At 61.9% G+C, this 49,807-nt stretch carries 74 protein-coding genes and 3 tRNA genes; 26 read left to right on the plus strand and 51 right to left on the minus strand.

What is annotated here, in order from left to right; all coding sequences use genetic code 11:
• Positions 1 to 77 (minus strand) — tRNA-Arg (locus AC0IYU_RS28025).
• A gap of 259 nt (positions 78 to 336) precedes the next feature.
• Positions 337 to 996, minus strand: coding sequence for a hypothetical protein (locus tag AC0IYU_RS28030; RefSeq protein WP_472123843.1), 660 nt, complete (start codon positions 994 to 996; stop codon positions 337 to 339).
• Between the two features lie 241 nt (positions 997 to 1,237).
• On the opposite strand from AC0IYU_RS28030, the gene AC0IYU_RS28035 reads away from it, so the two are divergent.
• The 6 genes from AC0IYU_RS28035 to AC0IYU_RS28060 all read left to right on the plus strand — a co-directional run bounded on the left by AC0IYU_RS28035 (position 1,238) and on the right by AC0IYU_RS28060 (position 3,341).
• Positions 1,238 to 1,546, plus strand: coding sequence for an ADP-ribosyl-(dinitrogen reductase) hydrolase (locus AC0IYU_RS28035; RefSeq protein ID WP_472123846.1), 309 nt, complete (start codon positions 1,238 to 1,240; stop codon positions 1,544 to 1,546).
• Between the two features lies 1 nt (position 1,547).
• The gene (locus AC0IYU_RS28040) at positions 1,548 to 1,928 is read left to right on the plus strand and encodes a hypothetical protein (RefSeq protein WP_472123848.1); all 381 of its coding nucleotides are present in this window, start codon (positions 1,548 to 1,550) and stop codon (positions 1,926 to 1,928) included.
• A 155-nt stretch (positions 1,929 to 2,083) separates the two neighbouring features.
• Positions 2,084 to 2,335 carry a hypothetical protein gene (locus tag AC0IYU_RS28045; protein WP_472123850.1) on the plus strand — a complete coding sequence of 84 codons (252 nt, stop codon included), beginning with the start codon at positions 2,084 to 2,086 and terminating at the stop codon, positions 2,333 to 2,335.
• A gap of 72 nt (positions 2,336 to 2,407) precedes the next feature.
• Entirely contained in the window at positions 2,408 to 2,683 is a 276-nt protein-coding gene (locus AC0IYU_RS28050) for a hypothetical protein (protein WP_472123853.1), read from the plus strand.
• A 2-nt stretch (positions 2,684 to 2,685) separates the two neighbouring features.
• Positions 2,686 to 2,898: a hypothetical protein gene (locus tag AC0IYU_RS28055; protein ID WP_472123855.1), complete on the plus strand. Its 213-nt coding sequence runs from the start codon at positions 2,686 to 2,688 to the stop codon at positions 2,896 to 2,898.
• Between the two features lie 155 nt (positions 2,899 to 3,053).
• A complete protein-coding gene (locus AC0IYU_RS28060) occupies positions 3,054 to 3,341 on the plus strand; it encodes a hypothetical protein (protein WP_472123858.1) in 288 nt (95 codons plus the stop codon).
• Here the strand turns inward: AC0IYU_RS28060 and AC0IYU_RS28065 are convergent.
• From AC0IYU_RS28065 to AC0IYU_RS28075, 3 genes are read right to left on the minus strand one after another with little or no spacing between them, the layout of a single operon-like run.
• Positions 3,298 to 4,056, minus strand: a complete 759-nt coding sequence (locus AC0IYU_RS28065) for an SOS response-associated peptidase (protein ID WP_472123860.1) — start codon at positions 4,054 to 4,056, stop codon at positions 3,298 to 3,300. The genes AC0IYU_RS28060 and AC0IYU_RS28065 overlap by 44 nt on opposite strands.
• A 4-nt stretch (positions 4,057 to 4,060) precedes the next feature.
• Entirely contained in the window at positions 4,061 to 4,270 is a 210-nt protein-coding gene (locus AC0IYU_RS28070) for a hypothetical protein (RefSeq protein ID WP_472123863.1), read from the minus strand.
• 43 nt (positions 4,271 to 4,313) lie between these two features.
• Positions 4,314 to 4,502, minus strand: a complete 189-nt coding sequence (locus AC0IYU_RS28075) for a hypothetical protein (protein ID WP_472123866.1) — start codon at positions 4,500 to 4,502, stop codon at positions 4,314 to 4,316.
• A 137-nt stretch (positions 4,503 to 4,639) separates the two neighbouring features.
• Here AC0IYU_RS28075 and AC0IYU_RS28080 point away from each other — a divergent pair, with 137 nt between their 5' ends.
• From AC0IYU_RS28080 to AC0IYU_RS28100, 5 genes are read left to right on the plus strand one after another with little or no spacing between them, the layout of a single operon-like run.
• The gene (locus tag AC0IYU_RS28080; RefSeq protein WP_472123869.1) at positions 4,640 to 4,927 is read left to right on the plus strand and encodes a hypothetical protein; all 288 of its coding nucleotides are present in this window, start codon (positions 4,640 to 4,642) and stop codon (positions 4,925 to 4,927) included.
• Positions 4,899 to 5,156, plus strand: coding sequence for a hypothetical protein (locus AC0IYU_RS28085; protein WP_472123871.1), 258 nt, complete (start codon positions 4,899 to 4,901; stop codon positions 5,154 to 5,156). Before AC0IYU_RS28080 ends, AC0IYU_RS28085 begins: the two co-directional genes overlap by 29 nt.
• Positions 5,157 to 5,501 (plus strand): hypothetical protein, encoded by a 345-nt coding sequence (locus AC0IYU_RS28090; protein WP_472123873.1) that lies wholly within the window; start codon positions 5,157 to 5,159, stop codon positions 5,499 to 5,501.
• Between the two features lie 27 nt (positions 5,502 to 5,528).
• The gene (locus AC0IYU_RS28095) at positions 5,529 to 5,753 is read left to right on the plus strand and encodes a hypothetical protein (protein ID WP_472123876.1); all 225 of its coding nucleotides are present in this window, start codon (positions 5,529 to 5,531) and stop codon (positions 5,751 to 5,753) included.
• 26 nt (positions 5,754 to 5,779) lie between these two features.
• Positions 5,780 to 6,151, plus strand: a complete 372-nt coding sequence (locus AC0IYU_RS28100; RefSeq protein WP_472123878.1) for a hypothetical protein — start codon at positions 5,780 to 5,782, stop codon at positions 6,149 to 6,151.
• A gap of 38 nt (positions 6,152 to 6,189) precedes the next feature.
• Here the strand turns inward: AC0IYU_RS28100 and AC0IYU_RS28105 are convergent, their stop codons facing one another.
• Entirely contained in the window at positions 6,190 to 6,396 is a 207-nt protein-coding gene (locus tag AC0IYU_RS28105; RefSeq protein WP_472123880.1) for a hypothetical protein, read from the minus strand.
• A gap of 168 nt (positions 6,397 to 6,564) precedes the next feature.
• Here AC0IYU_RS28105 and AC0IYU_RS28110 point away from each other — a divergent pair, with 168 nt between their 5' ends.
• The 3 genes from AC0IYU_RS28110 to AC0IYU_RS28120 all read left to right on the plus strand — a co-directional run bounded on the left by AC0IYU_RS28110 (position 6,565) and on the right by AC0IYU_RS28120 (position 7,380).
• Entirely contained in the window at positions 6,565 to 6,741 is a 177-nt protein-coding gene (locus AC0IYU_RS28110) for a DUF3606 domain-containing protein (RefSeq protein ID WP_472123882.1), read from the plus strand.
• Positions 6,738 to 7,001, plus strand: coding sequence for a hypothetical protein (locus AC0IYU_RS28115; RefSeq protein WP_472123885.1), 264 nt, complete (start codon positions 6,738 to 6,740; stop codon positions 6,999 to 7,001). Before AC0IYU_RS28110 ends, AC0IYU_RS28115 begins: the two co-directional genes overlap by 4 nt.
• Positions 7,002 to 7,089: 88 nt before the next feature.
• Complete coding sequence (locus AC0IYU_RS28120; RefSeq protein WP_472123888.1) at positions 7,090 to 7,380, plus strand: DUF3606 domain-containing protein; 291 nt, start codon at positions 7,090 to 7,092, stop codon at positions 7,378 to 7,380.
• 374 nt (positions 7,381 to 7,754) lie between these two features.
• Here the strand turns inward: AC0IYU_RS28120 and AC0IYU_RS28125 are convergent, their stop codons facing one another.
• From AC0IYU_RS28125 to AC0IYU_RS28260, 28 genes are all read right to left on the minus strand, one after another.
• Positions 7,755 to 7,967 (minus strand): hypothetical protein, encoded by a 213-nt coding sequence (locus AC0IYU_RS28125; protein WP_472123891.1) that lies wholly within the window; start codon positions 7,965 to 7,967, stop codon positions 7,755 to 7,757.
• Positions 7,968 to 8,070: 103 nt separating this feature from the next.
• Complete coding sequence (locus AC0IYU_RS28130; protein WP_472123894.1) at positions 8,071 to 9,066, minus strand: class I SAM-dependent methyltransferase; 996 nt, start codon at positions 9,064 to 9,066, stop codon at positions 8,071 to 8,073.
• Between the two features lie 192 nt (positions 9,067 to 9,258).
• Positions 9,259 to 10,062, minus strand: coding sequence for a TIGR04325 family methyltransferase (locus tag AC0IYU_RS28135; protein WP_472123896.1), 804 nt, complete (start codon positions 10,060 to 10,062; stop codon positions 9,259 to 9,261).
• Positions 10,063 to 10,282: 220 nt separating this feature from the next.
• Positions 10,283 to 10,840, minus strand: a complete 558-nt coding sequence (locus tag AC0IYU_RS28140) for a hypothetical protein (protein WP_472123899.1) — start codon at positions 10,838 to 10,840, stop codon at positions 10,283 to 10,285.
• A 2-nt stretch (positions 10,841 to 10,842) separates the two neighbouring features.
• Positions 10,843 to 11,496 (minus strand): glycoside hydrolase family 19 protein, encoded by a 654-nt coding sequence (locus AC0IYU_RS28145; RefSeq protein ID WP_472123901.1) that lies wholly within the window; start codon positions 11,494 to 11,496, stop codon positions 10,843 to 10,845.
• The gene (locus tag AC0IYU_RS28150; RefSeq protein WP_472123903.1) at positions 11,493 to 11,786 is read right to left on the minus strand and encodes a hypothetical protein; all 294 of its coding nucleotides are present in this window, start codon (positions 11,784 to 11,786) and stop codon (positions 11,493 to 11,495) included. Before AC0IYU_RS28150 ends, AC0IYU_RS28145 begins: the two co-directional genes overlap by 4 nt.
• A gap of 58 nt (positions 11,787 to 11,844) precedes the next feature.
• The gene (locus tag AC0IYU_RS28155) at positions 11,845 to 12,258 is read right to left on the minus strand and encodes a hypothetical protein (RefSeq protein WP_472123906.1); all 414 of its coding nucleotides are present in this window, start codon (positions 12,256 to 12,258) and stop codon (positions 11,845 to 11,847) included.
• A gap of 2 nt (positions 12,259 to 12,260) precedes the next feature.
• Positions 12,261 to 13,121 carry a hypothetical protein gene (locus AC0IYU_RS28160; protein WP_472123909.1) on the minus strand — a complete coding sequence of 287 codons (861 nt, stop codon included), beginning with the start codon at positions 13,119 to 13,121 and terminating at the stop codon, positions 12,261 to 12,263.
• A gap of 66 nt (positions 13,122 to 13,187) precedes the next feature.
• Complete coding sequence (locus AC0IYU_RS28165) at positions 13,188 to 16,244, minus strand: phage tail protein (protein ID WP_472123912.1); 3,057 nt, start codon at positions 16,242 to 16,244, stop codon at positions 13,188 to 13,190.
• Positions 16,244 to 16,639, minus strand: a complete 396-nt coding sequence (locus AC0IYU_RS28170) for a DUF6950 family protein (RefSeq protein WP_472123915.1) — start codon at positions 16,637 to 16,639, stop codon at positions 16,244 to 16,246. The genes AC0IYU_RS28165 and AC0IYU_RS28170 overlap by 1 nt, the downstream gene beginning before the upstream one ends.
• Positions 16,639 to 17,217 (minus strand): hypothetical protein, encoded by a 579-nt coding sequence (locus tag AC0IYU_RS28175; protein WP_472123918.1) that lies wholly within the window; start codon positions 17,215 to 17,217, stop codon positions 16,639 to 16,641. Before AC0IYU_RS28175 ends, AC0IYU_RS28170 begins: the two co-directional genes overlap by 1 nt.
• Positions 17,214 to 17,807 (minus strand): hypothetical protein, encoded by a 594-nt coding sequence (locus AC0IYU_RS28180; RefSeq protein WP_472123921.1) that lies wholly within the window; start codon positions 17,805 to 17,807, stop codon positions 17,214 to 17,216. The genes AC0IYU_RS28175 and AC0IYU_RS28180 overlap by 4 nt, the downstream gene beginning before the upstream one ends.
• Positions 17,804 to 20,302 (minus strand): phage tail tape measure protein, encoded by a 2,499-nt coding sequence (locus AC0IYU_RS28185; protein ID WP_472123924.1) that lies wholly within the window; start codon positions 20,300 to 20,302, stop codon positions 17,804 to 17,806. Before AC0IYU_RS28185 ends, AC0IYU_RS28180 begins: the two co-directional genes overlap by 4 nt.
• The gene (locus AC0IYU_RS28190; protein ID WP_472123926.1) at positions 20,302 to 20,568 is read right to left on the minus strand and encodes a hypothetical protein; all 267 of its coding nucleotides are present in this window, start codon (positions 20,566 to 20,568) and stop codon (positions 20,302 to 20,304) included. The genes AC0IYU_RS28185 and AC0IYU_RS28190 overlap by 1 nt, the downstream gene beginning before the upstream one ends.
• A 14-nt stretch (positions 20,569 to 20,582) precedes the next feature.
• Entirely contained in the window at positions 20,583 to 20,945 is a 363-nt protein-coding gene (locus tag AC0IYU_RS28195; protein ID WP_472123929.1) for a hypothetical protein, read from the minus strand.
• On the minus strand, positions 20,942 to 21,592 hold the full coding sequence (locus AC0IYU_RS28200; RefSeq protein WP_472123931.1) for a phage tail tube protein: 651 nt from the start codon (positions 21,590 to 21,592) through the stop codon (positions 20,942 to 20,944). Before AC0IYU_RS28200 ends, AC0IYU_RS28195 begins: the two co-directional genes overlap by 4 nt.
• 82 nt (positions 21,593 to 21,674) lie before the next feature.
• Positions 21,675 to 22,040, minus strand: coding sequence for a tail completion protein gp17 (gene gp17 / locus AC0IYU_RS28205; protein ID WP_472123934.1), 366 nt, complete (start codon positions 22,038 to 22,040; stop codon positions 21,675 to 21,677).
• The gene (locus tag AC0IYU_RS28210; protein ID WP_472123937.1) at positions 22,037 to 22,441 is read right to left on the minus strand and encodes an HK97-gp10 family putative phage morphogenesis protein; all 405 of its coding nucleotides are present in this window, start codon (positions 22,439 to 22,441) and stop codon (positions 22,037 to 22,039) included. Before AC0IYU_RS28210 ends, gp17 begins: the two co-directional genes overlap by 4 nt.
• Before the next feature lie 25 nt (positions 22,442 to 22,466).
• Positions 22,467 to 22,799, minus strand: a complete 333-nt coding sequence (locus AC0IYU_RS28215) for a phage head closure protein (RefSeq protein ID WP_472123941.1) — start codon at positions 22,797 to 22,799, stop codon at positions 22,467 to 22,469.
• Complete coding sequence (locus tag AC0IYU_RS28220; RefSeq protein ID WP_472123944.1) at positions 22,796 to 23,155, minus strand: head-tail connector protein; 360 nt, start codon at positions 23,153 to 23,155, stop codon at positions 22,796 to 22,798. Before AC0IYU_RS28220 ends, AC0IYU_RS28215 begins: the two co-directional genes overlap by 4 nt.
• Entirely contained in the window at positions 23,152 to 23,883 is a 732-nt protein-coding gene (locus tag AC0IYU_RS28225; protein ID WP_472123947.1) for a hypothetical protein, read from the minus strand. The genes AC0IYU_RS28220 and AC0IYU_RS28225 overlap by 4 nt, the downstream gene beginning before the upstream one ends.
• Before the next feature lies 1 nt (position 23,884).
• On the minus strand, positions 23,885 to 25,261 hold the full coding sequence (locus AC0IYU_RS28230; RefSeq protein WP_472123950.1) for a phage portal protein: 1,377 nt from the start codon (positions 25,259 to 25,261) through the stop codon (positions 23,885 to 23,887).
• A gap of 1 nt (position 25,262) precedes the next feature.
• The gene (locus AC0IYU_RS28235; RefSeq protein WP_472123953.1) at positions 25,263 to 25,559 is read right to left on the minus strand and encodes a hypothetical protein; all 297 of its coding nucleotides are present in this window, start codon (positions 25,557 to 25,559) and stop codon (positions 25,263 to 25,265) included.
• A 68-nt stretch (positions 25,560 to 25,627) separates the two neighbouring features.
• On the minus strand, positions 25,628 to 27,055 hold the full coding sequence (locus tag AC0IYU_RS28240; protein ID WP_472123956.1) for a phage major capsid protein: 1,428 nt from the start codon (positions 27,053 to 27,055) through the stop codon (positions 25,628 to 25,630).
• 5 nt (positions 27,056 to 27,060) lie between these two features.
• A complete protein-coding gene (locus AC0IYU_RS28245; protein ID WP_472123958.1) occupies positions 27,061 to 27,504 on the minus strand; it encodes an HK97 family phage prohead protease in 444 nt (147 codons plus the stop codon).
• A gap of 198 nt (positions 27,505 to 27,702) precedes the next feature.
• Complete coding sequence (locus AC0IYU_RS28250; protein WP_472123961.1) at positions 27,703 to 29,415, minus strand: terminase large subunit; 1,713 nt, start codon at positions 29,413 to 29,415, stop codon at positions 27,703 to 27,705.
• Complete coding sequence (locus AC0IYU_RS28255) at positions 29,396 to 29,809, minus strand: hypothetical protein (RefSeq protein ID WP_472123963.1); 414 nt, start codon at positions 29,807 to 29,809, stop codon at positions 29,396 to 29,398. The genes AC0IYU_RS28250 and AC0IYU_RS28255 overlap by 20 nt, the downstream gene beginning before the upstream one ends.
• A 167-nt stretch (positions 29,810 to 29,976) precedes the next feature.
• Positions 29,977 to 30,282 carry an HNH endonuclease signature motif containing protein gene (locus tag AC0IYU_RS28260; protein WP_472123966.1) on the minus strand — a complete coding sequence of 102 codons (306 nt, stop codon included), beginning with the start codon at positions 30,280 to 30,282 and terminating at the stop codon, positions 29,977 to 29,979.
• A gap of 84 nt (positions 30,283 to 30,366) precedes the next feature.
• Between AC0IYU_RS28260 and AC0IYU_RS28265 the strand changes: the two genes are divergently transcribed.
• Positions 30,367 to 30,606, plus strand: a complete 240-nt coding sequence (locus AC0IYU_RS28265; RefSeq protein ID WP_472123969.1) for a hypothetical protein — start codon at positions 30,367 to 30,369, stop codon at positions 30,604 to 30,606.
• 92 nt (positions 30,607 to 30,698) lie between these two features.
• On the opposite strand, the gene AC0IYU_RS28270 is transcribed toward AC0IYU_RS28265, so the two are convergent.
• Both AC0IYU_RS28270 and AC0IYU_RS28275 read right to left on the minus strand, forming a co-directional pair.
• Positions 30,699 to 30,896, minus strand: coding sequence for a hypothetical protein (locus AC0IYU_RS28270; RefSeq protein WP_472123972.1), 198 nt, complete (start codon positions 30,894 to 30,896; stop codon positions 30,699 to 30,701).
• A 77-nt stretch (positions 30,897 to 30,973) separates the two neighbouring features.
• Positions 30,974 to 31,047, minus strand: a tRNA-Met gene (locus tag AC0IYU_RS28275).
• 111 nt (positions 31,048 to 31,158) lie between these two features.
• Here AC0IYU_RS28275 and AC0IYU_RS28280 point away from each other — a divergent pair.
• Both AC0IYU_RS28280 and AC0IYU_RS28285 read left to right on the plus strand, forming a co-directional pair.
• The gene (locus AC0IYU_RS28280; RefSeq protein WP_472123974.1) at positions 31,159 to 31,575 is read left to right on the plus strand and encodes a hypothetical protein; all 417 of its coding nucleotides are present in this window, start codon (positions 31,159 to 31,161) and stop codon (positions 31,573 to 31,575) included.
• A gap of 31 nt (positions 31,576 to 31,606) precedes the next feature.
• On the plus strand, positions 31,607 to 32,020 hold the full coding sequence (locus AC0IYU_RS28285) for a hypothetical protein (protein ID WP_472123976.1): 414 nt from the start codon (positions 31,607 to 31,609) through the stop codon (positions 32,018 to 32,020).
• A 137-nt stretch (positions 32,021 to 32,157) separates the two neighbouring features.
• On the opposite strand, the gene AC0IYU_RS28290 is transcribed toward AC0IYU_RS28285, so the two are convergent.
• The 4 genes from AC0IYU_RS28290 to AC0IYU_RS28305 are packed head-to-tail and all read right to left on the minus strand — an operon-like array spanning position 32,158 to position 35,085.
• Positions 32,158 to 32,700, minus strand: coding sequence for a hypothetical protein (locus AC0IYU_RS28290; RefSeq protein WP_472123978.1), 543 nt, complete (start codon positions 32,698 to 32,700; stop codon positions 32,158 to 32,160).
• Complete coding sequence (locus tag AC0IYU_RS28295; protein WP_472123981.1) at positions 32,697 to 32,951, minus strand: hypothetical protein; 255 nt, start codon at positions 32,949 to 32,951, stop codon at positions 32,697 to 32,699. The genes AC0IYU_RS28290 and AC0IYU_RS28295 overlap by 4 nt, the downstream gene beginning before the upstream one ends.
• Positions 32,948 to 34,771 (minus strand): toprim domain-containing protein, encoded by a 1,824-nt coding sequence (locus tag AC0IYU_RS28300; RefSeq protein ID WP_472123984.1) that lies wholly within the window; start codon positions 34,769 to 34,771, stop codon positions 32,948 to 32,950. Before AC0IYU_RS28300 ends, AC0IYU_RS28295 begins: the two co-directional genes overlap by 4 nt.
• Positions 34,768 to 35,085, minus strand: coding sequence for a hypothetical protein (locus tag AC0IYU_RS28305; RefSeq protein ID WP_472123987.1), 318 nt, complete (start codon positions 35,083 to 35,085; stop codon positions 34,768 to 34,770). The genes AC0IYU_RS28300 and AC0IYU_RS28305 overlap by 4 nt, the downstream gene beginning before the upstream one ends.
• A gap of 417 nt (positions 35,086 to 35,502) precedes the next feature.
• Between AC0IYU_RS28305 and AC0IYU_RS28310 the strand changes: the two genes are divergently transcribed.
• A complete protein-coding gene (locus AC0IYU_RS28310) occupies positions 35,503 to 35,790 on the plus strand; it encodes a hypothetical protein (protein WP_472123990.1) in 288 nt (95 codons plus the stop codon).
• Positions 35,791 to 35,878: 88 nt separating this feature from the next.
• Here the strand turns inward: AC0IYU_RS28310 and AC0IYU_RS28315 are convergent, their stop codons facing one another.
• Complete coding sequence (locus tag AC0IYU_RS28315; protein WP_472123993.1) at positions 35,879 to 36,178, minus strand: helix-turn-helix domain-containing protein; 300 nt, start codon at positions 36,176 to 36,178, stop codon at positions 35,879 to 35,881.
• A gap of 373 nt (positions 36,179 to 36,551) precedes the next feature.
• Positions 36,552 to 36,785: a YdaS family helix-turn-helix protein gene (locus tag AC0IYU_RS28320; RefSeq protein ID WP_472123996.1), complete on the minus strand. Its 234-nt coding sequence runs from the start codon at positions 36,783 to 36,785 to the stop codon at positions 36,552 to 36,554.
• 78 nt (positions 36,786 to 36,863) lie between these two features.
• On the opposite strand from AC0IYU_RS28320, the gene AC0IYU_RS28325 reads away from it, so the two are divergent.
• Together AC0IYU_RS28325 and AC0IYU_RS28330 are read left to right on the plus strand one after the other, a co-directional pair.
• Positions 36,864 to 37,298 (plus strand): helix-turn-helix domain-containing protein, encoded by a 435-nt coding sequence (locus tag AC0IYU_RS28325; protein WP_472123998.1) that lies wholly within the window; start codon positions 36,864 to 36,866, stop codon positions 37,296 to 37,298.
• A 504-nt stretch (positions 37,299 to 37,802) separates the two neighbouring features.
• On the plus strand, positions 37,803 to 38,102 hold the full coding sequence (locus AC0IYU_RS28330; RefSeq protein ID WP_472124001.1) for a hypothetical protein: 300 nt from the start codon (positions 37,803 to 37,805) through the stop codon (positions 38,100 to 38,102).
• A 120-nt stretch (positions 38,103 to 38,222) separates the two neighbouring features.
• Here the strand turns inward: AC0IYU_RS28330 and AC0IYU_RS28335 are convergent, their stop codons facing one another.
• A complete protein-coding gene (locus tag AC0IYU_RS28335; RefSeq protein WP_472124004.1) occupies positions 38,223 to 39,071 on the minus strand; it encodes a hypothetical protein in 849 nt (282 codons plus the stop codon).
• A 142-nt stretch (positions 39,072 to 39,213) separates the two neighbouring features.
• Between AC0IYU_RS28335 and AC0IYU_RS28340 the strand changes: the two genes are divergently transcribed.
• The gene (locus tag AC0IYU_RS28340; protein ID WP_472124007.1) at positions 39,214 to 40,170 is read left to right on the plus strand and encodes a hypothetical protein; all 957 of its coding nucleotides are present in this window, start codon (positions 39,214 to 39,216) and stop codon (positions 40,168 to 40,170) included.
• 391 nt (positions 40,171 to 40,561) lie between these two features.
• On the opposite strand, the gene AC0IYU_RS28345 is transcribed toward AC0IYU_RS28340, so the two are convergent.
• The gene (locus AC0IYU_RS28345) at positions 40,562 to 40,993 is read right to left on the minus strand and encodes a helix-turn-helix domain-containing protein (protein WP_472124010.1); all 432 of its coding nucleotides are present in this window, start codon (positions 40,991 to 40,993) and stop codon (positions 40,562 to 40,564) included.
• 431 nt (positions 40,994 to 41,424) lie between these two features.
• Between AC0IYU_RS28345 and AC0IYU_RS28350 the strand changes: the two genes are divergently transcribed.
• The 5 genes from AC0IYU_RS28350 to AC0IYU_RS28370 are packed head-to-tail and all read left to right on the plus strand — an operon-like array spanning position 41,425 to position 44,410.
• Complete coding sequence (locus AC0IYU_RS28350) at positions 41,425 to 41,787, plus strand: hypothetical protein (protein WP_472124013.1); 363 nt, start codon at positions 41,425 to 41,427, stop codon at positions 41,785 to 41,787.
• A complete protein-coding gene (locus tag AC0IYU_RS28355) occupies positions 41,784 to 42,872 on the plus strand; it encodes a hypothetical protein (protein ID WP_472124015.1) in 1,089 nt (362 codons plus the stop codon). Before AC0IYU_RS28350 ends, AC0IYU_RS28355 begins: the two co-directional genes overlap by 4 nt.
• Positions 42,873 to 42,880: 8 nt before the next feature.
• Entirely contained in the window at positions 42,881 to 43,099 is a 219-nt protein-coding gene (locus AC0IYU_RS28360) for a hypothetical protein (protein WP_472124016.1), read from the plus strand.
• Positions 43,096 to 43,308 (plus strand): DUF4224 domain-containing protein, encoded by a 213-nt coding sequence (locus AC0IYU_RS28365; protein WP_472124018.1) that lies wholly within the window; start codon positions 43,096 to 43,098, stop codon positions 43,306 to 43,308. The genes AC0IYU_RS28360 and AC0IYU_RS28365 overlap by 4 nt, the downstream gene beginning before the upstream one ends.
• A 1-nt stretch (position 43,309) precedes the next feature.
• The gene (locus AC0IYU_RS28370) at positions 43,310 to 44,410 is read left to right on the plus strand and encodes a tyrosine-type recombinase/integrase (RefSeq protein ID WP_472124021.1); all 1,101 of its coding nucleotides are present in this window, start codon (positions 43,310 to 43,312) and stop codon (positions 44,408 to 44,410) included.
• Positions 44,411 to 44,487: 77 nt separating this feature from the next.
• Here AC0IYU_RS28370 and AC0IYU_RS28375 read toward each other — a convergent pair.
• The 7 genes from AC0IYU_RS28375 to AC0IYU_RS28405 form a co-directional block, all read right to left on the minus strand.
• A tRNA-Ile gene (locus AC0IYU_RS28375) sits at positions 44,488 to 44,564 on the minus strand.
• Between the two features lie 31 nt (positions 44,565 to 44,595).
• Positions 44,596 to 45,603, minus strand: a complete 1,008-nt coding sequence (gene hrcA, locus AC0IYU_RS28380; RefSeq protein WP_435437054.1) for a heat-inducible transcriptional repressor HrcA — start codon at positions 45,601 to 45,603, stop codon at positions 44,596 to 44,598.
• Positions 45,604 to 45,653: 50 nt separating this feature from the next.
• The gene (locus AC0IYU_RS28385; RefSeq protein WP_472124024.1) at positions 45,654 to 46,247 is read right to left on the minus strand and encodes a recombinase family protein; all 594 of its coding nucleotides are present in this window, start codon (positions 46,245 to 46,247) and stop codon (positions 45,654 to 45,656) included.
• A gap of 463 nt (positions 46,248 to 46,710) precedes the next feature.
• Entirely contained in the window at positions 46,711 to 47,595 is an 885-nt protein-coding gene (locus AC0IYU_RS28390; RefSeq protein ID WP_472124027.1) for a zonular occludens toxin domain-containing protein, read from the minus strand.
• Entirely contained in the window at positions 47,592 to 47,933 is a 342-nt protein-coding gene (locus AC0IYU_RS28395; RefSeq protein ID WP_472124030.1) for a hypothetical protein, read from the minus strand. Before AC0IYU_RS28395 ends, AC0IYU_RS28390 begins: the two co-directional genes overlap by 4 nt.
• A gap of 1 nt (position 47,934) precedes the next feature.
• Positions 47,935 to 48,540 (minus strand): hypothetical protein, encoded by a 606-nt coding sequence (locus AC0IYU_RS28400; protein ID WP_472124033.1) that lies wholly within the window; start codon positions 48,538 to 48,540, stop codon positions 47,935 to 47,937.
• 1,003 nt (positions 48,541 to 49,543) lie between these two features.
• Entirely contained in the window at positions 49,544 to 49,759 is a 216-nt protein-coding gene (locus AC0IYU_RS28405) for a major coat protein (RefSeq protein WP_472124036.1), read from the minus strand.
• Between the last annotated feature and the right edge of the window lie 48 nt (positions 49,760 to 49,807).

Genomic DNA, 49,807 nt, shown 5'->3' on the forward strand with positions numbered 1-49,807 from the left:
TGGTGCGGCTGGCAGGAATTGAACCCACGACCCCTTGGTTCGTAGCCAAGTACTCTATCCAACTGAGCTACAGCCGCTGAGCCTTCGATTATATCCCGTTTTGCAGAGCATTCCCGCAACGAAGCGGAAACGTCGCAAAACCCGGTGCAAAAAGATGCGGTGGTAGGCCGTGATGGGCTTGAACCATCGACCAACGGATTATGAGTCCATCGGCGATCTTCGCAGGATCAAGCACTTACGTGCGCAGTTGTTCCGCAATCGTCTGGTTTTCGTCCCGTCGCATGCAAGCGCTGGCGCGGGGTCCCAGATTTTTGCGGAACAGTTCGTCAATGTCGATCAGCGCACGGCTCGAAGCGATCTGATGCTGGGCAGTTGCATTTTTGGGTCAGACACCATGAACTCCGTACCAGGCACTCGCACAAACCCCGCGCGAGCAAAGTAGGTCCGAAGCCTCTGGAACGCTACAGCCCTGTTGTTGCTGAAGGTGCCCAGCTTCAGCTTGGTGAAGGTGCGCTTGTCCTCAGCGTCGTTGAGGTCCCAGCCTGCAAGTTGCATGGGAAAGGGATTCATGGCGACGATTCCGCAGCCAGTGCCGAAATGGAACTGCATCCAACGAAGAGCTTCGAGCCCGTAACCATTTCCGCGGTACTTGGGGAGGATCTTCAGGTGGTCGATGACAAGCATGTTTGGGGACCAACGCTCACCGCCCTTCAGCGCCTTGGTGACCTCGGGCGCGAACTCCATATCGTCCCCGTCCCCATAGATGCCGAAGAAGTCGGCGGTCCGGCCGTCGCAATCGAGGAGATCGAACATGCTGTCCCCCTCATTCATCGCTGCCTCTGCGTCAACGATGATGACGGAGAACTGCCCTATGGTCGTTTGCCGAGCCTCGTCTTCGTCATCGCAGAGTTGCACCTTCCCATCGATGCATCGGTGGTAGCGGTTCGGCTCTTGATCATCGACAAGGGTTCTGTGGCTGTATTCGAGTACGAGCATATGTTCTCCGAGTTTCTTCCCTGCAACGTTGACGACGGCCAGACGACTATCGCTTCGATCATCCCTCGCTACATGCGAGGTGTGGCAGGATCCTCGCCACGAGTCCCTGTGCAGGGAGCAAAAAGATCACCTCAATCGGTGACAATTTGTTGCATCGAGGCGACGCAAGCCCCTGTCTTACGTATTACTACGGTGTAAACCGGGCGCCGCGCGCGCGCGTTTGTATATACACTCGTCGCTCATGCTTGAAAACCTGATCATCGCTCCCGAGATTCGAGAGAAGCTTCTCCGGCCCGATCACAACGTGAAAGAGGACGAGGTCAGGGAGTGTTTCCTCAACCACGATGGCTTCTACCTTGAAGACGAGGAAGAGGAACACCTGACGGATCCGCGGTCCGAATGGTTTGTAGGGGAGACGGACCGTGGCCGATTGCTGAAGATCATTTTTGTCTTCCGCGATGGCAATCTATTTTTGAAGTCGGCTTACGAAGCGAACGAAAAGGCGCAACGTATATACAGTGACTTCAAGCTCAAGCAACTAGGAGAATGAGATGACGAAAGCCAAGAAGCCGGGAACCGCCGAGGCGTGGGAAAAGGGCGAACTTGGAGAGAATGCCAGCTCCGCAAAGGTGGCATCCGCTGAGACGACCCAGGCGATTAATGACGCCCTTGGATTACAGATGATCTCAATCCGACTGCCAAAGTCTGTGATTGAGGATTTTAAGGTGATCGCCAGCATCGAGGGGGTTGGTTATCAACCACTGATGCGGATCGCGCTGACTCGCTTTGCTGAATGCGAAGCGAAACGGGTGATGCGCGAGTACGCTGCACAGCTCGAAGCAGAAAAGAAGTCTGCAGCTGCAAAGGCCACAGCCAAGGCTACGGCGAAAGATCGGTCTGAACATCCGGACCATGAGCGGCGGGCGGCTTAGTCGATTCGCGCCCATCCGCACAAAGCCGCCCTCGAGGCGGCTTTTTACATGCACGCCGATGTAATCGGCGCCCGTCTACTGGCAAATAAAGTAGGTGCGCGATGCCAACCAGTGCGGAGAAGATGGCGGCGGTTCAACCAACACAGGAACGCCAAATGTCCGTCTTTTTGGGGGAAGCCTTCGAGCGTGGCGGTAACTTCGTTGTCATCACGACATCTCGACGCCGCGGCGGCTGGTGGTCGTGGGTGGAGTTCGAGCAGGACACCGAGTACGGTGAGCGGTCCGTGCATGTCCCGGTCTACCGGCACAGGGTTCCTGGCACGTTCAGGACCAAACATGCATCACTTGAGGCCGGCTCGGACTACGCTTATCAGACGCTGTCCGAAGCAACGGTCGTGATCCATTAGGCGTCGCAGCGGGAATGAAAGGCATCAGGTTCCGCAGTGCTATCGTGGTCGTCCAACTTCAAGGACGGGAAAATGGAAGACGAGACTACTTTGACAGTCGGCGACCTGAAGCGTCATCTAGCGGGCCTGCCCGATGACACCAAGGTGACGTTTGGCGGAGGCCTCACGTTCTACCGTTTTCGGAATTGGGGAGACACGATCTTCCTTGAGTTCAATGAGCCTGAGGGCGCTCTATCTAACTCCTTCAAAAAACGGAACCCCAACGTCAAGGTCACCTTCATCAACACGGCAGCGACCGACTGGGATGAACAAGGCGTCGTAGGATCGCTCGACGTCAATGTCCGATAAACATGACCGTCGAGATCTTCGAGCTCCAAGGCTGCACTTCAACCAATGCCGCCGCTGTTGAAAGCGCCATCGCTGCGGTTGTTGGCGTTCAGAAAGCGACCGTTGCTCAGACTGCTGTAAAGCGTGTTTGGATCATCTTGGCGGAGTCCAACCTGCCTCGTCCAACCCTGCAGTCAGCGATCCGAAGCGCCCTGCCTTCCGGAGTGTCCGTCTAAAACCCCGTTGGGCGGCGCCCTTGACCTTCTCCACGTTGCATGAAACTAGCACCCTCACCATTTGGACAGTGATTCAGGCCCTGCGAACTACAGCGCATGGCATGACCTTCGGCGCGAAGCTACCCTGATTGCCGGCAGCGCAGTAGCATGCGCCCATGTGGAAGCCCGACAAGCCCATCGTGAGCGGCAGCAGCACGCTGTCGGATCAGGAAGCCTGGTGGCATGAATTTGTCGCCGAGTTCCACGAGCTGTGCGGCGGTGAGGTCGACCACGAATGGCTCGTTGGCCTGGCGGCCACGCTTTACCCCCTCAACGCCGACCGCGCGCCGAGAGAGGCGGCCGAGGTGGCGTTCATGACGCTTGGCTACGAACTACCCGGGTACGAACTCGAAGAGCCGTTCATGCCTCCACCGCCGCGGCGGCGCCGGCCGGGCCTGCACTGAACAGCTCAAGCGGCGGCACCTTCAGCATTTCTTTCGCTTCCTCGACTGTGCACGTGAGCCAGCGGTCGAAGTCATGCGCCTCTAGCGGGATCACCGTGCGCTTGTCCTGCTTGTCGGCCGGCAGCGGTAGCTTCGTCACCTTGTCGACCTCGGGCTTGTGCATTCGGCCCATCAGCGGGTGGCCGTCAGCGTTCATGGTGAGCATGGTGTAGTTGTCCCAGACCTCGCCCGTCTTCAGGTCAGTCCATGTGTTCCACAACCCGGCCAGGCCCCAGGGCGCTCCGTCCGCGCGCTTGAAGCGCCACCAAACGTTCTTGCCAGTCTCCCAGTTCGGCTCGTCGTAGCTGGCCGCCGGGATGATGCAGCGCCGACCTTTCTTCCAGGAATCGCCGAACGTTGGAGACCTCGCCATGCCTTCTGTGCGCGCGTTCACGGTGGAAAGACGCGGCCCTTCCTTCCCCTTTTCGTCGTCTTCTTTCGTGGGCTTGCCGCGCGGGATGTTGGTGGTCGACCAAGGCGGGATCATTCCCCACTGCCCCGCCACCAGCTCGCGCTCGTAATCCGTCACATCGAACGCTCGACGGATGAACCTCGCCTGCGACAGCGGGAACACGGTCAGCAGGTTCTCCCAGTCCTGGCGCTGGTTGCTCTTTCGATCGATCGACCAGAAGGCTTCGATCTCACGGTCTTGCGGGGAGATGTAGCGGGTGCACATGCATTCATCCTCTCAGGCCATCACGCCAGTTGACCATCCGCCGCAACTCGGCAAAGCCAGCCTCAAGCGCCTCCATGTATGTACCGAACGGCTCCTGGCACGCCCTCAGTTCATCGTACAGCCGCGCGTCGCCATCGGCCTCGATCAGCACCCAGTAGAAGTGCCCAGGGTCCTGTTCATCCACCGTGAGAGCGATCTGGCGAAGGTGGGTCATAGGCACATTCTGAGCGCCTGCGGCGCGCCGCCGGACTCCACAGTTACCCGACCTCGTTGATGGGCTTGAGCCAGTCAACGGCCGCCTCGTCGGGCGGCATCGCTCGCAGCCGCGCGTCGCGCCAAAGATCGCGCGCGACATCCTCCAGGTCGAGGGGGTCGACGGTGTGCCACTGCTGCTGCAACCGGTGTGCGCAGGCGGCAATCCAGAGGTTCGCCGGCATGTTTTCCATGCTTGCAGTCTACCTCAAAGACTGTATATTTATCCAGTATTACGAATGGAGCAGCCAACCTCAAGGCGAGGCCGCTACCCCGCCGTTCTGGTGCCTGCAGGACGTCTGCACGCTTTTGAAACCTCTCGGAGAACGCCATGAGCAAAGTGAAGAACGCTCGCGAAAAGTGGGCTGACCAGTACGTCAGCGCGATGCTGGAGCTGGAGCCTCGGTGCACACCCGACGATGTCGACGAGGAAGCCTGGGAACTGGCCGCTACCCATGGCTTGGAAGATCCAGCCACCGTCGCACGTCAAAAAGTGTTCCACGACGGGAAACCACACACGGAATACACCCTCGGCGTCAACACGCCAGCGTGGATGAAACCAGGAGCCGAAGTGCCCGCCGGATGGAGGTATGAAAGTGGCGCCTGGCGCAACGATTGAAGACGAGCTCGAGGAAATGGCGCGAAGAGTGGGCGAGCTCGGCCCTGACGAGCCGATGCGCCCTACCCTTCGCGACTTTGCCGACCACGTCGCCGGTCGCTGTGCACGTATCGGCGACCTCTACGGCGACTGGGACCGCAACGCAGGCGACCACATCCGGGCCGTGATGCATGGCTTTCCCGGCTTGATGCCCGACGCGCCTGCGGACGGCGGGAAAAGTGAGACTTGAATGTTTTTGGCAGAAGTCACCCTGCTGATGCGCGACGGTCTGCGCCTAAAGAGGGGCGAGCGCGGTCCGCCCTTGCGCGTCACCGTCATGATCCGCGACTCCGATCGCGACAAGAACAGTTCCAGCCGCAACCTGGTCGAGGTGATGCTCTTCGAGCACTGGGGCATCGCACAGGCTCGCTCTGCAGGTCGGATCTCAGACCCAGTGCTCCTGCCGTACAAGGGGCCCGGCTTTCTGCTGGCGGGGACCGAAGTTTGTTCAGAGTCCATCGACGGGGAAAGAAGGGTGCTGGAGCACCGTCAGGTCTGGCACGTCGTGCCGGCGGGGCGCTTAGGGGATGACTAGGCTCCCGCGCGAATGACAATTGCACTCATGAGCCAACCTGACTTTTTCAACGACGAGATCACCTTCCTCCGCGCGCCGTCGTGGCTTGGGCCGGATGTACACGAAGAACGCGAACTGCCGCAGCCCCCGAGCAACTACAAGGTCACACCTGGTGAGCGCTGGACGGTGACCTCATTGAAGACCAATGAGGTGGTCTACGACGGCATCGGTCCGGTCGAGATTCGCCGCGGAAGAGCCTTGGTGACAAGATAGATCGGCGCGCAATTCAAGGAGTCAGCATGAAGTTGATGACCGTTGAGATGACAAGCGAGGATGGGACGGATTTCGCGATCTGGTCGACCAGCGGCGAGATACCACCAGCGGAGGCCTTCGACCGACTAATTCGCGTATTGGCGGAAAGCAGGAAGACGATGGAGCCGACGTTTTCGCAGACGCTGCCAGTGCTCATCAAGGACCCGCCACAGGTTGATGGGGCCGCTTGGCAATGGTCGATTCAGCCTGATGGCGGCTTGGTCCTGAACATCCGCCATCCCGGGCTTGGCTGGCTCGGTTTCCGAATGCCTGATGTTGATCTCTTTCACGAGAACCTGACGAACGTGATTGACCAACGGAACGCACTACGCGACGAGGTTTCAAACCCGCGCGGATAAAAAAAATGTGTCACTGCCCGCTGCCGCACCAAGGGTAGTCACTGCCGCCGTCGTCGCACGCCCTCTCGGTAAAGGAGGCCGCCTATCTCCGCCAAAGCGACCCAGTCGTCCTCGGTGAGGTGCTTACGCGCTAAGTTCATCCAGGCTGCTAGGTTGGCAATGGCGTCGTCCAGGCCCTCACTGCTGCCCTGGATCTCAAGCAACTCTGCTCGCTGCTGGAAGAGTTGGATGGTCGGATGAATCATCCGGAGACTGTGCGCTCAGCAGACGGCGGAAGCAAGCCGCTAACGTGGGGCGGCATGTAGGAGAGCCTCTGTCACCCGAAATAGCTTTATGCGGATGGTCGGTAGTTCGCCGTCGAAGAAATTCGGCTTTTAAGGCTGGCGCGGTGCCGGCTGCTTCTGGAGACCACCATGGCAGATGACCCCAAGAAGACCGGCTTGGACCGAAAGCTGATCGCCCTGAACGAGCCACATGAAGTGCTCTCCTGGACGAAGTCACTCGGCTGCACCGAAGCCCAGCTCCAAGACGCCGTCAAGGCCGTGGGCAACTCGGCCGAGGCAGTCCGCGTCTACCTGAAGAAGAAATGATGTCGCACATCCGTCGGATCTCGGTCCACGTCGACGAACCCGACCCGGGGCACTTTTACTGGGTGCTCATGGAGGAAGGCGATGACGCCTCCCAATGGCGCGAGCTCGAGTCCTCAGACGAGGGCTACAACATGTGGCTCGATGCGCTGCAGGCGGGGACAAAGGCATTGCTCGGGTACGCGCCCGATGAACGCATTGGCCCTCGTGAGATCGGCGGCGACGACGAGGACGCGGCACCCGTGGGTATCCCCATCAGGTGAGCATGCAATAGCCCTCTACGCCCTCCTGTGCGCCTGGCGAAAACTCGCTTGGTACGTGCGCCGTGGGCCTCTCGCGTGAAAGAGCATCATGACAAACTGGCCCCCGCGGGCGCGAACCCAGACCATCACAGCGACGACCCCAACCGAGGCAAATGCGTGGGCGAAGCATCTTGGATGCAGCACCGCCGAATTGCGCATTGCGCTTCGAGCGGTCGGGAACTCCGTAGAGAGCGTTCGAGCCTATCTGGCCGCACTGAACGGGCTTGAGCCACCGTTGGCGACCCCTGCCCGCTCGGCCGTCAAGTGCAGCGCCGAAGAGAAGGCGAGACCCTCCGCGCAACTTCCCGTTTGGCCAGCCACGCGGCCCTCAGACCCCTGAGCGGCCTGTGCCCCCTACTTCGCCAAGGTCCTTACTTAGCCTATTCAGCGCCGCCCTGCCCATGGGAGTTATACGCAGAATTACCCCGCCGCGGCCGGTGGAATCACGTGGCTCAGGGAGATTCACCTCCAACAACCCCGCCGCCGCCAAGACTGCCGCGCATTGAATGTCGGCCTGCTGGTGGACAGCCAGCGGAAACGACGCGTCTTCGATGCGTCGCAGAAAATCCATCGGCATTGGCACTCCTCCGTATGTTGTTGAGGCACGAGAAATAGGGGCTGAGCGGCGTCTCATCAAGAGCCAGCTGTGTCCGCGAGGGATAGGTCAAGCAGCGGACTGTATAGCTTGGCCGAGCGAGGGCTAGAGAGCCGAAATTAGCCCTTCAGTGGGAAACGCTGCGCGTGCAGATCGACCACCTTCCTGCGCCACAAGATCACTCGCGCCTCAAAATCATCAACTCGAGCTTGAAGCTGTACGCCGTGGACGTCGTATTCGACAGGCCCAGCCGGTCTTTCGATATGCGGATAGGGTGGAACCTCGATACCTGACGCGCGCAGCTCCTCGATCAGGCTGATAACTTGTTTCATCGTTCGAGGATACGCTGCCCTGGCGTTGGCCGTTGAGGGGCCTTACGGGGGCCGACTAGATGCATCTTCGTACACGCTGGTCGTCATCAGGCCACCCCACAAGTCAGGCACCGCGTCGCACCACGATGCCCACCGATGTGCATGTGTGGCCAGCCAGTAGCAGCTTGAGGTGCACGTCGCCCGAGTAGGGCGGTACATCGACATGGAAGTCGAGGGCGTGCGCGAACGGCCCGATCCTGAATTCCTCCACCTCGTGCCCACGGTCGCGCAGCCGTTGCATCAGCGCTTCCATGTCGCGGCGCCGATAGATCACGGTCTCGCCGCTCTCAATGGTCCTATCGTTTGAGGAGGCATTGAACTCGGTGGTGTGTACGGCTACGCCGCCAGGCTTCAAGGTCGTCTCCACCGCATTGACCACGAACTGTAGTCCGGCTTCCAGGGAGCCCAGATGCTCGAAGCAGCAGGATGACCAATTGAAGTCGTAGCCCGTGAACTCCGGCCCGATGGCGTTCATGTCGCAGTAGGCGTGCGTCACATGCTGCGCCAGCTTTTCGTCGGGCACGATTGCCGGGTAGCTCAGCCCCTCAAGCGCCGCGCTGTGTTGATTGGTCGATGTCCATGAGGAAGTGGTTGCCAGATCCAAGGGGGCGTCGGTCGCCGTGATGTTGGCACCGAGCGAGGCGAACACTGCCGGCAGCGGCTCCCGCCCCACGCCGAACACGAGGCCACGAGACCCCGACTGAACAGCACCCGACTCCAGCAGCTTGTGCAGCACGAACACCCATTCCCATTGCTTGCGATGGAACCGAGGCCGCTCATCGATCAGCTTGCACAGTTGGATAAAGCGCGGGTGGTAGAAGTCGGCAGCCTGGCAGTTGGAATACTGGAGGAAAGGCGTCTCTACCGGCACCTGGTCGAAGCTTGGATTCGGGGAGAACGTCGAGTAGCGCGAGTTCTTAAGCTCGAAGCGCAGGGCATTGATCTGGGATTGGTGGTGCTCAAGCGCGGCGGCGATTTTGCTGTCAACGCGAGCATCGATGCGGCGGCGCACAGGCGCCCACATCGGCCGTAGAACATTCTTGGCGAGGGTCTTGAGCATGGGGCCGAAGGATAGCCCCCTCGTGAGTTATACAAATCCTGGTATTCCTTGCCAACCTTTCAAGATCCCGGGTCATCTCTCATGTCTACGGGACGCTCGCATTGCTGGAAGAGCCGTCAGGTCCACCCAATACCAACTCTCAAGTTGCCTTCGTGTTCGTAACCCAGGCCTTCTTTCCGTCCGAGCAGCATTTCACCCGCCCTGACCCTGGCCGCTTGAGGTCTCCCCTGCCGCCAGGTCGAAGCAGCAACCCGCGTAGTAGGGCTTGTCGCCGCCGCTCACGAACGGCACCTCGATCGGCTTGCCCTCGTTGCGCCACACGTCGCGCTTCTTGTAGCCGGAGCGCGCCAAGTCGGCGAGCAGCTCATCGTGGTGCTGAATGCGATAGGGGCACACGGCCACGCCGATGCTGTTGAGTGTGAAGATCGTGCGCTCCGGGTGCACAGCCGTGGTGTTCATGATGATCCGCCTGGGCTTCACGGGCAACGAGGAAAGAATCGCGTCCATGCGCACGGGCAGGTACTGCAGGCTGCCCGAGGCATACAGCACGTCGCAACCGCTCGCGTCACGGTAGTCGGTGGTGAAGGCCAGCTGTGCGGTGGCCTCTCGCTTCACGGCCATCGCTCGGCCGCTCTCGACCACGCCGGGCACATCGCACACGGTCCACCGCAGGGTGTCGGGATAGCTCAGCACGCGACGGAAGGCGTAGTACTTGATGCCGACGTGGCCGCCCAGGTCGAAGATGCGCGTCAGGCCCGCATCGATGGAGCGGCCCAGCCAGAACAGGCTCGGGTAGTCGTAGAAATAGATCTGCGGGCTGTAGAGTTCGCCCGCGTCGGCGTTGGCGTAGCCCACGGCCTTGGAGGGCGGAGCGCCGGCCTCGGCTGCCGCGAAGCTCTCGAACGACCCCATGAACAGGTTCTCGTCCGTGTTGTCCAGGAACTTGCGCCTGTAGGCGCTTTCGCTGGGTGGGAACCGCAGAAAGCTAGAGAGCATTTTTGGTCTCCGGTGGCGCCTTGATTTTGAGCGCGACCGAAGCATTCGAGGCCTAAAGCCATGCGCCTCTGGGGCAGTTACCCCGCAGGGGTTACTTACCGATGGCCAGTGCGGCCGCCGCCGCACGGGCCACCTCCAACTGCCGAAAGCCGCGGTACGGACCTACTCGACACGTCCCGCGAGCGCAGCGCGTTCACGAAATCCGGTCCTTGCAGATGGACTACTTCGTCGACTGCTCGGCGATCTTGCGCACCGAGTCGCCCGCACGTCGCGAGCCAGCCGACGAACCGAGCCAGTAGTTGCAGACCTGTCCGAAGGAGATCGTCAGGGCACCAAACAAGTTGTTCAGCAGCCCGGCGGTGCGTTCATCCCAGGTGCGTTCTACCCAGAACAGCAACGCGACCACAATGAAGAACCCGGCCACGATGATGGTCGAAATCACCGGCGCCGCCCACGCGATCGCGGATTGCTCCTTCGCCAGGTCGACCGTCTGCTGACGTGCGCTCTTGGTGTCATCGATGGCGGTGGCCTGGCTGGCTTGATCGATCTTCGCCATCTCCACCTGGAAGGACTGCTCGGCCGCCTTGAGCGCGACGATCTGCTCGCCCGTAAGGCTGCCGCTGCCCAGCGCTGTCGCTACGTCCTGCTCCGAGGCGCCGGGACGGCCGAGCACTTTGTCGGCGATGACCTTCACCGCGGCGCCGGCGAGCGGGCCGCCCAAGGCGGTGGCCAAGCCTGGGGCGATTGCGCCGACAGTCTCTTTCCAATCGAAGTCCATGGTCATGGCTCCAGCGCGGCGCGCGCCTTGATGGTGAGGGCCTGCACTTCAGCCAGGCCGAGGGCTCCGCCGTTCACGCGCTTGCGGATGCTGGTGGTCTCACCGAGCATGGCGTCGGGAATGCGGTCCTCCCACCAGGCGATGAAGGCATCCAGTGCGAACCGTGGCTGACTGAGCAGGTCGGGGATGCCGACGAGGTTCTGGCCGATCAGGTCGCCGACGCGCGCGTAGTTGTCACGGCCCGTGATCTGGCCAGGGCTACGGCCCCGATAGGTCCAGCCGTCGTTGGGCCCGACATTCCCAAGGTTCTTGCGCCCCCACTCGCCGCCGTAGACGATGTTCGCGATCGCACGCTGGTCGGCCGTCTGCTTGCCCGGAATGCGGCCGTACTGCCGCGCCTGCGCCGACGTGATGCGATGCGCGCCGAAGACCGCGACGAGTCTGTCGGCAGCGTAGTCGAGGCTTTCCTCCATCCGCTCGAGCATCATCGACTCGTGCAGGATGGTCGGCAGGAAGTCGACGAGCTCGATGTCGCCCTTGCTAAATGTGCCGTCCTTGATTCCGCCGGCGAAGACCGCGCCCCAGCGCTCGGCGGTGGCGGGCTCCACGCCAAGGTAGCGCAGGATCTGTGTCCACTGGTCGGGTGTTCGTTTCATCGTCCTGCCTTTTTGTCCGATTCGAGGTTCTCGATGCGGAATTTCAGGATCGCGATCTCACCTGCCAGCGTCATGGCTTGGCTATTCCCTGCGTTGACGGTGATCTTCAAATCCTTGATCTGGTCCTTCACGTCCTTGAGCGTCTCGCCCTGGCTGCCGATCTGGTGGTAGAGCCCGAAGCCGCCGGCCACGATCGCGAACGCGACGCCGAGAAGCCATGTCAGCGGGAGCTTCATGTCGATCACACGCGAGCCCCTCAGCAGTTCAGCCGGTTGAGTTTCTTGGATCATCTGAGTCTTTCGGGCAAAAAAGAACCCGCCGAAGCGGGTTGTGGTGGCGGAGCGGGCTTCATGCTGGAAGCTGCAGCTCGGGCAGCATGGCCAGCAGCTCGTCGACGCTCGGCTCGTCGATGGCGCCCACCTTCACCTGCGCCAGCACGTCGTAGCACTTGGCATAGACCAGGTCCATCCAGGTGCCGAAGGCGACGCCGTCCGCATGGAACGGGCTGACCGGCAGCGCGGCACGCAATGCCGCGGAGAGGATGCTGTCGTAGCCCTTGGCACGCGCAGCGGCGTTCAGGTGCGCGTCGACGGCTGCGAGCATGGCCGCCGCGCGCTGCTCGAGCGTGGGGCCTGCAGGCAGCGCCGGTTCGTTGCCTTCTGCTACCCACGCGAGAAAGGCCTGATAGGCGGTGTTCTCCGTGTCCACAAAGATGGTCTCGCCGTCATCGCGCACGATGCGGTCTGGAAATTGTGTGTACATGGTTAAATCTCCGCGGAAGCAGAAGTGACGTTGTCGACGAAGTAAGAATCTCCGGCCGCCGAGGCGGTGAGCTCACAGCGAAAGCCTCGGGGAGATCCCGCAACGTAAGTGAAGGCCGCAGCATTGACGCCGGAGCCGCCGGTGAACGTCGCGACGTTGGGCGTGGCGCGCATCAGCACGGGCAGGTTGACTTGAACGGAAGTGGCTTGGCCTGCTGCGGTCGCCAGGAAACGGGCGCCCGTGTAGATCAACTGGAAATAGCGGCGGCACAGCAGCTCTTCAAAAGGCAGCGGGCGGCGCTCGTAGGGCGTGGGCGCAAGACCAGGCTCGATCTGCACGCGAGACAGCGTGCCAGTGCCGAACTCAATGAGAAGGTTTGCATTGGGAGTCACCCCGCTTGAAGTCACCCCACTTGATGCATATGCGCCGCCGCCAATCTTTCCCTGTGCGGTCCCGAACCAGGACATGACGTAGTCCCCGCCCTCGATCAGGTTGCCTTCGATAGGCTGCACCAACGACCCTGCCGTGATGGTGATGACGATGTCATTGCCCGACGCCGCAAACGTATAGCTGCAGCCAGCCGCGCCCGCCTTCCAACCGTCATGTCCGTAGACACCAGCGGCCAGCACCACCGAGCCGGCCTTCGCGCGCTGGTTGATAACGAAGTTTGGATTTCGCGCGCGGCTGCGGAAGCTGATGACTGGGCCGATGCCCAGCGCCACGCGCGCCTCGGCGGCGTTGCCCGACGCCCCGAGCAGCCCCTTCGCATAGTTCAGGAACTTGGTGATGCCTGCCTTGAAGGTGGCGTTCGACGGCAACGGGTAGGTGTCGGCGAGTTCGGTTAGATCGGGTGGGAGCGCCATGGAATTGCCTTTCGGAAATGCAAAAGGCCACCCGAAGGTGGCCCGAAGGTCGAAGCGAAGAGAGGGCTAGTAGCCCTGCAGGGTGATGTCGGCAGTTGCGCCGGAGACCGCTACGTGTGCGGCGTTGAACGCGCGGATTTTTGGCGCCAGGGGCAGGGTCTTGTCGGTCTCGGTGGTCTCCGCGCCGCTGGCATCTGCCTGCAGTTGTGTAGTGATCGCCTTGATCGAAGTGAAGGGCTTGCCGTACGGAATGACGGTGCCCAGGGAGCTGATTGGCACGTCCGATAGCACTTCCACCATGTCGGGGGCGTCGATGGTCACGAACAACTCTTGAATCACGCCCTGCTGCACGCCGGCGCCGATGGTCACGCGGAACTGGTAGATCTCGTTCGCCGCGATCAGTTGGCCAGGCCAAGGCATCCACGCACCGGGCGGGTCGTAGAAGGGATCCGCGTCGGGCCCGTAGAACGACGCTCCATCCGCCCCGTACAGCGACCCGGGGCCCGCCAGCCGGTACTCGATTCGCAGGTCAGTGCCGAGTGCATCGATTTCCAACGTCATGACCGAGCCGGCCAGCGCCTTGTTCACCGAGATCTCGCTCGTCACGTACACCATCTGCCCATAGGCGCCAGCGTCGTAGAAGGGTTCGGTGTCCTGACCATAGAAACTCTGGTCGTCGGTGCCGTACATCGAGTCCAGCGCCATTGCCGAAGGCTTGCCACCAACCAGCATCCAGCCGCTCTGCAGCCCGGGCGCGAAGGGCCAGCCGAGCGCGTCGAAGTCCCACGCCTCGACCACGTTCGCGATGGGCGGATCGCCCAGGTTCATCACGATCACAGCGGCCGTCTTCGACAGGTTGCCGCTCGTGTCCTGCGCCTTGCCCATGATCGTGACGACGCCGCCCGGCCGCGTCTCGGGCTCCCAAGGGCTGGCGGTCACCAGGCCAGTGTGCAAAGGTGCGGCGCTACCCCAGTCGACGTTGCTCCCGTAGTGGAAGCGGAAGACGAAGCCGGCAAGGTCGGGCACGCGCCGCGGCAGGGTCCACGACAGCACGCTGCCCGCGATAGAGAGGTTCTCCATGTCCGGCGGCGGCTCGGTCTTGCCAATGACTCGATGCAGCACTTGCTGGCCCCAGTCGCTGACGGCGAGGCTGTTGCGCGTGCGCAGGCGCACCAGGATCAATGCCAGGTCCTCGACGCCGTAGAAGGTCACCTCGGTGGCGTCTCCGGGCACGATGGCATTGATCCAATCGCCATCGGGCAGCACGCGGTACTGCAGCTGGACGCTGCCGCCAATCAATACAGCCTGATCGAAGATCGGCGCCCAGGTGACTCGCACGCCGTTGACGATGGTGCCGTCGGTCTGGACGCGCAGTTCGCCCTCCCCGCTGTTGATCGACAGCAGCGTCGGCGGGTAGATCAGCCATGGCTTCGGGAGCCCGCTGTTCGATGCGTAGCCATCGGGCCGGAACGCCGCACCCCACGTGAAGATCGCGGCGGTGGTCTCCTTGAGCGTGAACACCACGAAGCCCGCCGGATCGAACTGTCGCTCCATGATTCGGAACTCTTTCGCGGTCCAGCCATACCGGGGCAGCGTCAACAGGATGCCGTCGAACAACTCGAGCGGATAGGCCTTCATCTTGAAGGGCAGCCGCGCCGTCAAACAGTCCCGCCCGTCGCGCAGCATGATGCCCGCGATGTGGAAGGCCTGGCCAGCGTAGAACACCGCCGGCATGGTGACCTCTTGCGAAATCTCCGCGCCATCGTCCGCGATGAGCGCATCGGCACGCAGCGGGGTAATCGGAGTCATCACATAGTTGGCAGCTTGGTCCCAGATCCGCGCCGTGACGATGTTGATCTTGTCGTTGCGCGGCCGGTGCGGGCTGACGGTCATCGCGCTCTGCGAGACCGAACCGTCGTTTCCACGCTGCACCACGGCCAAATCGCTCTCCATCAGGTGCATCACCGGCACCTGATACACGCCGGCGCGCACGAAGAACTCGCCCGCGGCAAACGCCCACTCGCCGCCCATCGCCTGCGCGAGATCGTCCAGCACGTCCCGCGTGGCGGTGCCGAATGGAAAAACAGACGCGGCACGAAACAGGCGCACGACCGTGCCGGGGATGTAGTCGATCGTGTCGTCGCAGGCGTTGGCCGCCGCAATGATCCGCGTGTCCTCCGCCGGGGTGAAGCTGGTCCGCTTGCCGAACTGCGGGAGCTGCATGACGTGTCGCATCAGCAGCGCCGGGTTCTCCGAGAACTGCGTGGGCCCGGTTCGCGTGTCCAGCACCCTGGCGCCGCGCAGTTGCGCTGTCACCGTGGGGATGCCCGATGGCAGCGCCGAGTCGTTGTAGGCGAACTGGCAGACGAGGTAGGCCACGCCCTGCGCGCGGTGGTCCGGCGTCCAGATGCCGGGCAGCATCGCCACAAGACCTGCGTCGGCCTGTTGAGTCGGCGAGCCGAGGTGCCAGCGGATGTTGACGAACGAATTGAAGCCGGAGTACTGGTAGTCGATGTAGAAGGCCCAGCCCGGCATCGTGTCGGTGATAGTCACCTCCCGTCCGTTAACGGTGCACGGGACCTCGTAGCCGAGCGTTCCACCTGTCCAAGCCGTTGCCTTCACAGAGCCGGGAATCGGGTCGTAGTCGAGCGTCACGCTCATGTCGTTGAGCGGGATGTGTTTCTGCGTGCTGAGCGTGGCCACCTGCCCGTAGGGCGCGGTCGTCACCTGGCCGCCGCTGTTCACATCGACGGGCTGATCGTTCAGGTAGATCTGCTCGACGCCGTCGATCTCGTGCGACGCGAGCGCGATGCACATGATGAACAGCTCTTTGTACTGGCCCACGCTGGTGCGGTAAAAGACGTGCCCACCCTTGCGCACGCGGCCCAACACCAGCTCGCGCGGCGCGACAGTGCCGGGAATGTTGACCCGGCGGTCGACCTGCGCAGCGTCGAACTGGGCGCGCGCGACGTTCTCGGCCTTGCGCTTCTGGTAGCTCGAAAGCGCGATCGTGCCCACGATGGCAACGGTGTACGAGATGGCGGTCACGACACCAGCCGCGATGGCCGAGCCCGTGATGGCCGTGCCGATGGCCTGAACGATGGGGGCGATGAAGGTGGGCATCAGATCTTCCAGGCCGCGACTGCAGACTCCATACCGAGCACGGCCATGCCGAACTCACCGGGCCCGACCACATTGGTTCCATTGCAGATGCCCAACATTTCGCGCTCGACGTTGACGACCAACACCACGTCCCCGACCGAGGCCATGCGCGGCGAAACCGGCTCGCCGAGGAACCGGCTGGCCAGCGCCTTAAGGCCGCCGCCCGCCTCGATCATTCGCGCGGCGTCGAGCGCACTGTCGTAGCGTTCGACAGATGCAATGGGGTTTCGGCCGGTCAGCGCCTCCACAGCGGCCGCCGCGAAGGTGCAGCAGTCGTTCGAGCCCCACGCAAAGGGCATGCTGCTGCGCGCCTTGGCGAAGTCGGCCAGGCGCAATTGCCAGTCTCGGAGTTTCATCAGCGCATCGCCATGAAGAGTTGTTTGGTCGGCCAGACGATGGGGATGCCCGCCTGCGAATTGACGTACTCGAAGGCGCGGTCAGTGGGGTACAGCGAGCGCTGGTCTGCGTTGCTCGTGGTGAGCGCATTGCCGCGAAGCAGGTCGACCGCCACGCTTTCAGCGGTGACGGCGATTGAGCAGGTCTCGCCGTCCTCCTGGATCGTCATCGTGTCGAGGCGCCCGATCCAGTCGACCGGAGCGTCAACCACAAGACCCACGGCGTTCAGGAGGGCCATGCGGATCGTCAGCGGCGTGCCCTGCACGATGTTGGCGTCGTCGAGCGCCAGCGAGAGGTACTCGGCCGGCACGCCGGAGATCTCGAGCTGGATGCCCTTGATCTCGCCCGGCGAATCGAGGATCGGAGAGATGGTTCCCAACCCGGCCGCGCCGCGATATGTGACGCCGCCGAATTCGATGTCGGCGTTGTACGAGCACAGCGCCACAGGCAGCCCGGGGAACTGCATGTACACGAGCACGGCGATGCCCATCACCGGCGCGCTCAATGCCGCGATGGCGTCTGGGGACAGGGACCTCATCCCACGGCCTCCACGAAGTCGAACGACACCTGCGCGGCGCGGCCGGGGGTGTACTGGATGGCTGACTTGGACGTGAGACGGAACGGCGCCGTCGGGCGGTTCCAGGTGACCGGCGTGCCCGCGGCCGCATTGATGCGCGACCGGTTCACCACGGCCACATTCATGTAGCCGCCGCCGCCCGCCACCACGTCGTCGCGGACCTGGAACAGCTGGCCTCCACACCCGATCATGTCGCCGGCCAGCAGTGTCTCGCCAGGCGCGGCCGTGATTGGAATGTTGGGGTCGCGCACGAACATCGGCGCGGCCAGCACTGGCGTGCCGCGCATCGTGCCACGCGGCTTCTTGCGGACCCAGTGGTAGAGCGCGACCGTGTTCGTCATGCCGCGCAGAGAGGCAATGAAGGCCTCGACGCGCGCCGCGTCCTCGAATTTCCGACTCGGAAGCGACAGGAAAACCATCCAGCGGTCGCTGCCCATATCAACGACCTGCTCGCTCCCGCCACCCGGCGCCGCGAACGAGCGCTGATTGGTCTCCTGCCACATGGTGAAGGCGTTCGGGCAGAAGCCAGCGGGGAGTGCGATCAGACTCATGGGTAGCTACCCCCGTAGCGCGAATTGCGTGCGAGCGCACCGGCCGCCTGTTGGCGACTCGCCTCCAATGCCTTCTGCAGCATGCTCACCGTCGCCACGTCGCCGACCGTGAAGTTGTTGATCGTGGCCCCGCCAAGCTCATGGTTCGGCGTGATCGCACCGCCCTTGCTCCCCATCATCAGGAACTGCTTTCCGTTGACGTCGAGCATCTCGGGCCCCTGCTCGTTGACCTGATACATCTTGCCGGCGGCAACAGAGCCACCGACCGCTTTCCCGCCACCAAAAATTCCGCCGAGCAGAGAGCCAAGCCAATCGCTTCCGCCGCCGCCATCGCTCTTCATGGAGCCGCCCAGGAGTTCTGCGAGAGGGCCGGTCACCTGCTGCTTGATGACGATGCGCGCCAGATCCTTGATGATCGAGTCGACGAAACTCTTGAAATCACCCTTGCCGGTCGTGAGGAAGTCGACGAGCACATCCTCAAGTCCCTTGAACGCGCTGCCGAAAGCCTGCTCCGCCAGCTTTGCGGTGTTCTGCGTCTCGTTGGCGTAGTTCTTGAGAGCCTCCGAGGCGCCCGATGCCCAGTCCTTGGACAGCTTGTCGATGCTTCCGTAATAGGAGCGGTAAGAGTCGACCGCCTTGGACTGGAACTCGTTGATGATGGCCAGCTGCGCGTCAAATTGCCGCTGCGCATCCGGGCCGAAGGAGCCCGTCAGTTCTGCTTGAGACCGCTGGTTCTGCAGCTGTCGCCGCTGCTCTTGGTACTTGTCCTCGATCTGCGTGATGCCGGCCGAGAAGTCGCGGGCCTTGGTGCCCTGGCCGATGCCTGCGATGGCGCGCTCATACCCGCGGTTCGTGGTGTCGAAGAAGTCCTGCGCCGCCTGCCGAGCCGACAGGAACGATGCTTCCATCTTGTCGTTTGCCGCCTTCTGCTGGATGGCAAGTACTTCGGCCTGCGTCGCCGTCGTGACGCGCAGCTTGGCCAGCGACGCCTCGGCATCTGCGATCTTGCGGTTGTTGTCGATGGCGTCCTTGCCGGCCAGGCTCTCCTGCTTCATCCTGGCGATCTGCTTCTGCAGCGCGTCCTCTTGCGCCGCGCTGGTCTGGCTCAGCAGCCGCTGCTTCTCGGTGTAGTACTGGTTTTCATCTTTCAGGCCGGCCGAGCGCAGCGCTTCGAGCACGCGCTCCTGATTGGCATAGGCGCCGGTCACGGCCTCCTGCGCGCTCTTGATGCGATCGAGGTCCGCGGCGAGCTGCGCCTTCGCCTCTTGTGCGCTAGTGTCTTTGCCCTTGGGCCCTTTGGGAGCTGCGCCGTTGAAGTCGAGTGTCTTCTGGCCCGGCGTGAACCCGCGCGTCTCCCGGGCGGCCTGCACAGCGGTGCGGTTGCGGTCGGCGATCCTCTTCGCGACCGTATCGGCCATGCTGACCGTGTCGGCCGTGTACTTCTTCCCCTGCTCGCGAGCATCCTTGATGATGTTGCTGATGTCGGCGGCCTGATCACGCGCTGTCTTCAGGAAACCGCTGGGGTCGAACGAGAAGGCAGCCTTCGCACCGTCAGACGAGTTCCGGCTCGCCGCGGCAACGATGGCGGCCGTCGCGCCGATCGATTCGCCCAAGAACTGGAACACCGTGGCAGTCTTGCGCGCAAGGTCGATGACGTGCGCCAAGAAAATCGCCGCGTCATCGGCGAAGGTCTGCACGCCCTTGTTCTTCGCGAGGTCCGATGCCCCATTTCCGACGCCCACCATTTCCTTGATCGCGTCAGTGATGGCGCCCGTGAAGTCGGTCAGCGCGGGGAGCGCTTGCGTGGCCAAGGCCTGGGCGTAGATCTGCAGTTCGGCGCGTGACTTGGCCTGCTTGTCTGCATAGTCGTCAGCCTGCTTGATCTGCTCGGCCGTGAGCACGACCTGGCGGCCGCCCTGCTCTTCCAGCGCCTTGAGGAAGGGCAGCAGCTCTGCGCCCGACTTCCCGAGCAGCGCCTGCGCGACGGCCGTCTTGCCGGCGCCGTCGGCGAACCCGCCGAGTGCCTTGGAGATGGCCTCGATCTGATTCTCGGGCGCAAGCTTCTTGAAGTCCTGCAGGTTCAGGCCGAGGGCGGTGAGCGCAGCGCCTGCCGCCTTCGACTCGTCATCAACGCCGGTCAGGTTCTTGGTCAGCTTGATGCTGGCCTGCGCGACGGCCTCGACGGTCGTGCCTGCGGTGCCGGCGGCGATGCTGAAGGCAGCCAAGCCCTCGGCGCTCGCGCCCGTCATCTCGGCCAGATCCTGGAAGTCGCCGGCCTTCTTCACCAGCGCGTCGAAGGCAGCGAAGGCGGCCACAGCCGACGTCGCCACGGTTGCCAGCGACGCGACGGCCACGGCTGCGCCGTCCTTGATCGCACCGCCGATCTTCTCGCCGAACTGACGCGCCTGGTACTCGGCCTTGGTCAGGCCTTGGGTGTATTCGGCGGCGTCCAGCCCGAGGCGGACGACAAGCGAACCAGCGGATGCGGCGGCCATCACTTGCGCCCCTGACCGAGCTTGCGCACGCCGGCGCCCGCGAGCATGCCGATGTCGTTCGCTGCGTTGTCGAGTTCGACGTCGCGATTCTTGTTGAACATGTCGAAGTCACTCATTCGGGTTTTGTTGCCGTTGACGTGAGCCAGTAGGTTGGTCAGCTGGATCAGCACCAGTTCAAGCCGTCGCGGCCAGAGCGGGCCGCGAACCATCCAAAGGGACAGTTCGCGCTCTGTAAGGGCATTGACCGCCGAGAGCGGCCATCCCATCGCCTCGCCCAGGTCTAGCTTGAAGCGGTCCCGGGGAGTGAGACGTTTCCCAGGTCCACCGCGGCGGCGTTGCTGGTTGCGTTCACCTCTTCCATCGCTTCATGGATGCGATTGAGCGATGAGGCACGCAGCCGATTGATGGCGAAGAGGTCGTCCGGGCTGTTGACGTCGAACAGCAGCTCGCCGGCCTGGTTGCACAGCATCCGGGCCACGCCACGCGCGGTCTGCAGCTTCGGATCGGCGTCCGAAGACATGGACTCGATCTCGCCCACCAGCAGCGGCTTGACGTAGACGTCGCCCCACTCGGGGACGTTGACTGGAACAGGCTTCGGGCTGGCGGTGGCGAGGATCTTGGCTCGCAGTTCGTCGCGGGTCATGCTGCGAGGACGAAGATTTCGCCGGTGAGCTTGATCGTGGTCGAGCCGGTCCACACACCGGACACTGCGCCGCTGAAGCTGGACTGCTGGACGGTCCCGATCATGACGATGGTGCCGCCGTTGTTCGGGAAGGTGATGCGCACCGCGATCTCGTCGCCGGCCACCTTTGCGGCACGAATGGCTGCCTGCACGGCCTCGTTCGGCGCGTAGTTGTAATTCAGCGTCAGGGTGCCGCTGTCCGACAGGCCGGTCTCAAATTCCTTGGCGGTCGAGCAGATGGTGGTGACGTCGATCTCGTCGGTGGAACCGTCCTGCTGGTCCACGCCGGTGAGCTCGCAGAAGGCGCTGAACGTGAGGGGCGCGAAGGTGCCGCCGCTGACGTAGGCGCCGTACCCGGAGGCATCGACGCCGGCGAGTTCGAAGTCGCCCGTGTCGGGGTTGTCGACGACGTACAGATTGCCGTTGAGCTCGGTCATGCCAACGACGCCGGCGATGCGGCCCACGGCGCCGAGCGCCAGACCGTGCGCGGCCGAAGTGACCAGCGCCGGGTCGGTCTGGTCGATGTCCGTGATGACCTTTCCGGTAGCCACTCCCGTGCTCACCTGGAGCGTCGAGCCGTGGAACTTGAGGCGTTTACCTGCTGCCATGATTGACCTTCTTTCTTACTGACGTGCTGACAAAGAAAAAGGCCGCACAGTGGCGGCCTTGGCTTGGAAAACTGGTTTGCAGTCAGGAACTGCTGGGGTAGCTGATGAAGTCCAGGCTGGCCCGGTGCAACTTCAGATCAGGCTCGTAACTCGAAAAGCCACCCGCGGAGCGCGTCGGCGGGGTGATTGCTGCGATCACCGTCAGCACCTGCAGTCGCAGCGCTCGCGTGGTGTCGAAATCCGTTGAGTAGATGTCGACCTGCGTTCGGGTGTTCGCCGTCTGCGCGGTGTCGTCGCCGCAGATGTCGTCTGTGATCTCGTCACTGATGAACGTGAACAGGATCGCTGGAGTGATGGGAACATCGGGCTTCTGCGGGAACACGCTGGCATGCACACGGCCCGCCACAAGCGGCGAAAGTGCGGAAAAGATCGTTTGTTCGAGGCTCATACGCCCGCCTTCGCCAGTCGCTTGGCGATTCGATCCTTGATGGCCTGCACCGCCTTTTCCTTGTTTTGGTCGTAGGCCGGCCGAAGGAAAGGTTGTGGCGCTGTCTTGGCGGTTCCGTACTCGACGAAACGCCCATAGAAAGCATCGATCAGGCCGGACGCGCGTTGCTTCTTCGTCAGCTTCCCTTGTCGCACGGTCACGATGTGCTCGCTGGTCAGGGGCGCTTCGCCTTTCGGCAGCCGCTTCACGATGATGTTCTTGCGCAAGTTGCCCGTCCGGACGGGTGCTTTTTGCCTGGCAGCGTCTCGGATCACCGCAGCGCCGGCCGCGGTGGCTGCACGCGCGATTCGGTTGTTCATGGCTTCAGACAAGCCCTTCATGCGCTCGCCAAGCTGTTTCAAGCCATCAACCTTGACGGTGACTGAACTAGCCATTGTTCAACCCCTTCTCGCAGACCAGGTCGACGTACTCCCGGCCGATCACATCCTCGATCACTGCCTTGATTTCGTAGACCACGTCGCCGTAAATCGCCCTGCAGGTCGCGTCCACGTCGCTCCTGAATCGAATCCGAATGCTGGCCTTGACCGAACTCACAGGAAAGTCGCTGCGGTTCACCTCGGCGCCGGACTGGTGCTTGATGTTCGCCCATACAGTCGCAGTGTCTGCCCACGCGATCGTTGAGCCGCCGCTGCCGGTCGGCGTCTCTACCAGGCGCTGCAGCTTGACCCGGCGGTTTAGGGTGCCTGCTTCGAGCGTCATGCCAGTGCCGGGGTGCGGAGCGGGTAAAGCAGCGCGGTCACGGGCCGCGGCAGGAAGCCCTGCTCGTACTCGTGGTCCTTGTCGTTGTCCCGGTCCTTGTAGAGGTAGCCCACCATCAGCAGCACGGCCGCCTTGACCTCGAACAGCACCTCAGTGGTATAGAGCGGCTTCCCTTCGGCATCGAATACCGGGTTGCCGTCGCCATCGACTTCTTGCACGAAACGGTTCGCGCCCTTGAGGTAATTCAGAACTGCGCCCGATGCGGCGTGGATCTTCAGTGTCAGGTCCGCGGCGTCGTCCGTTGTGTCCCGGCGCAGGTGGTCGGACGCCTCTTCCAAGGTGACGAGCATCGTCATTTCGCGACCTCCAGGCTCGCCGGCGTTTTCGCGTCACGGCCTTTCTTGACTGCCAGGCGCCATTCGGCGTTGCCGATCTCGGGCTTGGTGCGCGTGGTCGTCTGTGCGATCCAGTAGCTGCCCCCAAATGTGACGCCGTCGCCTTTCTCGAATGCATCGCCTTCGCGGTAGTAGCCGCGGTCCAGCACCACCGGCACGACGAAGGAGAACTCCTTGACGCGATCGCCAGCGGAGAACTTGATCGTGAAACCGCGCTCTCCGTCGTGTTCAACCTGGAGGTCGTGGAAGCCAAGGGCATCGACGCCGTCGCGGCCGTTGGTGCCGTTCACGCCATCCTTCGGCGCCGGGATGCGGTCGATGGACCTCTGCAGCACATCCTGAGCCCGCCGCTCGAAGTCCAGAGCCCAGCGCGCAATCTCGGGCTCGAGCAGCGCCTTGGCCTCTTCGACGGTAAAACTCTTGCCGTCCTGACCGTCCTTGCCCGGCTCGCCGTCGTTGCCGGCTGCGGGCGCAGGCAGTTGGGCCAACACCGCAGCCACAATGGCCTCAGCATCGAGCGGGGGCGCATCCTTGCCATCCTGCCCATCCTTTCCGTCGACGCCATCTTTCGGCGTCGGCAGCGCAGCAAGTTTCTGCTCGATTGAATCGATGCGGCCAGCCACCGCCAGCACGGCTTGGCCGACGTAGCCTTTGACGATCTCAATCAGCCCGTCGGCAAGTGCCTTCATGTCACGCCGCATGGGTAAGTCCCTTTCGGAAGTAGTCGAGCAGTTCGCGTGCCTCTTCCCCTGCTTCCTTTTCAGGATCGACAGCGGGCGGCGCGGCGGGCGCCGGCGCTGGCGCCGGGGGCGCAACCGCTAGGGGGTTAGTCTTGTCTCGCTCGTCGAGTGCGCTCAGGCTGTAGTTCTGCTGCTGCAAGTACACCGTGTCGCCACCGGTGATCGGCTTGAGATTCATGCGCTTGCGCGCTTCGTTCGGAGCCATGATGGCGCCGCCCACGGCCGCGGCCAGCGTCGTCACCTGGGTTGCCTCGTCCATGCGCAGCAAAACATCGAGATCGAGCGCGGTGCCGTACTGCGAAGGCAAGGCTAGGCCTTCGTCCATGCAGAGCTCGAACTCTTCGATCAGGACATGGAGGCACTCGTCGTAGTAGTCCTGCTTCAGTTCGCCCGGCTTCTTACCGCTCGGCACTGGAGCCACGCCGACCAGGTAGGCAGGCATGTGGAACACGGCGCAGATGTACTCGTCCAGCGACTTGGACCGCTCGGTGGTCTGGGCATCGACCGCGGTCATCCGCATCGGCTCGTACTTCAGTCCGTCCCCCATCACAGCCACCTTTCCGGCGTTCTCGCCGGTGTAGTTGGCGGTCCACTTCTCTTGCAGGCGCTTGGCGGTCTCATCGCTGATCGAGCCCGGCGCGGTCAACACGCCACCAGGGTTCGCGCCGTTCGCAAAGAACGTCAGCGAGTCGTTCATGATCTTCAGGCCGAGGTTTGCGGCGAGCCCGCCAGCGAACAGAGGCGAGACGCCCATGAGCGGATGGAAAATCGGATTCATGCGGTCGTGGATCACCTCGCTCGCCGGCACCGTGATGCCGTCCGAGTCCTGGACACCGGTAAGGTTGTCTTGGCCGAAGCGATAGAAGATCGAGCCGTCGGGACTGACCAGCACTTCGGCGCGGCACGGGTCCATGATGTAGAGCGCCGTGACCACGCCGCGGTTGTCGCGCTGCTTGAGGGCGTAAGTGTTGCCGCGGCTCAGCTTGGACATGATCCACCACTGCTTGAACTGGATGTGGTTCTGGTAGCGGTTCGGCTTCTTCAGGACCGGCGAGAACGCCGGGCTCGCCGCCTCGTTCCAGATTCCGGATGCATCGAGCTCGAGCAGCTTTGTGCGCAGCTTGCCGATGTCGTTCGAAATCTGGGTGATGCAGGCGAAGACGATCGGATGCGAGAGCACCGTGTCGACCGACCACTCGTCGTTCTTCTGCCAGGCGCCGGTGTAGGGCTCGCTGACCCAGGGAAACCAGCCACGGCTGCCGACCGGCGACAGTGGAGCGCGCTTGGCGACCGCCGCCCGCGTCACCTCGAGGCCAAACAGCCGCATCTCAGTCCTTCGCCTTCAGGTCACGGCGCTGGTACGTGCGCTTTGACGCATCCGCCGGGGCCGCTTCCTTCTTGGAGGGCTTCACCACCTTTTCCACATTGGCAGGCGGCTGCGCTTGTGGCGCAAGAGCGGAGGACGCTGGCACGAGCTTCTCCACCTTGGGGGCGGCTTTCTTGGCCCAGCCGAGCGCAATCAGGATGGCCGATTCATCGGCCGTGGCTTCGTACTCTTCGCGGGCCTCGCGCTCGCCAGTGCCGAATGGGTGCTTGCGCAGCGCGACCATCTTGATTGAACTCATGTTTCTCTCCTAAATGAAAAGGGCGCCCGTGCGATGCAGGGCGCCCTTTTGGTCTCAGTCAGCCGGAATTACGGGGCCTCGGGAGCGACGCCGTTCCAGCTCACGCCGGACAGGTACTGCACCGCAGCGGCACGGCCCTTGAGCCAGTTGACGTAGCGCTCGGCACGAATCGCCAGCAGGTTGTTCTGCCAGAGGCTGACCATCACGGTCGTCGCGGTGGCAGGGTTGTCCGGAGCGCTGTCCATCTGCAGCGAGGCCTCGCGGCTCGCGTCGATCGACACCTGGCCGTCGTCGGCCAGCAGGATGTCCTGAGCGTTCGCCAGGATGACGATGTTGCCCACGGCTTCGGACACGACCACGGGCATGCCATAGAAGGTGCCGCCAGCCATGTTCACGTCCGGGAAGGCACGCTGACCCAGCGCGTTCTTCATCAGCGACAGGCCCAGGGCGTTGGTCGCGGACATGATCCAGACCGCGTTCGTCGGGGCCAGGTTGGCCGCGATGAAGGGCGCGAACACACCTTGGATGTCGGCGTTCACCGATGCTTCGTCGCCACCGACCGACGGGATGGCCGTCACGCCGTTGGTGATCGACGCCGGCTTCACGTTCGCCGTGCCGGCGTTGGCCGGGTTGACGAAGTCCGAGTCCATCTGCTGGATCACCGCAGCGGCGAGTTGATCGCGCAGGATCGTCTCGGCCGACGGCTGCGAGAAGCGAGCCAGTTCTTCCGAGATCACAGCAATCGTCGCCAGCTTCGTCCAGCGCAGGGTCACCTGGTCGAACGCGAGAGCCGTGAGGGGCTTCGGGGCGCCTTCCCCCACCCAGTACGCCGCACCGCCGGCCGTTTGACGCGGCATGCTGATGTTGAACGGCACACGACGCAGGTTCGGGATGCGGCCGACGATGGTCTGGGGCCGCAGGAACTCGATGAACTCGTTGGCCATCTGGTTGTACTGCACCAGCGGCGCCGCCCAGGTCGTGCCCGTGGTCGTACCGACGGCGACGGCCGCCTTGGTCACGTCCTCGAAGTTGTGCTGCGAGAACATCTTGATAATGCCCTGCATGCCCTTGTCTTCGGGGAAGCGATTGGAGGCGAAGTCGAGAGCGTCACGGGCGTTGCCCTTGGTGTGCGCCATCACGCCGGCCAGGCGGGCGAAGGCAACGCCAGGGGCGAGCTTGCGCTCGACCACGACGATGTTGCTGCCGCCGCGGGAAGCGGTTGCGGCCTCGGTGCCGTTGTCGGTCTTCCCAGGCGTGACGGTGGGAACCGGCGTGGCCTTGTTGACGTTGATGGCTTCCAGATCGCGCAAGTCGGCCAGTTCCTGGTCGATTGCCTTGATCTCGTCCTTCAGGGAGGTGAACTCCTCGCCTTCGGCCGCATCCTTGGTTCTGTTTTCGCCGAGCGTCTTGTTCGTGATGTCGGTCATGCGGCCGGCCTTGGCGCCGCGGGTCGCTTCCAGATCGGCGATTTGCTCGCTGATGGTCTTCTGGGTCATTTCATTTACCTCTTGGTGATGGTGATGTTTCCGCGCTTGGCGGTGCTGGTGAGTGCCACCGCTTTCGCGGCCGACGGTGCAACCCGATCACCAGCGCGGCCAGCCGAGGCCAGGTGTTCGTGGTCGATGCTCTTGACGGCGGTAATGACCGCCTGCGAATTCGCCGGAATGGTCACGAGCGACAGCTCGAACCACTCCCATTCCTTGAACCTGAGACCGCCCGTTTTCAGGCGCTCGATCTGCCCTTCAACCGCGCGGAAGCCAATCGACACGGCGGCTACGAGCTGGTACTTCAGCGAGTGGATAGACTCGTCGACGCGCTCTTTCAGAAGGCCGGTCTCCTTAACGATCGGGAGCACCGCCTCAAAGGGAATGCCCTTTTCCGTAGGCTGCGCGAAAGTCATGCGTCCCACGGGCTGATCGTGGTTGTGTTGCCAGAGCAGGGGCATGGGCGTCTTGAACTTCGCGCCCATGGGCGACGATGTCGCCCATGCGGTCCGTCGTCGGAGTCGAAGCGATGCCGCGGATGGTCACGAAGTCCGCACCCTCTTCGACCGATTTGGTTTCGAGCACGCTGTAGGCACGATCCATTCGGACCTCCAATGCAAAAAGCCCGCACTCGGCGGGCTTCGGTTGTGTGATTCGCGTCAGGCGAAGAAAACTTGGTACTGCTTCGGCGGCTCTTTCTCCACCTGGCCAGCGCCTACGCCCATCAGCAGGGCGCAAAAGTCGTCGATCTTTTCCGGCGCCTTCTTTTTGTCCGGCGCGTTGTTGAGGTTGGCGTCCTGGCGCGCGATCACGTTCGATGCGTTCCAGTTCAGGATCGGGTCCTGTCCGAAGGCGAAGCGCCCGCTCAGGTAGGCCACCTCGAGCGCCTGCATGGCCGGGTGATAACTGCGCGGCCCCTGGATGAACTGCTGCATCTTCACGCCGGCGGCGTTCAAGCGCTGCACCGTCTGCGATGCGTTCCAACCGTCGTAACCCACGGCGCCGAGGTTGAAGTTTTCGTTCGCCCAAATGATCTTCTGTTCGATCGGCGTGTAGTCGATGGCTTCGACGCCCGACTCAATCAGCAACTCCTTCAGAACCCAGCCAGCGTATGGAATCAGGCCGCGCTGCGTGCGCTTCCGGACCGCCATCGAAGGAACGAACCGCCACCCGTGCGTGTAGATGAATCCGTCGATGTCCCAAACCAGCCGGAACGACGTAAGGTCGGTGGTGCTCGACAGGTCAAGGCCACCAGTGCACGGATATTTCCGCAGGTACTCCAGATCGACGGCGCCTTTGCACTCGCGCCATTTCGTGATGTTGACCCAGCCTTGCGCGACAGACGACGGCCGGTTCAGCCGCTTGATTTTGAACTCGGCATGCTGGCCCGGCTTGTCCTTCGCCTCGATGGCGGCCTTTCGAATCTCGTCGAGAAGGAGCGGGTTCACGTCCATCAGCGGATTCGCTTTCCGCCAGGCGCTCTCGTCGAAATCGTCATCGGCTTCGGTGCCGAGGTCGTCATCCTTCTCGTCGACGGCGTAGTAGACCGCCAGGTAGTGATCGGCCTCGATCAGGCCGCGCAGAACCTTTTTTGCAAACTCTCGCTCCTCTTCCCAAGGGCCCGGGTTTGCGTAGCCCTCGGTCGTCAGGTACAGGAACAGCGGGTTCCGTCTCGCGCCTGCCGCTGACTTCAGCACGTTCAGCAGGTCATGGTTCTTGTGCGCGTGGATCTCGTCCAGGATCGTGCAACTCGGGTTCAGACCGTCCTGCGTGCTCGCCTTCGCATTGATCGGCTTGTAGGTGCCGCCGTTGTTGTAGCTGGCGATCGCGTTCGCGAAAGCCTCGAGCCCGAACGCGGTTCGGAGGTCCGCGGTCTTCTCCACCATGGTCTTCGCGACCTTGAAAACTATCCGGGCCTGCTGGCCAGTCGTCGCGCCGGTGATGACCTGCGGCCCGTTCTCGCCTTCGCAGTTCTGGCAGTACAGGCCGATGATCGCGGCCAACGTGCTCTTCGCGTTCTTTCTAGCGATCGCAAAAAGCGCCGTCGTGAACCGCCGCGTGCCGTCCTGCTTCCGAAACCCGAACAGCTGCACCAAGAAGAAGACGTGCGACTCGTGCAGGACGATTGTCGGCGTGTCCCAAGTCCCTTCGACGTGCGGCAGATCTTCGGCGAACAGACACACGTCGCTCGCATGCCACTCATCGAAGTAGAACGGGGCGCCCTTGGCCTTCTTCGCGCGCTTCAGGTCATCCAGGAAGCGCTGGCCGGCCAAGCGCATCCAGATGCCGAACTGCTTCCGATTCTTGGGGTTCGCCGCCCTCTTCGCGTAGTCCTTCGCTATCGCGACGAAATCACGCGGCTCGTTTGCCACGCTGCGAGAACTTGTTTCCTGCCGGCTCTTCACCCACCGGCTTGACCTTGCCCTGCGAGACGGGGGTCAGGCCAAAGTCGTTGATCAGGTTGCGGTACTGCGCAACCATCGACGCGACCGGTGCCTCGCCCGCGGCCCACAACTGGACCAGCTTGCCATGCAGGGCGCACAGTTGCCCGAAGGCCCCGAGACCCGCCTCGGTCAGCAGCTTGTTAGCCACCAGAATCGGCGCCAACCGGTTCCACTCCTTGATGGCATGCGCGTTCGGCATCCAGTCGGGCGGCTCCGGCACATGTGAGACCGGCGGCATTTCGACGGCCGGCTTTTCGTCGCGGCTCGGTTGCACCGTTCCCGAAACCACTTTCAGCGCTCGCGGTTTTTTCGGGTTGGCCATGGATACCTCGACTGGTCAAAAACCAAATTTCTCAACTGCACGCGTGAATAAAAGGCTGAGCGCCCGGTTTCCAGAAAGGACCTTTTCGAAAAAATCCCCTCCCCCCCGGTGTCGCGCCCTCGCAACGTATCATTTGTGCAACATAGTTGCATTAGTGAGACACGTTCTCAAATGGGCCAACCATCCTCACCTACTTGCACAGGGGCCACATAGCCCATGTCCTTGGCTGTCTTCTTGGCGTGACATCCAGTCTCACCAGCGCACAGCACCTGGCAGTTGGCCTCGGTGTCTGGCCTACCCTTGAACACAGGCACCTTGTGATCCAGCTGGAACCCGCGGCCAGGCTTGTCGTTGAACTCGCACAGCTTGCGACACATGGCGCAGCACGGGTCCTTACTCCACACCTTGAGGCGCCTGGCCTGCAGCGCGCGGCCACGGATGCGTCCGTCTCGGTTGTTGAACTTGGCGGTCACGTCGGGCTGAACGGAGGAAGCGCCCGCACCGTCCGCAGGTAAAGTTCAAGTTCATCAACACGGCCCCGGCGAGGAGCGGAAGAAATGAGCGAAGAGAACGAACCTGTAGTCACAGACCATTTCCCTTCTTTGGGCCCCTGTGGCGTTCGCTTATCGGAGAACCTGCAAGCACTTGCGATCGATTTTGAGTCGATGACAAAACCAGGCACAGCCCTGCGCGTGGGTTTTCCGCCATCTCAACTAGGGCAGCTTCAAGCCGCGCTCGCATTTGTGGAGAAGCGACTGGCGGAGGCGCAAGGCGAAGGCACACCGCACAGCCATTGAGGTTGACCTCGGTCATGCTCATGTCGCGTTGACGCGCGAGAACGCCAGCACCTCGGCGCCGGTGTAGTCGGTGGTGATCACGCCTTCCCATTTCATACGGTAGGCGGCATTGGCGCGGGCGACACCTTGCCGGCGGCAGCCTGGCGCGCCTGGAAGGCGTGCACCTCGTCGAGGCTGAATGTGGTGGCGGTCGGGCGGGTGATGCGGTCGTAGATCACGCGCAGGCTGCACATGACCACGACCAGGCCTAGCAGGTTCAGCGCAGAGAGAATGACTAGGGCTTTGTGCATGCGCACCTCACAAAGAAGAAAGCCCGCACGAGGCAGGCAAGGATCGATTGCTCGATCGAGGAGAAAACTGCAAACGATTGCGGTGGTCGGATTCAAACCGACGACATCCGGGGTATGAACCCGGCGCTCTACTTGGCTGAGCTATACCGCTGAAAACAGTCACCTGAGGTCGGCTGAACTTTCAGTCACGACCTCATGCGTTCAGGGTTCATTAATACGAAATTCTTACCCAAAGCAAAATGGCGCGGAACAATTTCCCGTCATGCCAAAAGACTTTTTGCTCCAGCTTCCCCAATTTCGCTTTCCGTACAAGGTGACCGCACCTGATCAACTTCGCTGGGTGTGCGTCTTGACCGGGGCGGGCTTGATCGAATCAGAGAGTTGGCCTCGCTTGAAGATGACCGCGCGCTTCCAACCAGTGAAATACGCCTGGGTGGAGCGAATCACGCCTGAGGGCCTGGAGGAGATCGCGCGCATCAAGTTGGAAGCCATCCGGGCGGCAGATGCAGAACTCGAAGCAAGTCTCAAGCTCCACATAACCTGCCCTGTTGAAATGGCTTCCCCGGTTCGGTCGACCGCGAAAGATTTTTCGAGTCCGACACAACTGCCCAGCAGAGGGAATCGAAATACAGAGCGAGTGCCGCAGACCTCTTGGCACTCCGAAAGCCCATTTGGATGACCGAAAAGAGCCACCGGCGCTACGCGCGGCAATGCTGAGCTATATCGGGGACACAAAAAACCCGCCGGGCTTGCGCACTCTTCAATTGCCAGAAGCACCGAGTTACGATGCTCGGATGGCGCTCTACCAACTGACCTTGTTCTACCCAAGTGTTCGACAGCACGCGGGCTTGCTGCGTGACATTCGGAGTGCCGTTGAGTCCACCGCCGGAAAGAGCTGGCGAGTTGTCTCAGCTGGCGAGCACACTTGCGCCATAGTGTTCGAAACCGACGCTGCACCAGACGTAATACGCGCACGCCTCGGAAATTTCAGCGGTGTCGAGCAGTTTCAGTTCCTACTCGTGGAGATAGCGAACGTGGTCGGCGGGTATCTATCGCAAGAAGTCTGGTCTTGGATCGGCACCCAGCAGGTGGCGATCAAAAAGAGAAAAGCCGCCGAGTCATGACGACGCCGGGCGGCTTTGGAATCTTTGGAGGCAGCTCCGCCATCGACGGTTGAGCTGCTCTTATTGTTCCCGGCTCACCCGGGATTTGTACAGGCCGGACGATTTTAAGCCGGGAACCGGAACGACGTAAAGACTTTTTACTTCGAGACTTCGGATACGGCGATCTTCAAGTCCAGATACCCAGCGATCTGCTTCATCGCCTCCGGTCCCGCCATCGCTTGATGCTTTTCCATGTGGGCCACGAGCCAATCAGCGACCTCCACGTGTTCCTTGAACAGCTTGCTCAATGAGGTGCGGCCGGTGCCCTTGCAGGGCTTGCACTTTACGCCCAGTGTCGTGCTACCCGGGATCACCGTGGCGCCATGCCCGCCGCACGCATCGCAGGTTGGATTCCGATGCCAAGCGACGCAGCCTTGGGCAAGGTCGTAGGCCTGCACGCGGTTGAGTTTGACCTTCATCGCCCTCGCCTGCCGCCAGGCGTCATCGGCCAAGATCTCGACAAGCTCACGAGCCGCGGTACTGTCGCCCAAGAACAAACGCTGCAGCGCCACGGCCAGCGGGAATTCCCGGGAGGCCAGGCCCATCGCTCCCAGCACATCCGAATCTGACCGGGTCGTGCGCTCGTTGATCTCCAGGTTCGTCGACCGAACCGCGCTGGCATAGCGCTCGATCACCTTCATGCGCGCCCTTTCACGGTGTCTTCGATACGGGCGGCTAGGATGCGGCGGCTCCCATCCACCGAAGGGCGTCCCGTGGCATCTGCGAGCCGACGAAGCAGCCGATCAAGCTGAGCGTCAGTCACCTTGCCGTCCTGCTTCAGCAGCAGCGCAAAGCTCGCGATCACCTCGGCCGTCGCGGTGCGGTGGGTGTTCATCGCGTCGTGGAAGAAGTCCGACGCCTTCAGATACTGCTCGAATTCCTTCATGCTCATTGGGAAGCCTCTTGGTCTTGGGTGGAAAACTCGACGAAGCTCAGCGGGTAACGGCGCTGGCTGGTGCGGTACTGCATCGAGGGCTTGTCGAACCACAGCACCTGTGTGAAGTCCTGCACACCGTCCTCGCGCTGCTTCTTCAGGATCAACTTCGCGTCGATGTCGAGCTGTTGTTCCTGCCACTTGGCGACCGCGTCGGGGTCGTTGGGATTGGCGGGCGCTTCGTCCTTCTGGGCGCGCCAGATCGAGAACACGTTGTCCGCGCCATTGACGATGCCGCCGGCGCCGGCCACCTCCATCTTTCCGGGGGCCTCGGACTCGTCGCGCAGCTTGCGCGGGTGCGCCACCAGGTGGATATGCACGTTGTGCGTCTTCTTGAACGACACGAGCTTTTGCACGGCCTCGTTCTGCTTCGTGATCGAGCCGGGCCCGTCCTGGGGCACGTCGATCATCATCAAGCTGTCGATGACGAAGTGGCGCACGCCATACCGCCGCGCGGCATAGGCGAACACCTCAAGCAGGCGATCCAGCTTTGCCACGCCCACCAGGTCGAACAGCCAGAGCCGGTCGCGCAGCCACTGCCCCACCGCTCGGATGTATTCGCGCGTCGGGCGGTCCAGGCCGGTGGCCTGCTTGTGGATGCACTTCAGGTGCCGCGCGGTGCCCATCTCGCCCGAGAAGATCACGACGCGCTCGCCCTGCAGCATCAGGCCCAGCAGGATCTGGTCGAGCATCAGGCTTTTGCCGTGGCCGTTGATGCCCGTCCAGCAGGTGTATTCAGCCTGGCGGAAGCGGAACCACTCGAGTTCCTTGTCGATGTACAGGGCCGGCGGCAACGGCGTGCCAGGCGGCGGGTAGAACAGGTTTTCAACCGCCACCGTGTACTCGTCGGCGTTGCGCAGCTCTTCGGGGTCGAGCGGCCGAGCGTCTTCCATCGCTTGCTGAAAGTCGACGGCCTCGGCACCGTCCTGCAGCCACTGGTTGGCATCCTTGGCGCCTAGCCGCACGCGGCGGCAGCGTTCGATCCCCAACCGGTTGATGACCTCGGCGGCTCCCTTGTCGCCCGACTCGTCGTTGTCAAAGCAGACCAGGATGTCGTCGAAGCGCTCGAGCTTTTCCCAGTCGTGTTCGATCCACTGGTGATTACCCGCGCCCTGATTCACCGACAGCGCCGGCACGCGCATCTGATGCAGCGTCATCGCGTCGATTTCGCCCTCAGTGATCGCGACGGTTCGCGCCTTCGGCTCGATGAGGTGCCAGCCGAACAGGCACGGCGCGGCACCCTGCTCCTGGCGCATGTCCTTCTTTTCGTCCGGATTCCGGTACTTGATGTTGATCAGCTCGCCATGCTCGTCGATGAAGGGGAACACCGCGTAGGTCTTGCCGTGCTGCACCAACTCGGCAACCTTGAAGGCCTTGATCGTGTCGTCGGTCAGACCTCGGCCCGTCAGCCACTCGGCAGCCCGGCCGCGCGGCGCTGGTGCGCGCGGACTGTCCGGCCGGCGGTAGGTCTTCACCGGCGGCTTCGGGAAGTCGTCGCGGATGCCGAAGTGGCGCTTGATGTCCTTCAACGCCTCCGCCATCGACTGCCCGCGGCACGCCATCCACAGATCGATCAGGTCGCCGCCGATGTCGCTGGCGAAGTCCTTCCACACACCGGCCTTGTGGCCACGGATGCACACCGAGAGGCTGTCGCCGGGCTCGCCGCTCGTGTTGCCGGCCTTCCACTCGCTGCCGCGCTGCTTGCCCTGCGGCAGCAGCATGCGCGCGACGTCGGCGGCCTGATTGGCCAGCATGTGCTTGATCTCGGCGGCGTTCAAGCGACCTCCTCGGCCGGGATGCGCTTGCCGTCGCGAAATTCGCGATAGTTGACGATGTGACATCGAGCGCTTGCGGCCTCTGCCGGATGGCCGAAGCCAGCAATCTGCCACCACACCCGGCCGTCCGCCTCAATAGGCGCCGGCTTGCCGCCGGGAAGCTCGTCGTCCCACTGCCCTGCGTTGAGCCAGGTCGACGGATGCGGGATGAACCGACCGTTCTCGCGTTTGTCGAGGTGCGGCTTCTGCGCTGCCAGCGCGCCGAGGATCCTGGCCTGCAACGCCTCATCGGGGCAGAGCTTCACCCACGCGTTCATGGCGGCTTGCTTCCCGACCTTTCGGGGATACGCGGCCCAGAACACCGTGAAGCCCGGCAAGCATGCGCTTTTCTCGGCTTCGGCTTTTCGGTCACGCTTCCCCCCTTGGGGGGTTAGGGGGGTATTTGTATTTGGTATCGGAGACGGTAACGGAGACGGAGACGGAGACGGAGACGGAGACGGGGCACTGCCAGATTCAGCTACTGGCACACCACTAGCAGGGTTGGGCAGTCCCACTACTGTGCCCGTGGCACTGCCACTGGCACTATTTGGCACAGCGGCGAGCATGCGCGCGGCGTAGTCAGGCATCTTCCTGGCAGCCTCCGCGCGTCCGTGTTGCTTGCACAGCGCAGCAAAGCGAGACTTCTCTGAACGCGCATCGCTGCCGGCTGCCCAAGGGTTGTGTTCCTCCCAGTCGTGGATCGATCGCCCGCCTTCCTCACCGTCGAGGAAGCCGACCGCCACAAGCTCGCGGACAAAAGCGCCGTCTTCGCCCGGCCAGTCAACGGCGAGCTCAATGTCCTCGTCGCTCATGCCCGTCAGTTCGCCATCGCTGCGGTTGTCGGCGGCCCACAGGAAGAGGCACACGAGATGCCAGGCACCGACAACGCCAGCGCGCCGAATCAGCTTCTTGGTCTTTGGGTGGGCAGGAAGCCCAGTGGATATGCGTGCATCGCTGGTCATCGCCAAGCCCCCATTTCGTGATCGGTCGCCCAGCGGGCATTGCTGAAATTGCCGCGGTGCACTCGCAGCCAGTAGATGAAGTGGACGAACCACAAAATCGCGCGGCGCATCAGTCCCACTCCAGCGTGCGGACGCTCTGCACCGCGCTCAAGTGCTGCTTTGCCATGAGCAACAGCGCGTCCACGTAGTCGGGCGGGAAGCAACGCATGTCTTGACCAACGACGCGCAGGCCGGCATGAGCCATGACTAACGCCAGCTTGTCCAGGTGGTCGCTCAGGAGGCGGGAGACCGTGGACTCGCTAACCCCCATGGCCGCGGCGATGGCCGTCTGGGAGGCTTCGCGCTGAGTCGCCTTGAGGATGCTCGATACGATCTTCCGGGCGCGGTCTTCGGGAGGGTCGACGGTCACGTTGCAGCTCCCTGCAGCTGCGTGCACCTGGTTCCGGCCCCGTGCAGCTGCTTGCAGCTGGCGCAAGAGCCTGCTCTGCGTCTTGCTGGCGCTTCCAGGCAGGCATGCCGAGACTGCGTAGCCATGAACACACGCCACCCCATGCCAGCCGCAACCAACGACCCGGACTTCATCCACAACAGCACGCGGACAACGCTGAGCACCAACGCCGATCCCACTGGCCGAACGCCTGCTCGGGTGACGCTCCGCACCAGCAGGCTTGTGATCCGCTGGCTCGACGGAGATGTCGAAGTGCGATTCGCAGCCCAGGATGTCGACGTCACACCGAGAGGCCGTGCGGCACCGCGCCCGGACAAGCGATGAGCGGCGGGCATCAGACCGTCGCCTTGTGGGAACGAGGCTTTGAGTTGCGAAGCACCTCCCAAGGCACGTCCGGCCGGAGAACCTCGCAAGGAACACCAGTTTCCCGCTCGATGGCTGGGCAGTGTTCCGCCGGCACACGTCCTCTCGTGACCCAGTTGCTCGGCGTACTCGACGCAACCCCAATCAAGCGGGCGAGCTTGCCAAAGCCACCCGCCGCCAGTACCGCTTGCCAGAAGCCTTGCATGACAGATCCCCTTCTAAACACGTTCGAAGCCCATAATCTAACACGAACGCACTTAAAACCTGTGGGAGAATTTCGTTCGTGAAGACCATCGCAGAACGAATCAAGGCCGTCAGGCAGGAGCTGGGCTGGAGCCAAGTGCAGCTGGCGGAAGAAGTGGGCGTGTCTCAGAGCTCGATTGGGAACATCGAATCTGGCTTCAGACAGCGTCCGCGCGAGCTCGTGTCCATTGCGAAAGCACTGCGTGTTTCAGCGGAATGGCTGGAGACGGGCAAGGGGCACAAGATCGAAGGCGCGTCGCTCCGGCTTGTTGGTGGTGACGCAGGGCCTTCAGTGCGGATGCTGGTAGAGCACCTGGCCGAGATCGCTGCTCAGCAGCGGCCGACCCTTCGAAAGAATTTGGCCAACCTGCTGGTTGACCTGATCGAGCATCCGGAAGACACGGCGCTCATCGAACAGACCATTGCGGACATCGAGCGGTTTTTCGGCGCATCTTCGCCCGCGTCGAAGGCTTGATACATTCCGCAGAACTCTGGAGAAACCGCGAATGGAAGATCAGGAAAAAGTCGATCTTTGGTGCCTTCTCAAAGGGCACAAATGGAAGATCACGCAGACCGTGCAAACGGCGAGCCTGGATGAGGTGACATACACCTGCATGCAATGTGACGCTACGTTCACAACGGCCAAAGGCTTAAGTCAGCCACCCGTACGCCCCAAGCTCTGGAGTTGAGGTGCTCATTGGCCCAAGAAGGTCAGTGCAACAGTGGAGCACTCAGTAGACTGATGCCCTTCTCCATCTCATAAGTCGCGCCTCCCTAGTGCAGCGCTCGGAATCGTAGTGCCTAGGTCGGCATCAGCACGCAGTGGCGGAGGACCGAGGATGGCGACCGCCGCAATTTTGAGGCATGCGCTTTTCTAGCGCGGGTGCTCGGAAAGCTCGAATACGGATTCTGCAGTCGTGATTGCCCCTATCGCAGCGTACTCAGAATCCAGATACGCTCGGCGTCACTGGAGGCGGAAATGCTGGAATTGCTCGACACGGGACGGATTGCACACAGGTTTGGCAAGTGGCGCTGGGCCACTTACTTCGCTGCCGCGGGGTGCCTGTTCTTGATCGGCTTGGCGGTCACTGAGCTACTGATGATCCCTGGCCGTATGAGTCCGGCCGCAGCCGACACAACTCTTGCGTTTTGGACGTTTACCGCCTTCTGTGTGGCCTCACTGCTCATGATCGTCTACAGCATTCGACTCTGCTACATCGACGAGATGCACGGCGCATATATCGAAGAGGCCGAGCACTACAAGCGTCACGGCTGGTAGAGCAACTGCAAACACCCCTGGAAGCCCGCCTAGCGCGGGCTTTCTCATGCCCGGGCCGGAATCGAACCGGCACACCTTTCGGTGGGGATTTTGAGTCCCTGCCTACACGGTAGGTAAGCGCTACGCCGGGTTTTTCCCACTTTCGATGAGTGCTTGGTGATAAGCAAGGGCCGCAGAAAGTTCGTCGAGCGGCCATGCTGCAATCTGCTTGGATGCCGGATCCCATCCGCTCTGAATTCCCACCGCGGCATAGTCAAACGTGCTGCGGTCATCCGAGATCCAAAACCCGAAGACTGGACCGCCGCTTGTCCCGGCAATCGTGGTGATACCGGAACTCCCGAACTCATCACTCTCGATCTGTCCAAACATGCGCCGCTCCTCGCTGCGTAGCTTTTCGACCACCTGAAAAGGTTCGAGTGGCCTGACGGGAATACAGAACAGGACTTGGTTTACCCGGTCACCTCTCTGGACTGTCTTTTCCGCTGGCACGCCGACAAGGCCCATACGATCGAACGGCGTCCCGCTGAGCCGCTCAAGGTCAGCCGTCAAGTCGAGCGGCCTGATCCCGTTGGCCCGAAGTGTCCTCAGGTGGAAGGGAGCTATGGGCGCGCTGGCAATGTCGGGACCGGAGGGATCAAATTCCGAATAGCTATACACCCAGTCCTCCAGTCGCAGTTCCACAGTAAAGGACCGGAAATACGGGCCGCCAGCAAATGCATCGTTGACGTCCCAAGCGGCGATCACATAGCCGTGGGCCTTCAGTTCCTTCATCTCAAGAACGCAGTGGCCAGCCGTCAAAAAGTGCCATGTGCCCATGAAGCTTACAACGAAGGCCGAATATGAACGCACCTGTCGTTGCCCCGCTGAAGTCTCGAAAACCACCAGCATGCTCACAAAGTGCTTGCCAAGGATCTTGAGCAAGCTGAGAGCGTCGTCAGAGAACAGCGCAGAAGCCGGATAGGGATACAAGGAGTACGTCCTGTCAACAGGTTGATGATCCTCCCGAATTCTGGCGTTTCGCGACAGCCGCTTCCTCAGCATCAACCATAGTCGCCCTTCCCTCGTGTTGATGGCAATATCACGGGTGTGATCAATCCGAGAACAACTAACCGTGAGTAAGCTGCTGAAGTGGAAGGAGTGGCTCACTCTGCCGGAGGCTGCGGCTCATTTCTCCGCTGTGCTTAAAGAGTCCGCCACCGAAGCGGATCTGCTTCGCTTAGCGCTCGATGGGCATCTCAAGCTCTCAGTCAACCTGGTGAACTTTGCATATGGGAGGCGAGGCAAAGTTACGCCGATCGCAGAGGCAGGCACGAGGTCCATTCCAATACCGGTAACGCTACACGAGGATCTCTCTGAACCCGACTCGGCAGGAAGGCGGCAGCGAAGGGCAGACGCTCCAAACCGTGGCTGGGTGGAGACGCAGTTTCCAAATGGCTCCGTGATTAACGACGCGGAGACCATCCTATTTGGCGACGAGGTCCGAAAGATGGAGGGAATTTGGGACCTACCGATGATCGGTGGAGAGCGCATCGACGTCGAGCAGATGCTGCAGGAGCAGATCGGCGGTCCCGACATCGAACTCGTCAATATTGATGGAAGCCTTCTAGCGCGCCCAACGGATCGGAAAGAAATCTGGCAGGTGATGGAGCCGTTCAAGAAAAAGGAGATCAACCGCGCTTGGTACAACGACCCAACGCTACCGCAGTACACGGGAAAAGTAGTTAATGACTACCTGCCCGCTCCGGGTCTTCCCGACCGTTCACTGGTAGTTGTGCGGACTGGCGAGCTTCAACGGTTCCTTGCGGAGGCAACGGGCCGCGCGCTCGCGCCAGACCGAGGTCACCTCTGGCCGGCTCACGACACAAGCAAGCTTGCGGCACTTCGGCATGCGGCGCACGAGTGGTGGAGTACCTACGAGGAAGGAATTACTGAGCCGCCAACAAGCAAGGAAATCGCAGCTTGGCTGGTGAAAAACCACGACATCTCTGACGAGTTGGCTAAAGCCATGGCCGCCATTCTCCGGCCAGACGGACTCAAACCTGGTCCAAGGCCTCGCAGTCGTATTTGACCCTCGAGCAAGAAACGAGTGCATGTGAACTTGGATGGTCCGCTTAACTAGGGCAATTCATCCACCTATCTATTGCAGGCTTGTCGACGTCCAATGTTCCAATACCGCAGCACATTAGATGCAGCGCGGGCATGTTGGAGGTCGATGATGGAAAGCAAGCCGCAGCGGGAGCAGGGATCACTCTTGGCAGTCAACCGATGCTGGGGTGGTGGCCCTGATACAAATCAAGGTTTTCAGGCGATCCCGCCACTAGGGATCTGGGGTCTTGACTGCATGCCGTCAGCATCGCGGCATGCGTTCCACGACATCGGGCAAACACAATCAACTGGGCGGCGCCTGCATTGGCAATCCATGGTGAACATTGCAGTCGACGTCGTTACGTCACTGCATGTCACTTTTGCTCCAATTTCTCGAGCCGCCTGCGAATGTCGGTCAAGTCAGTGCCACTGCGGCGAAGAGCAAGGCCTTCGAAGACAAGTTTTCGGATGGCCATCTCCATGCTCAGCCCTTCTTCCTCCGCAAACTTCGCTATCGCATCGTAGTGCTCTGGCGGAATGTCGAATGGATACACCGAAACACCAGTTGGGTAGTTCGGGACATCACCGGCAGCGCCCACCGGCCCACTCCCATGAGCCAACCACTCGAACTCCACGTTGAGCGCTTTCGCCAATTTGGCAACGACTTCCGCCCGCGGCGCGCTACGCCCCGCCTCGTACCGAGAGATCTGAGCAGCAGCTACCCCACTCACCTCGGCAAGGTTCTGCTGACTCCAGCCCAGGGCTGAACGCGCCTTCACCAACCGCAGCCTAAGCGTTTCGTCCATCAAGAGTAAAAAATAGTCATGAAGAGTATTGACCAGTAGCCGAGCATATGGGACAGTACGTCATCCTACTGTTCAGTACCAATTAGTACCACCTCGGAGATTCTATGCCTACTAAGACCACACCGACCGGAAGACGCAAGCCGCCGTTCTCGCTCGTGCTCACAGACGAGCTCGAAGCCTTTTTGCGAGCCAAGGCGGACGCTGGCTATCGGTCACTCACCAAAGAAATCACTATGCGACTTGAACACTCGCGAATGTTGGATACCGAGGGATCGAGGTGCCGAACAGCATGAACACGCTCAGCAAAGCGCTTTACGAGAATTCGAAGCTGCCGCAGCGCCAAATGCGGCAGTCAGAAAAAGGTGAGGCCATGTTCGCGCCAACGAACACAGCCTCGATGAAAAACCACCCCGCTAAGGATAGGACTTCACATGGTCAAGGTTAGCACGCGCCCACAAATCGACGCAACCGCGTTCGCCCCTCCCACTTTGCTTGAGGACCAAGCACTGACGGAGATTACGGTCGACACCCCGCTGCCCAACGGAGGCAACTTCGCATTGCACCTCGTCTTTGATGCCGCCGCGGACATCGAGATTCTTGCAAACGAAGTGATCTCCCGCGCAGACGCCTTGGAGCCGGCGGAAGGTGTGGTGATTCGCGCCATGGTTGCCCGCATCCATGCGATGAATTCAATCCTCCTCAGTTATCTCGGCCACGACGACGTCACCATTGGTGAAGCCTATCGCAAGATTCATGGCTTCACCGCTGAACTGCCCGAGGGGAATCTGCAATGAACGCCGTGCTGCACAAGCCCCGCACCAAGGCTACAAAGCGCCCTGGCTTCGTCGCCAAGACCGACCCGCCGCTGGTCACCATCGCAGACATCCGCCAATGGATTCACGCGGCTGAGGGAAAGATTGAGACCGCCTATGACGCTGCTGAGCGCGGAGAGCTAGTCGATGTACTGCTGAGTCACATCAACCATGACATCATTCTTTCCCCTTGGGAGATCATCCAGCGCGTTGACCTGACCCAAGCGGATGCAAGGCGTGTTTACATGGCGTTGGAGCCGGTTTTTGCCTGCCTCAGCGCCGCCGCCACGCTCGCCAAGGGAACGGTCCTGCACGCCACCCTTGACGAGGCGTCGAAGTTGCTTGACGCCGCGCTGAACGCGCTCGATCCAACGAACGATGCGGTGCGGGAGTTGCCAAAAGGAGGCCACGCGCACGACTTCGAACGCGGCAGGGATCTCGCAATCCAGATGATGAAGTCCATTGCCCCGAACTCAAGCTCTCACGAGGGTTACCGCAGCCACCGCGAGGCTGGCGAGATCCAACGGAATTTCGTGCTGGATGCCTTCGATAAGGTGCTGTGTGACGACTCGTTGAGCGCTGGATTCACTGCCGTTCTTTCGGCGGCTCTTGGCGGCGTAAGCCAGGATGCAGATTACTACCAGGCGATGACCTTGGAAGAGACCGAAGCGGGCGAACCCGGTCCGACCGGAACACAAGGCGAAGAATTCGAATCAACCCCTTCGGTCTCTCAGAAGCTGGTTTTCGAGGCGACCGGCATCGAAGAGAACGCGTACTTCATGGTCAGCGAAGTGATCGCGATCATCCAGGCTCGTCTGCACGATGTGGGCAAGGACATCCTGTACGGCGCCATGTACGTCGCTGAACGCGCATACGAAATCCTTGGGGAAGGCGTCGCGGCTCGCAACGTTCGGATGTGCGAGGACGCATCCGCCCCGTTGGCCGTGGCCATTACAGTGCTGGACGCGGCTCTTGAAGCGCATGACGACGTGGCGCTGCATGGCGCATCGCGCCTCCTTGGATTCGCTAAGGAATCGCTTGACGACGCGATTGCGAGGACGCGGTGAAAGCCGGCATGACCACCGGCAGCACGCGCAAGCCAGGGCTCAGACTCGTGCCGAAGCCCCAAGCTACGATCAATGCCGACCTAGTGGCTTTCACTGTGATGGAGCACATCGACAAGAACTTCGCGGCGATCTGGAGTGCGGTTCCCGTCGGTGCGCGTGGGAACATTCGAAACGCGATCGTTCGCGCCGTCTTGGCCGAGGCGGTGCGCATGGGGACGCCCGCGTGAGCGCTGACCTTTTCCTGAACGATGCCGAACTGGCAAAACTGACGGGATTCAAGATCAAATCCAAGCAGATCGCCCGGCTTCGCGCGCAGGGGATCGCCTTCCGCGTGAATGCCTCGGGTCACCCCGTGGTCACGCGCGCCACCGTGGAAGGCCGCAGGGAGCCCGCCGAAGCACAAGCAGGTTGGACGCCCGGCCTTGTAGGCGCCTGAGATGGGACGCAAGCCGACGCGCTGGGCAAACCTGCCCAAGGGGATGCGTGCCCGCGAGCGCGGCAAGCTCATTCATTACTACTTCGACACGGGCGGCAAGCCACGGCGAGAAATCCCGCTCGGCTCTGACTACGTGATCGCGGTGCAGAAGTGGGCCGACCTGGCGAAGCGGGCCAAGCCGGAAGCGGCACAGGGCACGTTTGCGCATGTCGTGCAGTCCTACTGGGCGCAGGAGATCCCGAAGAAGCAGCCGCGCACCAGGCGGGACAACGAGAAGGAAAGGGATTGGCTGCTGAGGTTCTTCAACACGCCGCCCGCACCACTCGACAAAATCGAGCCGAAGCACATTCGGCAGTACATGGAATGGCGGGTGAAGGAGGCCCGCAAGGCGGCTGAAGCGAAGAACGCCGAGCGCGTGAAGTATGGGCGGCCACCGATACCGATCCCGCCGAAGCTGGGCCAGGTCCGAGCCAACCGCGAGAAGGCGCTTTTTTCCCACATCTGGAACTACGCGCGCTCATCGGGTTTCACGCGGCTGGCCAACCCCTGCACGGGCGTGAAGGGCTACACCGAAGAGGGGCGCGATGTCATGGTTGACGACGAGACGCTGTCGCGGACCATGGCGCGTGCGGGCGAGCCGTTGCGGTTCGCGTTGCGCCTGGCGCACCTGACTGGCCAGAGGCCCGCGGATGTCCTGCGGATGAGCGACGCCCACATTGCGAACGGCATGCTTCACGTTCGCCAAGGCAAGACAAAAGCGAAGCTGCGGATGGAGATCGGGGGTGAGTTGGAAACGCTGCTGGAAGAGATCAGCGCGTTCAAGGCCGGGCTCGGGTCGACCTCGCCCGCGCTGCTGGTGAACGAGACCGGCAAGAAGCTCACCACGGCCATGCTGCGGCGGCGGTTCGATGACGCGCGCGCTCTGGCTGGCGTCCAGGGGACCGCGTTTCAGTTCCGCGACCTACGGGCTAAAGCCGCCACGGAGGCGGACGAAGACGGCGGCACCAGGCAAGCGCAGGGGCTGCTGGGCCACACCACCGAGGCGATGACGGCGAACTACATCCGACACAAGGTCGGAAAGAAAGTGAAGCCGCTGCGATGATTTGCGGAACACCTTCGTGAATTGCGGAACACCGCTACAGACTTTGTAGCAAAGTATCCAGCAAATACGGGGTTTGGTGGTAGGCCGTGATGGGCTTGAACCATCGACCAACGGATTATGAGTCCGCTGCTCTAACCAACTGAGCTAACGGCCCACGCGGCACGATTCTATTCGCGGCGCGCAGCCTACTTGCGATGACTCAGCGCGTTGGTCACCAGGCGCGACGTGATGTCGACGATCTGGATCATGCGTTCGTAAGGCATTCGCGTCGGCCCGATCACGCCCAGCGTGCCCACGACCTGCCCGTCGACCTCGTAATTGGCGCTCACGATCGACAGCTCTTCGAACGGCACCACCTGGCTCTCGCCGCCGATGAAGATACGCACGCCTTCGGCCTTGCTCGACACGTCGAGCAGCCGCATGAGCTGGGCCTTCTGCTCGAAAAGCTCGAAGGCACGGCGCAGTTGGCCCATGTCACTGGAGAAGTCGCTCACCGCGAGCAGGTTGCGCTCGCCGGAGATCACGACATCGTCTTCCTGCGCTTCGGTCAGCACCTCGGAGCTCACCTGCACCGCCGCCTGCATCAACGTGGCAATCTCGCCGCGCAGCGTTTCGATTTCGGACTGAAGCTTGTCGCGCACCTGCTCGATGGTCAGGCCCGCATAGTGCGCGTTGATGTAGTTCGAGGCTTCGACCAGTTGCGACTGCGAATAGTCGGCTTCCGGAAAGATCACCCGGTTCTGCACGTCGCCGTCGGGCGACACGATGATCACCAGCAGCCGCTTTTCGGAAAGGCGCAGGAACTCGATCTGCTTGAACACCGAGGCGCGCCGCGGCGCCATCACCACGCCCACGAACTGCGACATGTTCGACAGCAGGTTGGCTGCGTTGGCAATCACCTTCTGTGGCTGGTCGGGCGCGAGACTCGGTGCGGTCATGTGCTCGCGCTGGGCGGTCAGCATGGTGTCGACGAACAGGCGGTAGCCGCGGTGCGTCGGGATGCGGCCCGACGAGGTGTGCGGGCTGGCAATCAGCCCCAGCCCCTCGAGGTCGGACATGACGTTGCGGATGGTTGCGGGCGACAGGTCCAGCCCCGCCGAACGCGACAACGTGCGTGACCCGACGGGTTGCCCGTCGGCAATGTAGCGCTCGACGAGCGTCTTGAGCAGCAACTTGGCACGGTCGTCCAGCATTGCAAGATTTTAGTGTTGTACGTTAAAAAATTCGGTCGGCGACGACGAGACTAGCTCAACCTTCGATACCGAGCGCCGCCCCATCCCCGCCGACCAACCCCGCCCCGCATCAGAGCAGAGCGAATCGCAGTAGCCGACACATCGAGCAACACCGCGACTTCACCGAGCGTAAACCCCTCGCGATACAGCACCGCAGCCAGGTCGGCCACCTCACCAGTGACCAGCGGCTGACGACCAAAGAGCACTCCTCGTGCACGCGCTGAGACGCGGCCAGCCTCGCACCTCTCTCGAATGATCGCCCTCTCAAGCTGCGCGACCGCACCGAGTATCTGAAGCACGAACTCACCCATCACAGACGAGGTATCGATGGGCTCAGTCAACGACTTCACAGAGCAACCTGCCAGCTTCAAGCGGTCAAGCAGATGGAGCAAATCCTTAAGGCTTCGCGCCAGTCTGTCGAGCTTGTAAACGACCAAGGTGTAGCCAGGCTGAAGAAACGCAAGCGCCTTATGCAACTCGGGCCGAGGGCCTACGCCACTGGTCTTTTCCGAGTAAATGCGACGCACGCCAGCACCACGCAGCGCATCAAGCTGCATCCTTGTCTCTTGTTCGTTCGTGGATACCCTCGCATAGCCAACCAGCATCAGCTCGCCTCACTCCGCGCTATTATTTTCATAGCATAGTACATTTAGCTACAACACGTTGAGGAGCAGGAATGGGAAGGCAACTACAGCAGTTCGAAGCGGCCATCTTGCAAGGGCTGATCTTCCAGGCGGTGATCGGGGCAATCGTCACGGCGATCATGTTCTGGGTGCTGTACATGGTCGTGAAAGCAGCGGTAAGAGACGGAGTGAGAGAGGGTCTGGCCCACGGTAGAACTGGAGGTCGACGGGAACCGGGGAAGACGACGAATACGAGCCTTCCAGACATGCGCGCGGATTGATCAATCTGACGAACTGCCGGGTACAGGGCGCGCGAAGGTCTTACCCCCGCAAGCGGGTCCCCGAACTTCCGGCTTAGCAGGAAGGAGGCAAGTTCAAGGGGACGACGAACTGGGCAACGAGTAGCGAGGGCGGCCCGCGAACCGTCCGCCCCGCTAGCGCAGGGCTACCGGCCCGCGCTTGCCCTCGCATATCGGGCCATGACCTCAAGCCGTTCAGAGGGTGGCAACTGACGGCACAGGCTGACGACGCGCGCCCACCTCGGGTCGAAGGTCTTCGGGGCCTGCTTGGCGGGTTTTGTCGGCTTGGTGAGGGCTAACCATGCCTGGGCCCAGAAACCGAGCTTCTCGGGCTCAAGGAACCGGCCCTCGACGTGCCAAGGCGACAGCACCGAATGCGAACCGTGGGGATAGTCAGCCACGAACACCTGCCGAGTGTCGTAGCAGGCCTCAAGGTCCTTGCCGGTGTAGGTCGCCCGGTCAGCGGCCATTTCCTGCGGGTTGGTGCCCATGCGCGCGACAGCCAGGTGGAAACGCGGCAGATAGCCAGCCTTATCGCCGAACAGCAACGCCAGCAGCCAGCCGATGAACGGAATGCGCACCTTGTCGAATCGGGTGTGGCGCACGGTCTGCTCGATGAACGATTCGCGCAACTGCTTATCGACCTGCAGCACGTTTTGCATGATGTAGTAGGTATCCCACCCGTGCTTTCTCGCGTGGGCGAAGAAGTCAAGCGTGGCAGCGCGTTCCTTGTCGGCGAAGGTGCGCGTGTTGAGCCAGGTGGCCATCTCATCGAGAAACAGCCCGCCGTTCAAATCCTCGTCGTAGCTGTCCGGGTTGCCATGGCCCGCGGCGAGCAGATCGAAGGCGCTCGGCTTGTCCGGTATGCGCACGTAGGTCAGCTTGGAGTGCACGCCGAACATGGCCTTGAGGTTGATATCAAGGTTGGTGGCACAGCGCCGCTTACGCTTCAGGTACCGATCGCGAAACAGACGCACGGCGTTCTTGCTCTTGCCGGTACCCTTTTTGCCGGTCAGTGCGTAGTCGGTCATTTGGAGAAATTCTCAATGCCGATCCGCTGAATCTTCCAGACGCTGGAAGCGATCCAGACCGAGGCAATGCAGGCCATTACAGCGCTAGCGTTCTGCGGAATGAACATGCCCAAGCCCATCCAGAGATAACGAACCCAACCAGCGCCGACGCTGACACTGCCGAGCATGCCGTACAGCGTGCTGCAACACACGAACACGGACGCGATGAAGAGGCCGGCGACGCTGATCCATGTGACGTACGCCGCTAGCTTGAGCGCGCTGGTGTAAGCCATCTGCGTGGCGAACAACGTAGCCAGGCCACTGGCGAGAGAGCCGATGAAGGCAGCGAGTAACGGCATATCAGAAACTCCTCTTGATCATTCCGAAGCACAGAAACAGACCCGCACCGGCCCACACGATAGCCATCGCGTTGCGCACGCCATCGACCACCCCGCACGCATCGAGCTTCAAACCACCCACCGACTGCGGAAGATCGAAGGTCTCGCACGCAGCAACGGGAGGAGCCCAGAACATGGAACGCACGGGCTCGAAAAATCCTTTGTCACCGGTGCCAGCCGCCTTCTGCAATTGCTCCTCGTTCTTGCCCTTCGTCTCGTCCATCTTGGCCTTGGCAACGTCATAAGTCGTACCTACACCCTCCGGCGTGCCCTTCTCGTTGATCTTCACGTTGCATTCGGCCTGACCGGGTGCGCCACATGGGTCCTTCTCCTCCTTGCCATCGGAATTGATCTTGCCACCAGTGCCGCTCGCAGACCCACCAGCACTACCGCCTTTGCCGCCCACCGCAGCCGCAGCAGGACCACCATCGTTGCCTCCCGTGCCTGTGGCAGGCGTCGGACCAGCGCCACCCGTAGCACCAGTGCCAGAGGTGGCCGGAGTACCGGCGGGAGGGTTACCCGCGATGGGCGTAGCGCCATCAGGCAACGGCTGTTCCTTGGTGATCACGGGCTTTTCCGCTGTGCCATAACAACCAAGCTTGCCGTCAATCTCACCGACATACCCAGGACACGGCGATATCGGCGCACTCTTATCTGTCGCAACCGTAGGCGTTGTGCACTCGCTGCCCCTGCCAACTCCCTCGAAAGGCGCGCTGACTCGATACATGCCATTGGGAGCGGGAACTTGAGACTTCTGAGGCACACCCGCCAGCGTGAGATTTACACCAACTTCACAGCCCGCCACACACGCAACCGAACCCGATGGTGGGACGGAGATCCCGTTGCCACCGACCCAAGCTCTGTCATTGTCATTTGGAGTTCGCGTCCAACCAAGTGTCCAGTTAACAGTAGCTGGCTTGTTTAGTTGAGAAGCACACTTATTCACATCAGGCACACACTGCGACCCGCTCTCTTTGTATCCGGAACTGCACTGGCAGCCACCAGTCACACCAACGCTGTTCGCCGGACAACCCTGTATGACGCGCGTCTGCATCGTGCTAGTCCGCTCGAGGGTCCCCCCACCAACCGACGGCTTCAGCGTCAATTGATAACGCACAGCATCAGTACCTAAGGCGCAAGCCAGCACGGAAACAGATTGCGTCGTACTGGCGTTAATCCCGAGCGTGCGTGTTGCACCCACCGCGCAAGCGTCAACCATGGTGCTGCGCCAGTTCGCCTCCACCATCGTTGTTTCAGACCCGCCAGGCGCGCCGTACTGCGTTTGATTCCCTGTAGGGATGATGGCGTTAGACGAGCCAGCGCAAAGGGCCAGCAAGAGGCCCAAAACGCGCAGACCAATCAGCCTCACCACACCTGACTCCCACAGACGCCAATGACGGTCCCGCAGGCTCGAATGCGGTCCTTGAAAGGGTCAGCGGGACGATTGGTGGCTGCACAGGCCACAAGGGCGAGAGCGATGAATGCGAGGGCGATGCGGTCCATAGAAGCTCCAGACGTTTACCACTGCACACCCCGAGGGGTGCACAGCAGAAAAAGCCCGAGGCTGATGCTTAGGCGGCGCCGCGAGCGCGCTTGATCCACTTCACGCCGATCATGATGCCGACGACCGTCACAGCTAGGCCGAACATCACGGGACCGAAGCCGGTCGAGCTGGTGCTGAGCGACGACACAGCGGCCAATGCGTCCGCCGGATCGGCAGCGAACGAGGATGCGGCCGCGCCGAAGGTTGCGACACCGGCACCGATGCGTGCGAATTGCTTGTTCATTTCTCTCTACTCCATTGAAACCGCGACGTTGCGGCGTTGAGCCCTGCA

This window comes from Variovorax sp. AC103 (assembly GCF_979254005.1).

Coding starts and splice junctions, on each gene's coding strand:
- AC0IYU_RS28080 (WP_472123869.1), top strand. CDS start 4,640: ATGAGCAAAGTGAAGAACGCTCGCGAAAAGTGGGCTGACCAGTACGTC.
- AC0IYU_RS28305 (WP_472123987.1), bottom strand. CDS start 35,085: ATGAACGCGTGGGTGAAGCTCTGCCCCGATGAGGCGTTGCAGGCCAGG.
- AC0IYU_RS28055 (WP_472123855.1), top strand. CDS start 2,686: ATGACCGTCGAGATCTTCGAGCTCCAAGGCTGCACTTCAACCAATGCC.
- AC0IYU_RS28105 (WP_472123880.1), bottom strand. CDS start 6,396: ATGATTCATCCGACCATCCAACTCTTCCAGCAGCGAGCAGAGTTGCTT.
- AC0IYU_RS28090 (WP_472123873.1), top strand. CDS start 5,157: ATGTTTTTGGCAGAAGTCACCCTGCTGATGCGCGACGGTCTGCGCCTA.
- AC0IYU_RS28155 (WP_472123906.1), bottom strand. CDS start 12,258: ATGTACACACAATTTCCAGACCGCATCGTGCGCGATGACGGCGAGACC.
- AC0IYU_RS28120 (WP_472123888.1), top strand. CDS start 7,090: ATGACAAACTGGCCCCCGCGGGCGCGAACCCAGACCATCACAGCGACG.
- AC0IYU_RS28165 (WP_472123912.1), bottom strand. CDS start 16,244: ATGCCCACCTTCATCGCCCCCATCGTTCAGGCCATCGGCACGGCCATC.
- AC0IYU_RS28185 (WP_472123924.1), bottom strand. CDS start 20,302: ATGGCCGCCGCATCCGCTGGTTCGCTTGTCGTCCGCCTCGGGCTGGAC.
- AC0IYU_RS28285 (WP_472123976.1), top strand. CDS start 31,607: ATGCTGAGCTATATCGGGGACACAAAAAACCCGCCGGGCTTGCGCACT.
- AC0IYU_RS28095 (WP_472123876.1), top strand. CDS start 5,529: ATGAGCCAACCTGACTTTTTCAACGACGAGATCACCTTCCTCCGCGCG.
- AC0IYU_RS28200 (WP_472123931.1), bottom strand. CDS start 21,592: ATGGCAGCAGGTAAACGCCTCAAGTTCCACGGCTCGACGCTCCAGGTG.
- hrcA (WP_435437054.1), bottom strand. CDS start 45,603: ATGCTGGACGACCGTGCCAAGTTGCTGCTCAAGACGCTCGTCGAGCGC.
- AC0IYU_RS28115 (WP_472123885.1), top strand. CDS start 6,738: ATGATGTCGCACATCCGTCGGATCTCGGTCCACGTCGACGAACCCGAC.
- AC0IYU_RS28270 (WP_472123972.1), bottom strand. CDS start 30,896: ATGCACAAAGCCCTAGTCATTCTCTCTGCGCTGAACCTGCTAGGCCTG.
- AC0IYU_RS28045 (WP_472123850.1), top strand. CDS start 2,084: ATGTCCGTCTTTTTGGGGGAAGCCTTCGAGCGTGGCGGTAACTTCGTT.
- AC0IYU_RS28215 (WP_472123941.1), bottom strand. CDS start 22,799: ATGACGCTCGAAGCAGGCACCCTAAACCGCCGGGTCAAGCTGCAGCGC.
- AC0IYU_RS28070 (WP_472123863.1), bottom strand. CDS start 4,270: ATGACCCACCTTCGCCAGATCGCTCTCACGGTGGATGAACAGGACCCT.
- AC0IYU_RS28110 (WP_472123882.1), top strand. CDS start 6,565: ATGGCAGATGACCCCAAGAAGACCGGCTTGGACCGAAAGCTGATCGCC.
- AC0IYU_RS28160 (WP_472123909.1), bottom strand. CDS start 13,121: ATGGCGCTCCCACCCGATCTAACCGAACTCGCCGACACCTACCCGTTG.
- AC0IYU_RS28170 (WP_472123915.1), bottom strand. CDS start 16,639: ATGAAACTCCGAGACTGGCAATTGCGCCTGGCCGACTTCGCCAAGGCG.
- AC0IYU_RS28350 (WP_472124013.1), top strand. CDS start 41,425: ATGGTCAAGGTTAGCACGCGCCCACAAATCGACGCAACCGCGTTCGCC.
- AC0IYU_RS28065 (WP_472123860.1), bottom strand. CDS start 4,056: ATGTGCACCCGCTACATCTCCCCGCAAGACCGTGAGATCGAAGCCTTC.
- AC0IYU_RS28265 (WP_472123969.1), top strand. CDS start 30,367: ATGAGCGAAGAGAACGAACCTGTAGTCACAGACCATTTCCCTTCTTTG.
- AC0IYU_RS28040 (WP_472123848.1), top strand. CDS start 1,548: ATGACGAAAGCCAAGAAGCCGGGAACCGCCGAGGCGTGGGAAAAGGGC.
- AC0IYU_RS28145 (WP_472123901.1), bottom strand. CDS start 11,496: ATGAAACGAACACCCGACCAGTGGACACAGATCCTGCGCTACCTTGGC.
- AC0IYU_RS28175 (WP_472123918.1), bottom strand. CDS start 17,217: ATGAGGTCCCTGTCCCCAGACGCCATCGCGGCATTGAGCGCGCCGGTG.
- AC0IYU_RS28230 (WP_472123950.1), bottom strand. CDS start 25,261: ATGCGGCTGTTTGGCCTCGAGGTGACGCGGGCGGCGGTCGCCAAGCGC.
- AC0IYU_RS28320 (WP_472123996.1), bottom strand. CDS start 36,785: ATGCAAGGCTTCTGGCAAGCGGTACTGGCGGCGGGTGGCTTTGGCAAG.
- AC0IYU_RS28050 (WP_472123853.1), top strand. CDS start 2,408: ATGGAAGACGAGACTACTTTGACAGTCGGCGACCTGAAGCGTCATCTA.
- AC0IYU_RS28330 (WP_472124001.1), top strand. CDS start 37,803: ATGCTGGAATTGCTCGACACGGGACGGATTGCACACAGGTTTGGCAAG.
- AC0IYU_RS28100 (WP_472123878.1), top strand. CDS start 5,780: ATGAAGTTGATGACCGTTGAGATGACAAGCGAGGATGGGACGGATTTC.
- AC0IYU_RS28035 (WP_472123846.1), top strand. CDS start 1,238: ATGCTTGAAAACCTGATCATCGCTCCCGAGATTCGAGAGAAGCTTCTC.
- AC0IYU_RS28290 (WP_472123978.1), bottom strand. CDS start 32,700: ATGAAGGTGATCGAGCGCTATGCCAGCGCGGTTCGGTCGACGAACCTG.
- AC0IYU_RS28180 (WP_472123921.1), bottom strand. CDS start 17,807: ATGAGTCTGATCGCACTCCCCGCTGGCTTCTGCCCGAACGCCTTCACC.
- AC0IYU_RS28345 (WP_472124010.1), bottom strand. CDS start 40,993: ATGGACGAAACGCTTAGGCTGCGGTTGGTGAAGGCGCGTTCAGCCCTG.
- AC0IYU_RS28085 (WP_472123871.1), top strand. CDS start 4,899: ATGAAAGTGGCGCCTGGCGCAACGATTGAAGACGAGCTCGAGGAAATG.
- AC0IYU_RS28360 (WP_472124016.1), top strand. CDS start 42,881: ATGACCACCGGCAGCACGCGCAAGCCAGGGCTCAGACTCGTGCCGAAG.
- AC0IYU_RS28395 (WP_472124030.1), bottom strand. CDS start 47,933: ATGCCGTTACTCGCTGCCTTCATCGGCTCTCTCGCCAGTGGCCTGGCT.
- gp17 (WP_472123934.1), bottom strand. CDS start 22,040: ATGAGCCTCGAACAAACGATCTTTTCCGCACTTTCGCCGCTTGTGGCG.
- AC0IYU_RS28235 (WP_472123953.1), bottom strand. CDS start 25,559: ATGAGTTCAATCAAGATGGTCGCGCTGCGCAAGCACCCATTCGGCACT.
- AC0IYU_RS28150 (WP_472123903.1), bottom strand. CDS start 11,786: ATGATCCAAGAAACTCAACCGGCTGAACTGCTGAGGGGCTCGCGTGTG.
- AC0IYU_RS28030 (WP_472123843.1), bottom strand. CDS start 996: ATGCTCGTACTCGAATACAGCCACAGAACCCTTGTCGATGATCAAGAG.
- AC0IYU_RS28060 (WP_472123858.1), top strand. CDS start 3,054: ATGTGGAAGCCCGACAAGCCCATCGTGAGCGGCAGCAGCACGCTGTCG.
- AC0IYU_RS28390 (WP_472124027.1), bottom strand. CDS start 47,595: ATGACCGACTACGCACTGACCGGCAAAAAGGGTACCGGCAAGAGCAAG.
- AC0IYU_RS28225 (WP_472123947.1), bottom strand. CDS start 23,883: ATGAAGGCACTTGCCGACGGGCTGATTGAGATCGTCAAAGGCTACGTC.
- AC0IYU_RS28255 (WP_472123963.1), bottom strand. CDS start 29,809: ATGGCCAACCCGAAAAAACCGCGAGCGCTGAAAGTGGTTTCGGGAACG.
- AC0IYU_RS28355 (WP_472124015.1), top strand. CDS start 41,784: ATGAACGCCGTGCTGCACAAGCCCCGCACCAAGGCTACAAAGCGCCCT.
- AC0IYU_RS28370 (WP_472124021.1), top strand. CDS start 43,310: ATGGGACGCAAGCCGACGCGCTGGGCAAACCTGCCCAAGGGGATGCGT.
- AC0IYU_RS28240 (WP_472123956.1), bottom strand. CDS start 27,055: ATGACCCAGAAGACCATCAGCGAGCAAATCGCCGATCTGGAAGCGACC.
- AC0IYU_RS28190 (WP_472123926.1), bottom strand. CDS start 20,568: ATGGGATGGCCGCTCTCGGCGGTCAATGCCCTTACAGAGCGCGAACTG.
- AC0IYU_RS28125 (WP_472123891.1), bottom strand. CDS start 7,967: ATGAAACAAGTTATCAGCCTGATCGAGGAGCTGCGCGCGTCAGGTATC.
- AC0IYU_RS28405 (WP_472124036.1), bottom strand. CDS start 49,759: ATGAACAAGCAATTCGCACGCATCGGTGCCGGTGTCGCAACCTTCGGC.
- AC0IYU_RS28130 (WP_472123894.1), bottom strand. CDS start 9,066: ATGCTCAAGACCCTCGCCAAGAATGTTCTACGGCCGATGTGGGCGCCT.
- AC0IYU_RS28140 (WP_472123899.1), bottom strand. CDS start 10,840: ATGGACTTCGATTGGAAAGAGACTGTCGGCGCAATCGCCCCAGGCTTG.
- AC0IYU_RS28135 (WP_472123896.1), bottom strand. CDS start 10,062: ATGCTCTCTAGCTTTCTGCGGTTCCCACCCAGCGAAAGCGCCTACAGG.
- AC0IYU_RS28280 (WP_472123974.1), top strand. CDS start 31,159: ATGCCAAAAGACTTTTTGCTCCAGCTTCCCCAATTTCGCTTTCCGTAC.
- AC0IYU_RS28295 (WP_472123981.1), bottom strand. CDS start 32,951: ATGAGCATGAAGGAATTCGAGCAGTATCTGAAGGCGTCGGACTTCTTC.
- AC0IYU_RS28245 (WP_472123958.1), bottom strand. CDS start 27,504: ATGCCCCTGCTCTGGCAACACAACCACGATCAGCCCGTGGGACGCATG.
- AC0IYU_RS28075 (WP_472123866.1), bottom strand. CDS start 4,502: ATGGAAAACATGCCGGCGAACCTCTGGATTGCCGCCTGCGCACACCGG.
- AC0IYU_RS28385 (WP_472124024.1), bottom strand. CDS start 46,247: ATGCTGGTTGGCTATGCGAGGGTATCCACGAACGAACAAGAGACAAGG.
- AC0IYU_RS28220 (WP_472123944.1), bottom strand. CDS start 23,155: ATGACGATGCTCGTCACCTTGGAAGAGGCGTCCGACCACCTGCGCCGG.
- AC0IYU_RS28195 (WP_472123929.1), bottom strand. CDS start 20,945: ATGACCCGCGACGAACTGCGAGCCAAGATCCTCGCCACCGCCAGCCCG.